Below are 57,671 nucleotides of genomic sequence, written 5' to 3' on the forward strand. Positions count from 1 at the left end.
CACGTGGCTCGCGGTGCGTGGCGGCGTCACGGTCGCGCCGGTGCTGGGCTCACGCGCGACCGACACCCTGGCGCGCGTGGGTCCGCCGCTGCCTGGCGCCGGTGACCTGCTCCCGATCGGGCCGCCACCAGCCACGTTCCCCGTCGTCGAGGTGGCACCGCAACCGAGCCTCACCGACGGCGAGGCGGTGCTCGACGTCGTGCCCGGCCCCCGTGCCGGCTGGTGCGACCTCACCGGCGTCGACGAGACCTCCTGGGCGGTCTCCTCGCGCAGCAACCGCGTAGGAATCCGCCTGGAGGGCAACGCGATCCAGCGATTGCCCGCGTATGCCGACCGCGAGCTCCCGAGCGAGGGGATGGTCCCCGGGGCGGTGCAGGTGCCACCCGGTGGCGAGCCCGTCGTCTTCCTCGCCGACCATCCGGTGACCGGCGGCTACCCCGTCGTCGCCGTGCTCACCTCACGAGCCATCGCGCTCGCCGCGCAGCTGCGCCCCGGCCAGCGGGTGCGGCTGCGGTGGTCGCGCGGGGACTGAACCCTCAGGCGCTGCGTGCCCCGGTCCCGGTGTCCGGCTCGCGCCGCACTGCGGAGCGCCAGAACGACACCTGGTCGGCGGCCTCCGGGGCGATGACCGTTGTCGGGCGCGCGACGGGCAGGGCGGGCACCGCGGGACGCACCGGGAGGATCATCGCGACGTCCGCACCGCCCCACGCGGAGACCCCGAGCTGGACCCACCCGCCGCGTCGCGTCGCGACGTCGCGCACGAGGGACAGGCCGAGCCCGGTCTGGGAGAGGTCGTCGCGCACGCCGTCGAGCACGCTGCTCGGGAGGTCCTGACCGGCGGCCGAGCGCAGCATGTCGGTGGTGAAGCCGCGGCCGGAGTCGGCGACCCCGATAGCGATGGCGCCGCGCATCGGGCGGGCGTAGAGGAGGACGGTGTCGTCGTCGTGCGCGGTGTAGCGCAAGGCGTTCTCGATGAGGGTGTCGAGGCAGGCCCGCAGCCGCTCGCTCGAGCACTGGAGCGTGAGCGCCGACGACTCGACCTTCCAGCTTCGCTGGGCGACGGCCGACCACCGCTCGGCCGTCTGGTGGAGCACCGAGTCGAGCTCGACCTCGGTGACCTCGAGGTCGGAGCCGACGCGCATGCTCCGCACGAGCCGCTCGCACACGCGGGTGAGCCGCGCCAGCTCCTCGTCGACGACCTGGAGGTCGGCGTGGTCCTCCCCGGGTGGCGTGCGGTCCATGAGCATCTCGAGGTAGCCGCGGGAGATCATGAGTGGCGACCGCATCTCGTGTGATGTGCGCAGCGTGAGCAGCTCACGCATCGTCGAGTCGGCGCGCTCCCGGGCCGCGTTGACCGTGAGATCTGAGAGCGCCTGCTGACGACGGCGCACGTGCCAGATCATGAGCGCCATGAGCAACAGCATGAGCGGGATCTCGGTGGTCTCCTGCCACTCGAGGACGTCGGTCATGACGCGGTAGACGAGGATCGCGCCGGTCACGAAGGTGAAGACGCCGAGGCCGACCCACGTGGACCGCGGGCTCCACTGCTCGAGGCCGAAGCAGAGCGCGAAGGCCGCCCAGGCGATGTGGTACGGCACGGTCTCGCTGCCCGGCAGCGCGATCATCGCGGCCGAGCAGAGCGCCGCGATGACACTCCAGACGAGGACCATCCGGTGCCGTCCCATCAGGCGTCCTCGTAGAGCCCGTACCCGACGCCGCGCAGCGTCTCGACCGGGATGTCCTGGCCGAGCTTGGCGCGGAGCCTGCCGACGCACACCTCGACGACGTTGCTGCCCGGGTCGAAGTCGAGGTGCCAGACGTCGTGGAGCAGCTCCTCCTTGTGGCACACCTGGCCGGCGCGCCGCATGAGGTGTGCGAGCAGGCTCAGCTCGCGCTCGGTGAGGGCGGCGCTGCGCGCCCTGAACGTCGCCCGGCGGCGCCCGACGTCGAGGCGTATGCCGGCCACCTCGAGGAAGCCGTCGTCAGCGGGAGCGCGCGCCGCCCCGACGTTGCGTCGGACGCGAGCCATGAGCTCGGTCAGGCTGAACGGCTTGGACACGACGTCGACGGCCCCGCGGTCGAGCGCCTCCACCCGGGCTCCCACGTCGGTGACGCCCGACAGCACGATCACCGGCGTCGTCTGCTTGCGCTCCCTGATCGCGTTGAGCACGGCCATGCCGTTGAGCCCGGGCATCACGAGGTCGAGCACGACGAGATCGACGTCCCTCGACGCGAGCCGGTCTATCGCGGCGTTGGCCGAGGCAGCGGTCACCACCGAGTGTCCTTGGGACGACAACGACTTCGCCAGCAACGTGCGTACGCGTTCCTCGTCGTCGACCACCATGACAGTTGCCATGAAAGTCCCCCCTCCCCGATCTGTCGCCAAGTATGGATCCGAGCGTGTGACGGCGGAGTGGGAAAGGTCACAGAGCTGGGAAATCCGTGGTCGAGACCCGCATCTATCAGCGCAAATCGGGCGCCAACATGACAGGAACATGACGGCGGGCTGGCAACGGCATGACAGGTCCCTGAGCCGAGACCAACCCCGTCGATGACAGTTGCCTGAGCCGTCGACCCATCTCCGCAGAGCGCCATGACGGCGCGTGCGACGTTCTCGGGACGACGGGCTCGCACCGAGCCCTGCAGAGCATCACGTGGGGGTTGCCGTGGACATGCCAAGGCTGCGTAGGCGTTGCGTCCCGATCATCGCCGGACTGACCGCACTCGCCATCGCGGGGGTGGCCCAGGTCGGTGGACCGCTGGCTGCAGCGGCAGCCGCGCCGAGACCGGCGGCCGCGCCCGCGGCGCCCGCCGCGGCACCGGCCGCGGCACCGGCGGTGACCACTCCGACGGGTGGACCCTGCCCGACGACGACTGCCGCGGGGAAGGGCTGCATCACCCTGACCGTCGCGAGCGCACGCTCCGTGGGCGCCGGGCCCGGCTTCATCCACAAGGGCGACCACGTCACGGCATACCAGTGGATGGTCAACGAGGACAGCACCGGCGACCCGGGCACGGCTGACGCCCCGCTCCTCGACCGGTGCCTGCCGTCGCGGGCGCCCGGCGGCAGCACGAAGCCGGCCACCCCCCAGGCGGGCGACCCGACCGAGCCCTATGCCGACAGCTGCCCGTGGCCGTCGGTGCGGCCCACGTCCGGATTCTCCAAGATCGTCGCGCAAGGCTCCGAGGCCGACCTCGACTCCGCGAAGGTCCTCGAGGGTCTGGCCCCCGGCAAGTACCTCATCTCCGTCACGGCCGACGGCTACAAGATCGACGGCGCGCACTTCACCGTCAAGGCGGGGCTCAAGGGCCTCGTGGACGTCGCGATGCAGCCGCTGCCCCTGCCGCTCGCCACGATCAAGATCCAGGTCTTCAACGACAACGTCCCCGCGGACGGCACCTACGAGGCCGACGCCGAGCGGGGTCTGTCCGGCTTCACCGGCAACCTCTCCGACGTCCTCGGGCCGGTGAGCACCGACTACTACGGCAACGCCCTGTGCACCGTCTACCGGCACGATGCCGCCGGACGGATGACGTTCGGCACCGACGGCAAGCCGGTCGTCGACACGACCCGCTCCACCGGCAAGTGCACGAGCGACGCCTCGGGCGTCATCACGATCCCCAACCTCGGCCCGAACCGTTACGGCGCCACCGTCTCCCCGCCCGCCGGCCAGTCGGGCTGGGTCCAGACGACGACCCTCGAGGGCGGGCACGACCACGACATCTGGGTGCAGGAGGGCGACACCGGCCTCGACACCGAGTTCATCAAGGGCGCCGAGCCCGTGCCGGCGACGCAGTTCGGCTTCGTCCGCGTCAAGGCCATGCCCACGTCCACCGCGACCGGCGAGGTCAAGGGCGTCGCCGTCGCCGGCCTGCCCTACGTCGGTGGGCAGAACGGCCAGGTCGTCCCCGAGACCGGCTGGGCCGGGTCGAAGTACGCCGGCCCGATCGCGTCGCCGTGGGTGGCGCTCTCGGACCTCACCGGTGGGGACGCGGCCGTCTACGTCGGGCGGGGCGCGGCCAACGGCTCCTTCGACATCAAGAACGTCCCGGACGGCACCTACCAGCTGACGATCTGGGATGACGCGCAGGACTACATCCTCTGGAGCTTCAACGTCGAGGTGTCCGGCGGCGACCTCGTCGACGTCGGCAACAAGATGCTCGTCGGCTGGTTCACGCACGTGCGCGGCACCGTCTTCGTCGACGACAACGGCAACGGCAAGCGCGACCCGGGCGAGGCTCCGGTCCCCGGCTTCACGCTGACCGTCCGCGAGCGCGACAACTCGCTCATGGACCAGTACACGAACCTCGTCAACACCGGCGACGACGGTGTCTACGACATCAAGGAGGGCTACCCGCTCAGCAAGTGGCTCGTCCTCGAGGCGTTCAACACCCGCTACCGGACCACCGGCGTGACCTACCAGGCGGACAACGAGGACTCCCCGACGACCATCCTCGGCGGGCTCGTCGACATCGACTTCCTGCCCGTCATCGGCCTCTCGGGACGCATCGACTGGGGCGTCGAGCCGTACGCGACGAACGAGAACGGCGGCATCGCCGCCACCGTGTCCTACGACGTGACGCGCAACGAGCTCGACCCCGCCGACGCCGTGAGCGAGGACTACCAGCCGGGCATCCCCGACGTGAACGTGCACGTCTACGCCTCCGTGCCCTGCACGGCCACGACGGCCGAGGAGAAGGCGAACGCGTGCCGCCAGGGCAAGGCGATCGTGCCGCTGTCGGTGCCCAACCCGGCCCACGAGACCGACCCCACGGCCCCGGCGACCATCGCGAACGCCGATCCCGAGCGCGGCGCGCTCGTCAAGGGCGCCGAGGTGCAGGACCAGTACCCGAGCGAGGAGTGGGCCCCGCCGCGGGGCTGCACCGCTCGCCAGTGGGACGGCACCGAGCTGACCGACCAGCTCGCCCTGCCCGAGTCCGGGCCCGAGGCGAACAACCTCTGCGTCGAGGCGCCGATGATGGGAGTGCAGGTCGGCCCGTCCGACAGCACGCCCGGGGCAGCCGGCCAGACGGTCAACGGCAACTACGGCTTCGGAGACCTCCCCGCGGGTGACTACATCACCTCGGTCGAGATCCCGACCGACCCGGTCGACGGCAAGCCGATGTACCAGGTCACCCGTGAGGAGGACGTCAACGTCTTCGACGGAGACAGCTACCTCTCCCAGGAGAACTTCCCGCCGACCGTGGCCGAGGCGGCCTCCGACGGCCCCGGCACCGGCAACGACCCGCTGCCCCCGACCCAGCCCCCGTCGCAGGGAGCCGGCATCATCTCGGGCTGCGCGGGCGCGCTCCACACCGTGCGCGTCACGAACCCGGCCTTCCTCGACGGCGGCGGCAGCCCCTTCGAGGGCCAGGACCGGCCCCTGTGCGACTCCAAGCTCATCACCGTCCGCAGCGGCCAGACCGTCGCCCCGAACTTCAACCTCTACACGCCCGTCCCGATCCCCACGCACTTCTGGGGCCTGACGATCAACGACCTCGGCCTGTCCCTCGACAAGCGGAGCGCCAACTACGGCGAGGCCCAGGGCCTGCCCAACGTCCCCGTCGGCCTCTACGACTGGAGCGGACGCCTCGTCGACACGACGCACACCGACTTCAACGGCTTCTACGAGGCCCTCGAGCCCTCGACCGGGACGTACAACTGCCCGGTCCCGGCCGGTCCCTGCCCGAACATGTACCGCTTCACGGGCAACGACCCCGGAGGACCGGGTGACCCGAACCCGGACTACAACCCGGCCTACCGGACGATCAGCACGAACTTCCAGGGCTGGCCCGGTCTCTACACCGTGACCGACACGGCGCCCACCCAGGCCGCCGCGACGGTGCTCGCCCCCGGGACCACCGCGTCGAACCCGGCGCGTTGCAACCTCGGCACGACGGACCCGCAGCTGCTCGCCGTGAGCCGGCCGTATGTGCGTCCCTCGTCGGCGGCCGCCGACCGCACCGTGACCATCACGGGCACCGGCTTCGGGGCGACCCGCGGCACCGGCACCGTGACGCTGACGAACAGCGCCGGCACGAACGTCCCCGTGACAGTCGGGCCGTGGTCCGACACGAGCATCACGTTCACGGTGCCCACGCTGTTGACCACGACAGCGGGCGCCCTCAAGGTGACCGTCACCAACGGGTCGAAGCGCTCGACGTACAACGGCCTGACGGTCTGGAACCTCGGCACCCAGACGAGTACCAGTGGCACGACCGCCACCAACCCGCGCGTCGTCGAGGTGGGGCCGGGCAAGGCGTACGGCAACGTCCAGGCCGCGCTCGAGGCGGCCACGCCGTCCTCGACGAGGCGGCACTGGCTCGTCGTCGTGTGGCCGGGCGCCGCGACCGCGCTCAACCCGCGCGGTGAGTACAACGAGAACCTCCTCGTCCACCACCGTGTCGCCATCCAGGGCGTCGGTCCCGGCGGCTTCACGACCAACGCTGACGGCTCCCAGCGGTGGGTGCCCGGCTCGATCATCGACGGGTCCGGCTTCAGCCCTGACCTGCCCGGCGGCACGGCGTGGATCACCCGGCTCGGGACGCTGACCTACAGCGGCGAGCTCGACGTGCCCGACGCCGCGACGATCACCGTGCTCGACGACCCGGCGCGCGCCAACGTGGGCGACACGGCATACCCCGTCGCCATCGACGGGCTGCAGGTCACCGGCGGCGCCCAGTCCGACTTCCCCGGCAACGTCAACGTGCTGACCGGCGGCGTCACGACGCCGTACGGTGCGGCCGGCGCGCTCGTCACCCAGGGCGGCGGCATCTACCTGCACAACAACAACCGCAGCGTCCGCATCACCGACAACGTCATCGTCGGCAACAGCGGCAGCTACGGCGGCGGCATCCGCGTCGGCACGCCCTACACCGGCGACAACCGCAACTACGACACCCTCATCGCCGACAACCAGGTGCTCAACAACGGCGGGACCAACCTCGCCGGCGGCATCGGCCTCTTCACCGGCAGCGATGGCTACAAGGTCCTGCACAACGCCATCTGCGGCAACTTCTCCGCGGAGTACGGCGGCGCGATGACGGCCTTCGGCTACATGTCGAACACGGGTGGCAACAACGGCGGCACCATCACCGGCAACACCATCTGGTTCAACAGCTCCTACGACGAGGGTGGCGCCGTGATGCTCGCCGGCGAGCTGCCGTCGAGCCCCACCGGCCTCAGCCCCGGTACGGGCGAGGCGACGATCGACGCCAACGTCATCGACGCCAACCTCGCGAGCGACGACGGCGGCGGCATCCGACTGCTCCAGGTGGCCGGAACGCACGTCACCAAGGCCGACCCGCAGACGATCACCATCACGAACAACACCGTCACCAACAACGTGTCGGCCCACGAGGGCGGCGGCATCGCCCTCGACGACGCGCCGTTCGTCAACTTCGTCGACAACACCGTCGCGGGCAACATGACGACGGCGACCGCGGTCACCTCGGACGGTCTCCCGGCCCCGGCAGGCCTCGCGACCGGGCCGAACAGCGACCCGCTCATGGCCAGGCTCAACAGCGGCGGCGCAGGTGCCTTCGCGATCGTCAAGGTCACCGGGCAGTCGACGTTCAGCAAGCCGGTGCTCCTCGACAACGTCTTCAACGACAACCGCGCCGGCACCTACGTCGGCGGCTACGTCTACGGCATCGGTGGCACCCTGCCCGACGGTGCGACCAACTCGGTCGACCCCTGGGACATGGCGGTCGTCGGCGGCCCGGGCACGCTCCACCCGGTGGGCGGTGTCATCCAGACGACGACGGGCACCGACGGCGGAGTGGGCGTCACCGTCAGTGACACCCCCGGCTTCAAGGACCCGACGCCCGAGCTGACGGTCACCGTCCTCGCCGCACGCACCTTCCCGGCCTTCCGCGAGGCGGCCATCGTCACGGCCCTGTTGCCCCCTCGCCTGCGGGCGGACTACCACCTCTCGGGGACGGCAGCCACGGCATACGCCAAGGGCCGCGGGAAGACCTCGGTCGTCTACGGAAGCCAGACGTTCCTGGGCATCACCGCCCAGTGGACCGCGACCGTCACCGCGGCAGCGCGCGACATCGACAACCAGGCGAGGCCGACCGGATCCGGGACTGCCGCACGGTACGACTCCGGCTCCGACCAGTACTACCCGTAACCCCCAGTCCGGCCCCCGGGGCACCCCAGTCACTCCCACTGGATCCCCCGGGCCCCGGGGGCCAACCCACTCACCACCCGTCCGGCCCAGGAGCCGGACCGACCTCAGGAGCACCTCATGACCGACGAATCACGCTCAGACGCCGCACGGCGCACGGCGGGCTCAGGTCTCGGCCGGCGAGCCGTCATGCTGGGTGGGGCGGGCGCCGTGGGCAGCGTCTTCCTCGGCACGCGCCTCAGCTTCGGACAGCAGGCCGCCCGCCCGACCGTCGTGCAGGCCGCCGCAACGGGCCCCGCCAAGTCGGTGCACCTGGCCGGCACCGACGGCTGGGTCAGCATGCCGGCCGGCTCGCCCGACGACCTGCCCTTCTTCCCGGACTCGCTCGCGCCGTCGCCCTTCGACACGTACGTCTTCGGCTTCCGTGACGTCACGGGGATGTCGGCGACGCAGGTGGCGGCCACGCGCGGCAAGGCGCAGATCTCGGCGCCGATGCTCGCCTTCGACGAGCTGGACGAGGTGACGATCACGCTGTCCAACCTCGGACTCGTCATGCGGCCCGACCTCTTCGACGGCCACACGCTGCACTGGCACGGCTTCGTCAACGCCATCCCGCTCTTCGACGGCGTGCCGGAGCTCTCGCTCGCCGTGCCGATCGGGCGCGACCTGTCCTACTTCTACCGCCCCCGCGACGCCGGCACGTACATGTACCACTGCCACTTCGAGGACGTCGAGCACGTGCAGATGGGCATGACCGGCATGGTCTTCGTGCGGCCGAAGCAGAACAGGGCGCCGGTGGCCGGCCACCCGATGGGCACCAAGTACGCGTACAACGACGGCGACGGCAGCACGCGCTACGACCGCGAGTTCGCTTTCATGATCACCGAGCTGTGGTCGGCCGCCCACTACCGCGACGCCCACATCCAGGTCAGCGACTGGACCGACTACGCCCCGAGCTTCTGGCTGCTCAACGGCCGCGGCTACCCCGACACCATCGCGCCAGGGGGCAACCCGACGTCGACGGCGGCGGGTCGGCTGCAGTACCAGCCGATCAGCTCGCTCATCACCTGCAACGTCAACGAGACGGTGCTGCTGCGGATGTCGAACCTCGGCTACCAGAACCACGCCCTGACGCTCGACAACGTCGACATGCAGATCATCGCCAAGGACGCGACCCTGCTCCGCGGTCGCGACGGCTACACGAACTACCTCGAGACCAACACCGTCGACGTGGGGCCCGGCGAGAGCCGGGACGTGCTCGTCACGCCCCACCAGCCCGGCGAGTACCTGCTCTACGACCGCAACTACGCCTATCTGGGCAACGGCGGGGGACCCGGCTGGGGCGGCATGATGACCGTCCTCCGCGTCGGCGCGCCCGGCACCTACGGGCTCCAGACCCAGCCCAACACCTGACGAGCCGACGGAGGACGATCATGCGACTCAACCGATCACGACGCCACCCGGGTGACGCGGCGAGTGCCGCGCGCACCCGACGGCGCACGGGCATCCTCGCGGCCGTCGGCGCCCTCGTCGCCGCGGTGGCCGTCGGCTCGACCGCCGGTGCCCAGGCTGCGACGTCCGAGGGGCTGCTCTGCCAGACCGACCCGCAGCAGACCTTCTCGCTCACCGCGCGGACGGGCTACGTCTCGACGCCGGACGGCAACTCGATCTACATGTGGGGCTACGGGATGAGCTCCGGACAGTTCCAGCTGCCCGGGCCGGTCCTCTGCGTCACGTCCGGCCAGCCGGTCACCGTCATCCTGCACAACGACCTGCCGGAGGCGACCTCGATCCTCTTCCCGGGCCAGAAGGCGGTCAAGGCGAACGGCAACCCGGCCCAGCCCCAGCTCGACACGGGCGGCTCCCTCACCTCGATGGTCCAGCCGGCCGGTGCCTCGGGCGGCTCCGTGACGTACACCTTCACGGCGGGCTCGCCCGGGACGTACCTCTACTCGAGCGGCACCGACGTGACGAAGCAGCAGCAGATGGGCCTCTACGGAGCGCTCGTCGTGCGCCCCGCCGGGGCGGCCGGGCAGGTCAACGCCCGCGCCGACTCGGCCTTCAACCCACAGCACGAGTACGTCTTCCTCCTCTCGGAGATCGACCCCGAGGTGCACCTGGCCGTCGAGCGCTCTCAGCCCGTCGACTGGGGCGCCTACAACGCGCGCTACTACCTCATCAACGGCCGCAGCATGCCCGACACCCTGGCGCCCAACAACGCCTCGTGGCTGCCGAGCCAGCCCTACGGCGCCCTCGTGCACATCAAGCCGTACGACCCGACCAGCAACCCGCTCCCGGCGGTCATCCGCTACCTCAACGCGGGACGGGGCAACTACCCCTTCCACCCGCACGGGAGTGACGAACGCGTCGTCAACAAGGACGGTCATGCCCTCCAGGGCACGAGCGCCACTGCGCCACAGGATCTTTCGTACCTCAAGTACGACATCGACGTCATGCCCGGGCAGACCGTCGACGCGCTGATGGACTGGCGCGACGTCGAGCAGTGGAACGCGACGACGAACCCGATCCCGACGCAGCTTCCCGTCATCACCGACCAGCTCCTCGTGGGCGCCGACACGTGGTTCAGCGAGAGCCCCTACCTCGGCACGAAGGGCACCTTCCCGTCGAACATCACCGTGAACAACGAGTGCGGCGAGTACTACCACGTGGCCCACAGCCACGCGCTCCAGCAGGCGACCAACTACGGCGCAGCCTTCGGCGGCATGATGACGGTCTTCCGCATCGACCCGCCCGCCGGCTGCCCGACGAGCTGAGGACGACAACGATGACCTCTCGACCCAGCCTCCGGCACCGCCTCGGCGTCTCCGCCGTCGCCGCCGCGCTCGCGACCGTCCCCTTCGCCGCCGCGACTGCGTATGCCGTCTCGCCGGCCTCCGTGGCCACGTCGGCCTCCGCGGTCACCTCCTCCGTCGCCCCGGCTGTCGCACCCGCGGTTGCGCCGGCGGCACCGGTCGGCAAGCTGACTCCGAACACGCCCGGCTGCACCGTCACGCCGGCGTCCGCGCCTGACCCGGAGATCGTCGCGTGCGACCTCTGGGCCAAGCCCGGCACGAACCAGGTTCTCGGACAACCGATCCCGATCTGGGGCTACTCGACGACCTCGGCCGGGGCGGCCACCGCGCCCGGCCCGGCCATCATCGCCCGCCAGGGCGACCGCGTCGTGCTGACGCTGCACAACGGCCTCGACGAGCCGACCTCGCTCGCGCTGCCCGGGCAGCCCGCGGCGTCCATCACCGAGGGGCTGCCCACGGCGGCCGCGACGACCGGCATCGCGCCGGGCGCCACCGCGCGCTACGTCTTCACCGCAGGCCGGCCCGGCACGTTCCTCTACGAGGCCGGCCACACCTCGGGCGGAGCCCGTCAGGTGGCGATGGGTCTTGCCGGTGCGCTCGTCGTCCTCGGCGACGGCACGGCATACGGCCAGGCGTACAACGACGAGGCGGTGCTCGTGCTCAGCGAGATCGACCCCGCCCTCAACGCGCACCCGACGACCTTCGACATGCGCGAGTTCCACCCGGCCTACCGGCTCATCAACGGCAAGCCCTTCCCGTCGAGCGACCCCGTGCCGACCGACCAGGGCCACACCGTGCTCCTGCGCTACGTCAACGTCGGGTCCGAGCTGCACTCGATGAGCACCCTCGGCGCCGACCAGGTCGTCCTGTCGCACGACGGGCACGGCCTCGCGTTCCCGGAGCCGTCCGTCGTCGTGCCGGTCGACCCCGGCGTCAGCGTCGATGCGCTCGTCACCGTGCCCACCGGACCCGAGTCGAAGGTCGCGGTCTACGAGTCCTCGGCCCGGCTCGACAACGCGGGCCAGACCACGGCCGACCCGCTGGCGGTGGCGTTCGGCGGCATGATGACCTTCCTCGACACGAACGCGCTTGCACCCTCGACCGACGGAGTGGGCCCGGTCTCGACAGCGATCTCCGCGACCCCGAACCCGACGGACGCCACCGGCCCCGTCACCGTCACCGCGACCGTGAGTGACGCGACCACAGGTCACGGCACCGTCAGCCAGGCCGAGTTCGTCGTCGACGACGCGGTCACCGTCGGCGTCGGCAGCGGCGTCCCGATGACCGGGACCTGGGGGGTCGAGACCACCACGGTCAGTGGCGCGATCCCGGCCGTGGCGACCGCAGCGGACTGTGTTGCGCCCGTGCCTCCCGTCGACCTGCACTGCCTGACGTCGACGAAGCACACGGTGTTCGTGCGCGGTCTCGACGCCGCCGGCAACTGGGGCGTCGTCGGGTCGGTGATCCTCAACGTCGCCAAGTCCGGCCCGCAGACCGTCGCACTCTCGGTGAGCCCGTCGCCCGCCAGCGGCAAGGGCACCGTCACGGTCAACGCGACCGGTGACGACACCGCTGCCGGAGGCACGATCACCGGAGCCGAGTACTTCCTCGGTGCGGCCGCCGGCGCCAACGGCACCGGCCACGCGATGACCCTCAACCGGGTCGCGACGAAGGTCGCCGAGACCGGGACCATCCCGGCCGCGGACGTCCTCGCGCTCGGCGAGGGGACCGCGAAGGTGTGGGTCCACAGCCGCAACTCCCAGAACATCTGGGGCCCGGCCGTGCCCGTCGACCTCACCGTCGACCTCACAGCGCCGGCCGTCAACGCCGCCACCGTCGGCCCCAACCCGACCAACGCGGTGCTCAGCTCGAAGTCCTACCCCGGCTACCTCGTGATCTCTGCCGAGCTGCAGGACCGCGACGCCGGCAACGGGCTCCAGAGCTCGGTGCTCGCCGGCGAGGCCTTCGTCGACCCGACGAGCACGACCCCGACGTTCGGCAAGGGACTCAGCCTCATCGCCGTCGACGGTGCGTTCGACTCGCCGACGGAGCAGGTCTACGGCCTCATCCCGCTGACCCAGGTCAAGGCGATGACACCGGGCGAGCACCAGGTCTACGTGCACGGCAAGGACGCCGCCGGCAACTGGGGCAGCCTCACCGCGAGCAACGCCCTCGTGCGGCTCTTCGTCGACAGGACGGCACCGGTCCTCGGGGCCGCGTCGGCCTCGCCGAACCCGACCAACGGCTCGGCCACGGTCACGCTCTCCGCGCCGGTGACGGAGGCCCCGGTCCCGACCTACGTCGGGCCGCGCTTCCAGGGCGCCGAGTTCTGGATCGGCACGACCGACCCCGGTGCCGGCAAGGCGACGCGGGTCCAGGTGACCGACTCGGGCACGGGTGTCACGGCGGCGATCCCGCTGACCGGCATCCAGCCGGGCACGGTCCAGTTCAACCTCCGCGTCCAGGACGCGGCGGGCAGCTGGAGCAACGCGTCCGCGGTCACGGTCCAGGTGACCCGGCCCAACGCGATCTTCAGCGACACGTTCAACAGCGGCAACCTGCTCGCCTGGTTCGGGCGGAGCGGGGCAGTCTCGACAAGCCTGGCTGCCGGCATACCGTTCGGCACCGGCAGCTACGGCATGGTCGCGACCGGCTCGGCCACCCCGGCGTACGTCACCGACACCACGCCGTCGGCCGAGACGACCTACCGCGCGCAGTTCTCCTTCAACGCCAACACGCTCTCGTCGGGCACCAGCACGACGGCCTGGCTGACGGTGTTCGAGGGGCGCAGCGCCACGGGTCAGTCGTTCGCGGTGCAGTACCACCGCGTCGGCACGGGGGCGGTGACGCTCCGCACCGTGATGAACCGCGCGGCGTTCGGCGCCACGACGAGCCCGGCGCTCAGCCTGGCCTCCGGCGCCCACACGATCCGCATCGACTGGGTGCAGGGGACGGGCGGGTCGCTGACCCTCCGCGTCGACGGCACCCTGCGTGACACGCGGAGCGGCAACAACACCGGTACGGCCCTGCAGATCGAGACGGCTCGTCTCGGGGTCATCGCCGGCACCACGTCGACCACGGCGGGCACGGCCTGGTTCGACAGCTTCGTCTCGACCCGGAACAGCATCCCCTGATCCGGTCCCACCTCGTGCCGGGGTCACCTGCCCGTGACCCCGGCCGGCAGCATCGGAGGGCAGTCCGAATGAGCACCACCACAGCAGTTCCGCCGGTCCAGCCGGCCGGTCCCACCGGACCCTCCGCCCCGTCCACCCGGACGGGTCGGCAGGGTCGGGCCAGGGTCGCGCTCGCCGTCGTCGCCGTCCTCGTCGTCGCGGTCCTCGGTCTCCTCGGGGCCCGTGCGCTGCGAGGCGGCGACGACCCGGGGCGACCGGTCCCGCACTCCGACGCGATGGAGACGGCCCTCGGCGTCCGCATCTCTCGCGTCGCGGTCGTCGGCGACGGTGGCCTCGTCACCGTCAGCTACGTCGTCCTCGACGTCGACAAGGCGAGCCGCTTCCAGGCCGACGTCAAGCACCCGCCGGTGCTGCGCAGCGAGGCCCGCGACGGCTCGACGAACCGCGTCTCGGTCATGCGGCAGGGGCACATCAACCGCGCGGGCGCGACGTACTACTTCGTCTACCAGAACACCGGGGGCGCGCTCCGCGCCGGTGAGGACGTGACGATCGAGTACGGCGGCCTCCGCCTCGAGCACGTTCCGGTGCTCTGATGAGCCTGCTGGGACTGCGACGGGCCCTGCTGGCCCTCGCGGTGACGCTCGGCTCGGCCCTGCTCGTCGCGCTCGGCGCGGGCCCGGCCTCGGCGCACGCCTACCTCGCGTCGAGCAACCCGCCCGACGGGGCCAGCCTCGCGGCCGCCCCGCGCACCATCGAGCTGCGCTTCACCGAGCACGTCGTCCTCGCCTCGACCGAGATCATCGTCACCGAGCCGGACGGCCACCGCGTGGCTCCGACGGCGATGACGCTCGTCGAGAGCGACGAGGACCAGGAGGCCCCGGCGACCGTCGTGGCCACGATCCCCGCGCTCGGCGTCGGCGCCTACCACGTGTCCTGGCGGACCCTGTCGAGCGACGACCTCCACGAGTCCGCGGGCATCTTCGCCTTCGGCGTGCAGAGCGAGGTGCAGGCGGCCGGTCCGAGCGAGACGAACCCGGACCTCTTCGAGCTCGTCGGCCGGTGGGCCGTCCTCGCGGGGATCGGGGCCGGGCTCGGCGCCGTCGTCGTCGGGCGCCTGCTGCGCCGCGTGCCGGAGGCGACGAGCGGTATGCCGCGGGCCTGGCTGCGCCGTCAGGCGTTCCGTCTCCTCGTCGTCGGGGCGACGGCCGCCCTGGCCGTCGCGCTCGTCGACCTCGTCCGCTTCGGCGCCGGGGCCTTCACCCCCGGCTACGTGCTGCGGTGGGGGCTGCGCGAGGCGGCCCTGCTCGGAGCGGCGCTCGCCCTCCGACCCGACCGGCCGGCATCGGGCAGGGTGTCGCGCGACGTCGCAGCCACGGCCGCGCTCGTCGGCGCCGGCCTGCTCACCGTGAGCATCGGTCACTTCGGCGTCCGCGGCGGCCCGACGTGGGTCGTCACCTCGACCGCGCACCTCGTCGCCGCCCTCCTGTGGGCGGGCTCGGTGGCCGCCCTCGCGCTGCTCGGCGTGCGCGCCGCGCGGCTGGGACTCTCCCGTGCGGACGTCCGCGGGATCCTGCGGGGCTTCCGCACTCCCGCGACGGTCTCGGTCGTCGTCGTCGCCGTCACCGGCGTCTACCTCGCGAGCGACGTCGTCGTCTCGGTCGATGCCGTGCTGCTCACCACCTACGGTCGCGTCCTGCTGGCCAAGGTCGCCCTGGCCGGTCTCGTCGGGCTCGTCGCCCTCGCGACCACCCGCGCCCTGCACCCTCGGGGGTTGCAGGACGGTCGGGTCCGCCGGCGGCTCATCGCGGCGGAGGCCCTGGGGCTGCTCGTCGTCGCCGCCCTCGGTGGTCTCCTCGCCACGGGGCAGCCCGCCGTCTCGCCGCGCCTCGTCAGCGCGCAGGCGCCGAGCGTCATCGACGACCGGCCGGTCGCCGACCTCCAGCAGACCCTCGCCCTGCGGCCGAACCGTCCCGGCGCCAGCGTGGCCCTCATCGACGTGCTCGACACCCGTCGGCCGTCCCCCGGGCCCGTCACGGGTGTCTCCGTCACGGTCCGAGGCGGTTCGTCCGGTGGCGTCGAGGCTCGTCCCGCCGCGGCCGAGGCCCCGGTGACGGCGACCGCCGTGACGCCGTCGCGCTGGTCGGCGGCGCTCGAGCTGCCGGCCGGTGGACCGGTCGACGTCGACGTCGTCGTGCACCGGCGCGGTCTCGACGACGTGCGCAGCACCGTGCACTGGGTGGTCGGCCCGAGCGCCTCCGACCCGGCCCCGGTCGTGTCGCGGGCGCCCATCTCGGGGCTGCTGGCCTCGGCGTCCGCCGCGCTCGCCGTGGCCGCCGTGATCGGGGCCGCCTGGCTGCTCTGGAGGCGCCGCCGCCGTCCGGCTCCGGCACCGGGTCGTACGCGCGCGGTGGCCGAGCGCGGGGGCGCCCGGCCCGCGGCGTCCGCTGCCCGGCCCGCGGCGTCCGCCGTCCCCGGCAGCACCGACTCGGCTCAGGACGAGACCGGCACTGTCACCCCACGATCCGCCGCGAGTCGGTGACGGCCGTGGAGCCCTCCCGTCGCGACGAGTCGGGCCGGAGGGCAGGATGGCCCGTGGTCCTGTGGGACTCGGCGTTCGTTGCCGCAGTCGAGGATTTCGCGCTGTACTGGTGAGTGGGCGGCCACGCGCCCGAGGAAGGACAGGGACATGTCAGGGGCGACCAGGCGACGACTGACCGCGGCACGAGCCGTGGCCGCCTCCGTCGTCGTGGCGACGGCCCTGGTCGGGTCCGCAGCGCGGGCCGTGGCCGACACCGCGCCGGCCGTGCCGACCCCGACCCCGGCGCCCTTGCTCTCACCGCTGGTCCCGGGAGGCGCTGCGGCCACGGCCAGCAGTGATGGCTCGACGCCACCGGCGCCGCCGCTCTTCGACAGCGGGTTCGGCTCTGTCGCAGGCGATCTCGTGCTGCCCGTCTTCGACGAGATCCGCGTCGCGGCTGCGGCCCTCGCGCAGGAGGCGCCTCCGGTCGTCGCCGCGACCCTCGAGCCGGGGGGCGGGTCGAGCGCCAACCCCACACCGTGGCGACCCAAGGCGGTCATCAAGATCCCCGTCGTCGTCACCGTGCCGCCCAAGGGCACCACGCGGCCGACCGCACGCACCAAGGACGAGATCATCTGGGCGGCATACGCCTCCGCCGCGGAGCGGCAGCGTGCCTGCCACATCCCCGTCATGCTGCTCGCCGCCATCGGCGAGGTGGAGTCGTCCTCGCTCCGTGGCCGGACGCTCGACGCGTCGCACGACGCCGTCCCGCCGGTCCGGGGTCCGGCGCTCTCCGGTGGCTCCTTCTCGGCGATCCGCGACACCGACGGAGGCCGCTACGACGGCGACCCGGTCTGGGACCGCGCCGTCGGCCCGATGCAGTTCATCCCCGGCACGTGGCGCATCTGGGGCGCCGACGGCAACGCCGACGGCGTCAAGGACCCGCAGAACATCGAGGACGCGGCGCTCGCGGCCGCGAACTACCTCTGCGCCGGTGGCCGCGACCTCTCGCGCCCGGCCGACCTCACGGCGGCGGTGCTCTCCTACAACCACTCGCAGGCGTATCTCTCGACGGTGGTCGGCATCGTCCAGGCCGTCGACTCCGGCCAGCTCGCCGGCCCCTGACCGCGCCACCCCTCCAACCGTCGAAAGGCCACGAACCGGGACCCGGTCCGTGGCCTTTCGACGGTTGACAGGCCGCGAGGTGCCCGGCATTCCCACTGGTTGGGTGGGAAAGGGCCGCACTCTGGACCCGTTTGGGCAGAGATAAGTGCTGGTTATACATTCGATTACATGACCGTCACCGACTCCGCGACCGGCACGGCCCCGGTGCGCCCCGGCACCCGCCCGCCCCGCGCCGGCCGCTCCAACGGGCAGTGGAAGGTCGACGGCACCGAGCCGCTCAACGCCAACGAGACCTGGAAGCAGGAGGACGGCGGGCTCAACGTCCGCGAGCGGATCGAGCAGATCTACTCGCGCGAGGGCTTCGCGTCGATCCCGCCCCAGGACCTCTCGGGGCGCTTCCGCTGGTGGGGTCTCTACACGCAGCGCCGCCCCGGCATCGACGGCGGCCGCACCGCTCAGCTCGACGACACCGAGCTGTCCGACGAGTACTTCATGCTCCGCGTCCGCCTCGACGGCGGCGCGATCAGCCTCGCCCAGCTGCGCGTCCTCGCGGAGATCAGCCACGAGTTCGCCCGCGGCACCGCCGACATCAGCGACCGGCAGAACATCCAGTACCACTGGATTCGCGTCGAGGACGTCCCCGAGATCTGGCGGCGCCTCGAGGCCGTCGGTCTCCAGACGACCGAGGCGTGCGGCGACACCCCGCGTGTCATCCTCGGCAGCCCGCTCGCCGGGGTGGCGCAGGACGAGATCATCGACCCGACGCCCGTCATCGACGAGATCCTCGACCGCTACATCGGCGACCCGGAGCTCGCCAACCTGCCGCGCAAGTTCAAGTCGGCCATCACCGGCCACCCGAGCCTCGACGTCGTGCACGAGATCAACGACATCTCCCTCGTCGGGGTCGTCCACCCCGAGCTCGGCGCCGGCTACGACCTCTGGGTCGGCGGTGGCCTCTCGACGAGCCCCCGCCTCGCCGAGCGGGTCGGGGTCTTCGTGCGGCCCGAGGAGGCGGCCGAGGTCTGGCACGGGGTCATCCGGATCTTCCGCGACTACGGCTACCGCCGGCTGCGCAACAAGGCCCGCCTCAAGTTCCTCCTCGCCGAGTGGGGTCCCGAGAAGTTCCGCCAGGTGCTCCAGGACGAGTACCTCGAGCGCGAGCTCCCCGACGGCCCGCCGCCGGCGCCCGCCAGCGGCCCCGGCGACCACGTCGGCGTGCACCTGCAGAAGGACGGCAAGCGCTACATCGGCGCGGCGCCGACCGTCGGTCGCATCAGCGGCGACGTGCTCACCGGGCTCGCCGACCTCATGGAGCACGTCGGCTCCGACCGGCTGCGCCTGACCCCGCACCAGAAGCTCGTCGTCCTCGACGTCCCGGGCCGCCTCGTCCGGGGCGCCGTCACCCGCCTCGAGAAGCTCGGCCTCAGCACCGCGCCGAGTCCCTTCCGGCGACACACGATGGCGTGCACCGGCATCGAGTTCTGCAAGCTCGCCATCGTCGAGACCAAGGCGACGGCGGCGACGACGATCGCCGCGCTCGAGCAGCGTCTCGCTGACGTCACCGAGCAGCTCGACACCCCGATCAGCCTCAACGTCAACGGCTGCCCGAACTCGTGCGCCCGCATCCAGGTCGCCGACATCGGCCTCAAGGGCCAGCTCGTGACGATCGACGGTGAGCAGGTGCCCGGCTTCCAGGTGCACCTCGGCGGCGGCCTCGCCTCCGTCGACCGCGACGAGGCCGGCCTCGGACGCACCGTCCGCGGCCTCAAGGTGACGGCCGACGACCTGCCCGACTACGTCGAGCGCGTCGTGCGGACCTTCCTCGACCAGCGCGAGTCCGGCGAGAGCTTCTCGTCGTGGACCCGCCGCGCAGACGAAGGAGCACTCCTGTGACCGCAGTTCCCCTCGCGACGCCCAAGGTCCCGCGCAAGCGGCGCAGCGATGCCGAGCTCAAGGCGATCGTCGACGACTTCAACGCCACCCTCGGCGCCGACCCCGAGCGCGAGCCGACCGCCGACGAGGTCGCGGCGTGGGCCGCCTTCCACTTCGACGGCACCCTCGCGGTGGCCTGCTCGATGGCCGACGCCGTGCTGCCCCACGTCGTCTCGCGCTTCGCGCCGGGCGTCGACGTCCTCTTCCTCGAGACCGGCTACCACTTCTCCGACACGATCGTCACCCGCGACATCGTCGCCGAGGACCTGCCGATCACACTCGTCAACGTCATGCCCGAGCTGACCGTCGCCGAGCAGGACGAGGAGTACGGCGCTCGCCTCTACGAGCGCGACCCGGCACTGTGCTGCCAGATGCGCAAGGTCGAGCCGCTCGCGCGGACCCTGCCGCTCTACGAGGCATGGGTCACCGGAGTCCGCCGCGAGGAGGGCCCGACCCGGGCCGACACCCCCCTCGTGACGTGGGACGCCAAGAACGGCCTCGTCAAGATCAACCCGCTCGCGGCGTGGACCTTCGACGAGCTGCTCGCGTATGCCGGTGAGCACCAGGTCGAGGTCAACTCCCTCCTCTCCGACGGCTACCCCTCGATCGGCTGCGAGCCGTGCACCCGCCGGGTCGAGCCCGGCGAGGACCCCCGGGCCGGCCGCTGGGCCGGCTTCTCCAAGACCGAGTGCGGACTCCACACATGACGACGACCACCCCTCTGGACGCGGCCCCGGCCGCCCCTGCCGGTGACCCGGGCGACTCCGACGACCGCCGCCTCACCCACGTCGACACCCTCGAGGCCGAGGCGATCCTCGTCATCCGCGAGATGGCGGGCGAGCTCGAGCGTCCGGCGCTGCTCTTCAGCGGCGGCAAGGACTCCGTCGTCATGCTCCACCTCGCGACTAAGGCCTTCTGGCCGGCGCCGATCCCCTTCCCGGTGCTGCACGTCGACACGGGCCACAACTTCCCCGAGGTCCTCGCCTACCGCGACGAGACCGTCGAGCGCCTCGGCCTGCGGCTCGTCGTCGCGAGCGTGCAGGACTACATCGACGACGGCCGGCTGCGCGAGCGCGCCGACGGCACCCGCAACCCGCTCCAGACGTTGCCGCTGCTCGACGCCATCAACGACCACCGTTTCGACGGTGTCTTCGGCGGTGGGCGACGCGACGAGGAGAAGGCGCGCGCCAAGGAGCGCATCGTCAGCCTCCGCGACGAGTTCGGCCAGTGGGACCCGAAGAACCAGCGGCCCGAGCTGTGGAACCTCTTCAACCCCAGGCACCGACCGGGCGAGCACGTGCGCGTCTTCCCGATCAGCAACTGGACCGAGGTCGACATCTGGCGCTACATCGACCGCGAGCACATCCCGCTCGCGCCGCTCTACTACGCCCACGAGCGCGAGGTCTTCCAGCGTGACGGCATGTGGCTCGCTGTCGGCCCGGTGAGCCAGCCGCGCGACGACGAGCCCGTCGAGACGCGCCTCGTGCGCTACCGCACCGTCGGCGACATGTCGTGCACCGGGGCCGTCGAGTCCCCGGCGCGCACGAACGCCGAGATCGTCGTCGAGGTGGCCGCCTCGACCCTGACCGAGCGCGGCGCCACGCGCGCCGACGACCGGATCTCCGAGGCCGCCATGGAGGACCGCAAGAAGGAGGGTTACTTCTAGTGACCGCCCCCACCCAGACCACGCCGGTCCTCGACCCGGCCGCCGTTGCCGGTGCCGCCCGCGGCACCCTGCTCCGGCTCGCCACGGCCGGTTCGGTCGACGACGGCAAGTCGACCCTCGTCGGTCGCCTCCTCCACGACACGAAGTCGGTGCTCTCCGACCAGCTCGCCGCCGTCGAGCGCGTCTCCCGCGACCGTGGCCTGACCGCCGCCGACCTCGCGCTGCTCACCGACGGCCTCCGCGCCGAGCGCGAGCAGGGCATCACCATCGACGTCGCCTACCGCTACTTCGCGACGGCGAACCGCTCGTTCGTCCTCGCCGACTGCCCCGGTCACGTGCAGTACACGCGCAACACCGTCACCGGCAGCTCGACGGCCGACGTCGTGGTGCTCCTCGTCGACGCGCGCAAGGGCGTCCTCGAGCAGACCCGCCGCCACCTCGCCGTGACCGCGCTGCTCCGGGTGCCGCACGTCGTCGTCGCCGTCAACAAGATCGACCTCGTCGACTTCTCGCAGGAGGTCTACGACCGCGTCGAGTCCGAGGTGCAGGCCGTGGCCCGCGAGCTCGGCGTCGTCGACGCCATCGCCATCCCGGTCAGCGCCCTCGACGGCGACAACGTCGCCGAGCGCTCGCCGCGCACGCCCTGGTACGCCGGCCCGAGCCTCCTCGAGCTCCTCGAGGCGCTCCCGCCGTCGGACGACCCGGGGGGCGAGTCCTTCCGACTGCCGGTCCAGCTCGTCATCCGCCCCCAGGGCGCGGCCCGTGACGAGGCGCACCGCGACTACCGGGGGTATGCCGGCCAGGTGGCCTCGGGCGTCGTGCGCGTCGGTGACGAGGTGGTGGCCCTCCCCTCCGGCCGCCGCACGACCGTCGCCGGCATCGACCTCGGTGACCGTGAGCTCCAGGAGGCCTTTGCGCCGCAGTCGGTGACGCTCCGGCTCACCGACGAGATCGACATCTCGCGCGGCGACGTCATCGCCGCGGCCGCCGACGCCCCGGAGCCGACGCAGGACATCAAGGCCGTCGTCTGCTGGCTCGGCGACGCGCCGCTGCGCCCGGCCCAGCGCCTGCTGCTCAAGCACGGTTCGCGCACGGTGCAGACCGCCGTGCGCTCCCTCGACGGGGCCCTCGACCTCGACGACCTCCACACGGTCCCGGCGGAAGCCCTGTCGCTCAACGACATCGGCCTCGTGACCCTCCGTCTCGCCGCGCCCGTCCCGGTCGAGAACTACTCGACCTCGCGCCGCGGTGGCTCGTTCCTGCTCATCGACGCGCACGACGGGCGCACCGTCGCCGCCGGCATGGTGGGCGCGACCCTGCCCACCGCCGCCGACGCCCCGACCGAGCCCGAGGGTGACGAGGAATGGGAGATCTGAAACCGGCCCTGCCGGTCGTCCTCGACCTGACCGGTCGGCTCGTCGTCGCCGTCGGCGGGGGCCCGGTGTCCGCGCGCCGGGTCCGCGCCTTCCTCGACGAAGGCGCCGTCGTGCGGGTCGTCGCCCCGTGGCTCTGCGAGGACCTGCGCGATCTGGCCGACGCCGGCCGCGTCGAGTGGCTCGAGCGCGACTACGCCGGCCCCGCCGACCTCGACGGCGCGTGGTTCGCCCACACGGCGACGGGCGAGCCGTCCGTCGACCGCGAGGTCGCCGCGGACGCCGAGGCCCTGCGCGTCTGGTGCGTCGACTCCACGGACGCCGCCGGCACGACCGCGAGCGTCGCCGCCCGCGCCGACGTGACGACCCCCGACGGCCGCGTCACCGTGGCTGCGTATGCCGCCGGCGACCCCGGTCTCGCCGTGACGATCCGCGACGGCGTCGAGCGGGCGCTCGTCTCGGGCACCCTCGACCTGCGCCGCACCCGCACGCACGGCCGTCGCGGCTGGGTGGCGCTCGTCGGCGGCGGGCCGGGCGTCGACGGCCTCCTCACGACCCGCGGTCACGAGCTGCTCGCCTCGGCCGACGTCGTCGTCGTCGACCGGCTCGCGCCCCGCGCCGTCGTCGACCGGCTGCCTGCGTCGGTGCGCGTCATCGACGTCGGCAAGACCCCGGGCAACCACCCGGTGCCGCAGTCGCGCATCAACGACATCCTCGTCGAGGAGGCCCAGCGCGGCCTCGGCGTCGTGCGCCTCAAGGGCGGTGACCCCTACGTCCTCGGCCGCGGCGGCGAGGAGCGCGACGCCTGCGAGGCACACGGCATACGGGTCGAGGTGGTGCCCGGCGTGACGAGCGCTGTCAGCGTGCCCGCGGCGGCCGGCATACCCGTGACCCACCGCGGCGTCGCGCGCGGCTTCACGGTCGTCACGGGCCACGAGGACATCCCGGTGCTCCCGACGGGCGGCGACCACACGCTCGTCCTGCTCATGGGTGTCACCCAGCTCGCCCGCACGACCGAGCTGCTCGCCCGGCACGGCCGGTCGGCCGACTGCCCCGTCGCGGTCGTCGAGCGCGGCTTCGGGCCCGACCAGCGCACCACGGTCGGCACGGTCGGCACCATCGCCGAGCTCGCCCGCGAGCGTGGCGTGCGGTCCCCCGCAGTCGTCGTCGTGGGCGACGTCGTGCGCCTCGGCCCCGACTGGCAGCAGCGCTGACCTCTGAGCCGTACGCCGGCTGCTGGGCCACGCCCCGCCCCCGAGCCGCACCCCGCCGCCGAGCGGGCTTGGACGCGCGCCCGCTCTCGGCTATCGTGGTCGCGAACGCATACCCCCATGGGTATACATCGACCAAGGAGATCGACCATGTGCCGAGCGGCCACCTGCAAGACCTGCGGCAAGACGACGTGGGCCGGCTGCGGCCAGCACGTCGACCAGGTCATGCGCAACGTGCCCGCGGGCCAGCGCTGCCCGGGCCACGCCGAGTCCGAGAAGGCGTCCGGTCCCGGCTTCCTCAGCCGCATCCTCGGTCGCGGCTGACGCACGCCTCGGCAGGCGCGACCGGCTCAGCCGAGCGCGGCCGCCTGCGCCTCGACGATCGCCGCGCGCTGCGGCCACCGGACCGCCTCGGCCCGCCCACCGAGCGCCGCCACGACGACCGTGCTGCCGACGACGCACCACACGGTGAGGGTGCGCGAGTGCTCGCCGTCGAGGACGAACGCCTGCTCGGCCGCCTCCACGTGCGTCGTGCCGGCCACCTCGGGCGCCGCGACCGCCCGCAGCTCGCCGACGTCGGAGAGGCCCTTGCTCTGCGGCATCGTCCTCGGGAGCGCGCGCAGCTCGGTGAGGGCCGCACGGGCGTCCTCCGGTGACGCGAAGGGGATGACCTGGATGAAGAGGTCGGCCCGGCCCACCTCCTGGTAGCCGCGCACGCTCGTGACCGAGCGGATCGCGCGTGCCCGGGTGATGGCCTCGCTCGTGCTGCCGCTCGCGCCGGTGCGATAGGTCCGTCCACCGCGCGCGACCCACGGGCCCCCGGGGACATCGCCCGGCGACAGGCAGGTGTTGCGCGAGCCGATCGACCTGACCTGCGCGAGCATGAGGCGTCCGATGTTCGTCACGCGGTCACGATATGCCGGAGGTCGTCGCCCGTGCGGCGATCGGTCCGCGTCGGGCCGTCGTGCCGAGATCGGCCGACCCCGCACCCCCGAGAGGCAGCCATGCACGACGACATCCCCCTGACCGTGGGCCGCGTGACCCGCGTCCTCGCCGAGCGCATCCTCCCGGCCGTCCATGCCGAGTCGGTGCCGCTCACGGCCGAGTGGCACGAGCTGCCGGGCGAACCGGTCCCGCCGGCCGAGGGGCTCGCGCTCGACTACACGCCGTATGCCGTCGGGACCCCGTGGGGCGCCGCCTGGGGCACGACGTGGTTCCGGCTCACCGGGGAGGTGCCGGCGCACTGGGCCGGACGCCGCGTCGAGGTCGTCGCCGACCTCGGCTTCGACCGCGACATGACGGGCTTCCAGTGCGAGGGACTCGTCTACCGCGCCGACGGCACGCCGGTGAAGTCGCTCAACCCGCGCAACCAGTGGGTCCTCGTCGCCGAGGAGGCGGAGGCCGCGCAGGCCGTCGAGCTCTACGTCGAGGCCGCCTCGAACCCGATCCTCGTCGCAGGCAACCCCTTCGTGCCGACGCGCGAGGGCGACATCGTCACGAGCTCGTCGACGCGCCTCTACTCCACCGGTCGCCTCGACCTCGCGGTCTTCGAGCGCGACGTCTTCGAGCTCGCGCTCGACGTCCAGGTGCTCCTCGAGCTGCAGGCCGAGCTGCCGCCCGGACCGCGGCGCATGCAGGTGCTCCAGGCCCTCGACGACGCCATGGACCGCCTCGACCTCCAGCACGTGGCGTCGACGGCCGGGGACGCACGCGCCGCCCTCGTCGACGTGCTCGCCCGCCCCGCCGAGGCGAGCGCGCACGAGATCTCCGCCGTCGGCCACGCCCACATCGACAGCGCCTGGCTGTGGCCCGTGCGCGAGACGATCCGCAAGGTGGCCCGGACGACCGCGTCGATGACGACGCTCATCGACGAGACCGACGACTTCGTCTACGGCATGTCGAGCGCCCAGCAGTACGCGTGGATCAAGGAGCACCGGCCCGAGGTCTGGGAACGGGTCAAGGCAGCCGTCGACGCCGGCCGCTTCGTGCCGCTCGGCGGCATGTGGGTCGAGAGCGACACCGTCATGCCGTCCGGCGAGTCGCTCGTGCGCCAGTTCCTCCACGGCCAGCGCTTCTTCGAGACCGAGCTCGGCATCCGCTGCCGCGGCGTCTGGCTGCCCGACAGCTTCGGCTACTCACCCGCCCTGCCACAGCTGATGCGCCGGGCCGGCTTCGAGTGGTTCTTCACGCAGAAGATCTCGTGGAACCAGGTCAACACCTTCCCGCACCACACCTTCCTCTGGGAGGGCATCGACGGCTCCCGCGTCCTCAGCCACTTCCCGCCGATGGACACCTACAACGCGCAGCTGTCCGGCGCGGAGGTCGCCCTGGCCTCGCGCCAGTTCCGCGAGAGCCGCGTCGCCACCGGCTCGATCGCGCCCGTCGGATGGGGCGACGGCGGCGGCGGCACGACCCGCGAGATGACGGGCCGGGCGAGCCGCCTCGCCGATCTCGAGGGCAGCCCGAGGGTGCGCTGGGAGCACCCCGACGCCTTCTTCGACCGCACCCGTGAGCAGCTGCCGCAGGCGCCCGTCTGGGTCGGGGAGCTCTACCTCGAGCTGCACCGGGCGACGCTGACCTCGCAGCACCGCACGAAGCAGGGCAACCGTCGCACCGAGCACCTGCTCGTCGAGGCGGAGCTGTGGGCGGCCACGGCCGCCGTGCGGACGGGGACGGCATACCCCCACGACGAGCTCGACGCCCTGTGGGAGCAGGTGCTGCTCCAGCAGTTCCACGACATCCTGCCCGGGACGTCGATCGCGTGGGTGCACCGCGAGGCGGTCGAGCAGTACGCCCGGGTCACCGAGGCGGCCGAGGCGATCGTCGCGCGCTCCCTCGCGGCGCTCGTCGGTGAGGGCGACACGGCCCTCGAGGCCAACGCCGCGCCCTTCGAGCGTGCCGGGGTGCCGGCCGGCGGCGTCGTCGAGCGGGAGTCGCGGACCGACGAGCCCGGGGCGTATGCCGTGTCGCTGAGCGAGCGCGACGGCGGCTGGGTCCTCGACAACGGCGTCGTCGCGGTGACGGTGTCGGCCGAGGGACTGGTCACCTCGGCCGTCGACCTCGCGACGGCACGCGACGCCATCGCACCGGGGCGCGAGGGCAACCTCCTCCAGCTGCACGAGGACGTCCCGAACCGCTGGGACGCGTGGGACGTCGACCGCTACTACCGCAACCGGGTCACCGACCTGCGCGACGAGAGCGCACTGTCGGCCTCGGTCGACGAGGAGGGGGTCGCCCGGGTCGTCGTCGAGCGGCGCATCTCGCCCGACTCCACCGTGCGACAGGAGCTCTCGCTCGCACCGGGAGCGAGGCTCCTCGAGATCGAGCAGGAGACCGACTGGAACGAGACGGAGAAGTTCCTCAAGGTCGCCTTCCGGCTCGACGTGCGCGCCGAGCACGTCGCCGCAGAGACGCAGTTCGGCTTCCACCGCCGGGTCACGCACACGAACACGAGCTGGGAGGCGGCGAAGTTCGAGACGTCCATGCACCGCTTCGTGCTCGCCGAGGAGCGCGGCTTCGGGGTCGCGCTCGTCAACGACTCGACCTACGGCCACGACGTGACCCGCGACGTCGTCGGCGACGGCGTCGTCACGACGCTGCGCCTGTCGCTGCTGCGGGCCCCGCGCTTCCCCGACCCCGAGACCGACCAGGGCGTCCAGACGCACCGCTACGGGCTCGTCATCGGGGCCGACGCCGAGGTCGCGACACGCGAGGGCGCGCTCATGGGGACGCCGGCCCGTCGGGTCACCGGTGGCCACGGCGTCGGCCCGCTCGTCACGGCGACGGGTGAGGGCATCGTCGTGTCGAGCGTCAAGGAGGCCGCCGACCGCTCGGGCGACCTCGTCGTCCGGGTCTACGAGTCGCTCGGGGGCCGCGCCCGGGGCACGCTGCGGCTCGACCTCCCGGTCGGCTCGGTGACGACGGCGACGCTCCTCGAGGAGCCGCTGGACGACGGCGAGGTCCCGGTCGTCGATGGCGCGGTGCCGGTGGAGCTCGGTGCCTTCGAGGTGCGGACCCTGCGGGTCGTCCGGGCCTGAGCCCAGCCGCGCAGCGGTGCTCTCCGACGTCAGATGACGGCGGCGAGCACCCGGTCGATGCGCGGCAGCGTCACCGGGTCGTCGGGGATCTCGAGGAACCAGGCGGCGAGGCGCTCGCGCTCCGGCTCGCTGCTCGCACCGACCCAGCGCGAGCAGGCGAGCTGGCCGATGTGGGCCTGCTCGGCGACGAGCATCGTGAAGTGCCCGCGGCGGGTGACCCGCCCCGGTCCGCCGGCCTCGCGGTATGCCGTGTGCAGCCGCCGCGCGCGGGCCGGGTCGTCGTCGCCGAACTCGAAGAGCACCATGGCGAGCTCCTGGCTCGGGTCGGCCGGGCCGAGGTTCTCGAAGTCGATGACGCAGACGTCACCGCCGGACGTGGCGAGCACGTTGTCGGCCCAGAGGTCGCGGTGGCAGACGATGGGCGCCTCGTGCGGCTCGACGACCGACTCGACGGCGACGAGCTCGTCGACGAGCGCGCCGAGCTGCCCGGCGAACGGTGCACCCTCCTCGAGGACCCGCTGGTGCAGCTCGCGCCACCGCTGCTCGCCGAAGCCCGTCGCGAACCAGTTGTCGACGGCCTCGTCCGACGGCGCGCCCGCCCGGTGCAGTCCCGCGAGCGTGCGCCCGACCGCGACCGGGTCGAGTCGGCGGGTCCGTGGCTGCAGGTCGACCCACTCGAAGACCCGGACGGCCGTCTCGCCGTCCGCGGTGTCGACGGTCGTGGCCACGTCGCCGCTGGTCGTGCGCAGGATCCGCGGCGTGACGACGCCCTGCTCTCGGGCCGCCGCGACGAGGTCGGCGTCCCTCGAGGCTGCGTCCAGGTCGGGCGTGGCGAACCACTCCTTGACGGCGTGGCTGCCGTGACCGGTGTCGAGCCGCCACACCTGGCCGAGCTGACCGCGCGCGACCGGGCCGGTCAGGCTCGCGGTCCCGTCGAGACCGTAGGCGTCTGCGACCTCTCGGGCCGCTGTAGGGGTGAGCATCGGATCCCGTTCGCGCTCAGGCGATCCCGGTCACGGGAGGAGGCGCCAGACGGCGACGCCGACCGTGACGACGGCGAGAGCGAGGGAGGCCCAGCCGAGGGGCGATCGGCCGGATCGCCCGCGACCGAGGAGGAGCAGCAGCGCCGCGAGGACCGACAGGACGGCTGCGACGACCGTCTCCTCGGCGCCGAGGTCGATGGTCCGGATGAGGATCGTGTCGGTGACGCCGTGACGGGTCAGGAAGCCGAGGACGCGGATCACGACGAAGAGCCACCAGCCGACCGTGATCCAGAAGAGCGCCACACCGATCTGCCCGAGCAGCGGGTCGACGGTCTCGTCGGTGACCTGGCTGGGAGCTGAGGTGGCCGGCCAAACCGGCTGTCCGGCATACGGATTCGGCGGCACGGGGGGAGCAGACGGCTGCGGGGAGGGCCACGACGGGTCGGCCGTCGGCAGCTCACGCGTCGGCTCGAAGACGGGGATGGCCTGCGTCGGCGCCGCGGCCGCAGGTGTCGTGGGTCCGGCCGCGCCGGCGCCCGGACCGCGCGGCAGGTTGGGCACGGGGACGGTGAACTGCTCGTCCGGGCCCGTCGGCCCGGTGGACCCGCCTGACACGGGGGTGTCGCTCATGGCGACAACGTACCTCGCGACCCGGCGCCCCGGCGGGATCGTCAGCGCCCGGAAGGCACGGTGGACTGCCCGACCGTCAGTGCGGGAAGGACGTCCACGTGTCGTCCGTGGTCCGCCCGTCGGTCAGGCGTCGACGGGCGGAGGCCCGGCGAGCGGACGCACCTCGATCGGGACGCCGGTCGGCGCCCCACCCGGCCCGGGTGACGACGACGCCTTCGCCGCGATGGCATACGCCCGTTCCTCGCTGTCGCACTCGACGACCCAGAAGCCGATGAGGAACTCCCGACCCTCGGGGAACGGCCCGTCGCTGACGGCGGGCGCCCCGTCGGCGTGGCGCACGATCCGTGCCTGGTCGGGCCACGCGAGCCCGGCGTTGAAGACCATCTCGCCGTTCTCCTCGAGCTCCCGGTCGAACGACCGCTGGAACTCGATCATGTTCGCGATGTCTGTCTGGCTCCACTCCAGCACCTCGCGACCGCCGTCGTGCCCCACGTGCATCATCAGCATGAATCTCATCGCGGCCTCCTTCGACGCTGGCAGTGCTCCGATGTCGACACTAGCCATGGGTCGCTGCTCGCGGAGGGAGAGACGTCGTCGACGTCGTCGGCGACGGACCGGACAGGGCCGACCCCGGCGAGACGTCGACGATGATGGGGCGAAAAGCTCGCACGGAAGGTGATCGATGAGCCCCCCGACCCTGTTCCTGACCGTGGGACTGCCCGGCACCGGCAAGACCACCGCAGCCCGGCGCCTCGAGGTCGAGCAGCGGGCCCTCCGACTGACGAAGGACGCGAGCATCGAGGTCCCGACGCCCGGTGAGCTCGACGGCAGCGAACCCGTCGACGACCCACCGGCGGGCTTCGCCTCCTGGGCGGAGTGGCGCGCCCGTCGCTGGCCGGCCTCCGTCTGACACCCGCCGGACCGGGGGCGTATGCCGTCCGCGACGTCGGGCGAGCACGCCGACGCCGCGGACGGCGGGCACTCAGGCGGCGCCGTAGCGTCGGCGGGCCACCGTCAGGCCGACGAGCGAGATCACCGCGACCACCATGTAGTAGACGCTCGGGGCGTTGAGCGAGCCGGTGAGGCCGATGAGCCAGGTCAGCACGAGCGGGGCGATGCCGCCCATGACCGTGACGCCGACGTTGTAGGCGACGGAGACGCCGGTGGCCCGCACGTCGCTCGGGAAGAGCGTGGTCAGCAGGGCCGGCAGAGGGCCGAAGTAGAAGGCCATGATGACGCCGAGGAGCCCGATCGACACGACGAGGACCGGGACGGTCGGCGAGGCGATGACGATCGCGAAGAGCGGCCAGGCCAGCACGAGCGCGCCCACGGCGGCCCACACCATGACCCGGGCCGGTCCGACGCGGTCGGCCAGCCGACCGACGAGCGGGACCCCGACCATCGTCACGACGCCCGCGACCACGCCGCCGAGGTACGCGGCGCTCGCGGGGACGCCGAGGTTCTTCACGGCATACGTCGGCATGAAGAGGATGAGGTAGACGGAGATGGTGGCGACGCCGACGCAGGCCGAGCCGGTGACCACCCGTCCCAGGTGCTCGGTGAACGTGGCGCGGATCGGTGCCTCGTTCGGGGTGCTCTCGGTGAACTCCTTGGGCTCCGTGAGGCGAGCCCGGACATAGAGGCCGACCGGACCGATGAGGCACCCGATGACGAACGGGATGCGCCAGCCCCAGGAGTAGAGGTCCTCCTTGGACAGCTGGGTGAACAGCACGTAGCCGAACGCCGACGCGAGGAACATCGAGATGCCCTGGCTCGCCACCTGCCAGGAGGCGTAGTAGGCCTTGCGGTGCGGCGCGGTCTCGACGAGGAACGTCGTCGCCGAGCCGAACTCGCCGCCCGCCGAGAAGCCCTGCACGAGCCGTGAGACGAGGATGATGACCCCGGCCCAGGCGCCGACCATGGCGTGGGTGGGCGCCGCCGCCATGAGGACGGTGCCGACCATCATGAGCAGGAGGGTGAGGGTCAGGGCCTTCTTGCGCCCGTGCCGGTCGCCGTAACCGCCGATGAGCATCCCGCCGAGCGGACGGACGAGGTAGGAGATGGCGAACGTCGCGAACGTGAGGATCAGGCCCAGGGTCTGGTCGCCCTCCGGGAAGAAGTTCTCGGCGATGACGATGGCGAACGACGCGTAGACGATGATGTCGAACCACTCGAGCGCGGCGCCGATGGAGCTGCTCAGCACCGCCTTGCGGGCTTCGGCCAAGCGTTCGGGAGTCACGTCTGTCGGTGTGGCGGTCAGGGTCATGGTGCTCCTTCGGGACGGCGTGGGAGGTCGGGGCGCGTCAGGCGCTGAGGTGGCTGAGGAGGTTGGCGAGGAGGGTGTCGCAGCGCTCGATCTGCTCGATCGCGACGAACTCGTCCGGCGCGTGGGCCTGCGCGATGTCGCCGGGGCCGCAGACGACGGTCGGGATGCCGGCGCGCTGGAAGAGGCCGGCCTCGGTGCCGTAGGCCACCTTCTCGGTGGAGGCCTCGCCACCGACCCTCGTCACGAGGTCGATGACGTCCTCGTCGTCCGCGGTTTCGAGGCCCGGTGCCTGGGCGCCGATCGACACCTCGACGCGGGCGTCAGGGTTCTCGCGGCGCATCTCGGCCTCGATGCGGCGCGCCTCGGCGCGGAAGGTCTCGACGGTCGCGTCGACGTCCACCGCGCCGACGGCGCGGAACTCGAAGGTGAGCGAGCACTCGGCCGGGACGGTGTTGACGGCGATGCCGCCCTCGATCTGGTTGACCGTCGCCGTCGTGAAGGGCACGTCGTAGTGCTCGTCGAACGGGCCGTCGGTGCGGAAGCCGTCGGCGACGCCACGGACGAAGCGGACGAGCTGGGCGGCATACTCGATCGCATTGACACCGAAGGGCGTCCGCGAGGAGTGGGCCGCGACTCCGTGGAAGGTCACCTGCAGCATCGTCAGCGACTTGTGGCCGCGGATCACCCGCATGCTCGTCGGCTCGCCCACGATGCAGGCCCGGGGGCGCAGCCCACGCTCGACGATCGCGTCGACGAGGGAGACGGCGCCGACGCAGCCGACCTCCTCGTCGTAGGACAGGGCGAGGTGGACCGGCTCACGGAGCGGCGTCGTGCTCAGGGCCGGCACCGTGGCCATGACCGAACCGATGAAGGCCTTCATGTCGCAGGAGCCGCGGCCGTAGAGACGGCCGTCGCGGATCTCGGGGACGAACGGCTCACTGGCCCAGTCCTGCCCGTCGACCGGCACGACGTCGGTGTGCCCCGACAGGACCACGCCCCCGGTGGTCGTGCCGTCCGCCGCCGGGATGGTGGCGAGCAGGTTGGCCTTGGTCCCGTCGTCGTTCGTGATGAGGACGGGCTCGACGCCGTGCTCCCGCAGGTGCGCGGCGACGAGGTCGATGAGCGGCAGGTTGGTGTCGCGGCTCGTCGTGTCGATCTCCATGAGCTGCGTCGTCCAGTCGAGACCGGCCGGCTGGGTCGGTCGCGTCATCTCGCGGGTCGCGCCTTCGGGCGGCATGCGTCGCTCCTGTGTCGGTCGTGCGTGCTGAGGACGGTGTGGCGTCGGGCCGCCTTGAGCGGGCCGCACCAGTGACCGAGAATGGCAGCCATGCCACGAAGAGCCCGGAATGCGCAGGATCTCGCGACGAGTGCTGAGATTCCGCAGGATTCCGCCGCACGCGCCGACGAGCTGGACCTGGCGATCGTCAACTGCCTCCAGCTGCAGCCTCGCGCGTCGTGGACGCTCGTCGGCGAGGCGCTCGACGTCGACCCGGTGACGGTGGCCCGACGCTGGCAGCGACTCTCGTCGGCGGGCATCGCCTGGGTGTCCGGGCGGGCGACCGGGCAGGGGCGCCCCGAGTCGTGCCTCGCCGTCGTCGAGCTGAGCTGCAGCGCTGCCCAGACACTGGCCATTGCGCGGCAGGTCACCGAGCTGCCCCACGTGCTCAGCGTCGAGCACACGAGCGGGCCCCGCTCCCTGACGATCCTCGTCGAGGTGCGCGACCTCGCGTTCCTCTCCCGCTTCCTCCTCGAGTCGGTCGGCACGATCCCGGGCGTCGTCGCGACGAGCAGCCATGCGGTGACGAAGGTCTACTCGATGGGCGACCACTGGCAGCTGCACGTGCTCGACGCCTCGCAGCGCGCCGTCATGATGCGGGCGCCGCAGCCGCGTCTCGACGGCCTGACGTCCGAGCAGACCGACCTCGCCCGGGGCTACGACGCCGTCGACCGTCAGCTGATCCTGCTGCTCGGCGAGGACGGGAGGATGCCGGTGGCCACCATGGCAGCGCGGGCGGGGCTCAGCGAGAGCACGGTCCGGCGCCGGCTCGCCGACCTCGTCGGCAACGGACGCGTCGTCCTCCGGTGCGACATGGCTCTGCCGGACTCGGGGTGGCCGGTCATCAGCTGGCTCTGGGCCTACGCCGACGCCGGCGACATCGACGCGGTGGCCACGACCCTGCGCCGGCTGCCGGGCATCCGCGTGTGCTGGCGGATCTCCGGTGGCCGCCCCAACCTCATGATCGCCCTGACGACCCACTCGCTGACCGAGCTGTCGCACGTCGAGGCCCGGCTCGCGGCCGAGGTGCCGCAGATGACGATCCACGACCGGTCGATGGTGCTCCGTTCAGTCAAACGGATGGGTCGTGAGCTCGACCTCGACGGCCGCAGCGTCCGCTCGGTCCCGCTCGACATCTGGGCCGACGCGGCCGGCCCACCGCACTGACGCGCGTCGACCGATGGCGTATGCCGTCCGCGACCTCGGGTGGACGAGTCGCCTCAGGTGGCCGTCGCGAACAGGCGCGGCTTGCCCGGACCGAAGGCGGCCGCATCGGGCACCGGCTCGACGACGACGTGCTGGCTCGAGACGTGGCCGAGCCCCGTGTGTGCTGCTCCCCTGACGTGGTCATCCACGCGGATGCGCCAGCCGGGTCGCGAACCCACCCGTCAGCCCACAGGGTCGGCGAGGTCCCAGCCCTCGGCGACGACCTCGTCGACAGCGGCGGTGGCCGCGGCCAGTCGCTCGTCGCGCGTGCCCCGCACCTCGACCCACGGCACGCGGCGGGCCGTGAGCTCCTCGCGGAACCGACCCTGCATCCACGCGCGCCCGTGCTCGCCGTCGCGAATGCCGTCCGGGACGAAGGGGATCTCGTCGCCAGACAGGAGGTAGAGGGCCGGAGTCGGGCGGGCGTCGGCGAGGGCCCGCACGCTGGGCGACGGGGTGCCGACGTGGCGCTCGTGCAGGAGCGTCGTCGCGAAGGCGTCGGTGTCGCAGACGAGCAGTGGTCGCGGTGCGGCGGCGGCCCCCGCGTCCTCGAGGGCGGCCTGCTCGCGGGCCACGAGCTCGAACTCGGCGGTGTGCCACGGCCCGGTCAGCCCGCCGGCTCGCCGGTCGGTCCACTCACCCCAGAACTCGGGGACGACCGTCGTGCCGTAGTGCGCGCCCAGGGCGTCGGCCAGCGTCGTCGTGCCTGTCGACTCGGCGCCCACGACGACGACGCGCTTGGCGAACCACGCCCGGACCGGCGACGGCAGCGCCCACCAGGAGCCGGCGACGTCGGCACGCACCGCGGTCCCCGAGATGGGGGTCGAGGCCCGTCCCGGGTCGACCTGCACCCATGTCGCGCCGAGCCGACGGGCCATCTCCTCGCCGTACGCGTCGCTCGTGAAGACCGCGTCCACGGGAGCGTCGAGGTGCGACTCGATGACGTCCATGTGCAGGTCCCAGACCTCCGGCGAGTCGAAGTCGACGTCGTGGTCGTCCGGGGCCGCGACGACGCGGGCCGTCGGGTGCTCGGCCTGCACCCAGCCCACGCGGACCTCGACGGGGATCGACTCGACGGTGTGCGCCATGACCTCGACGGTGACGCGGTCGCACGAGCTCGTCGCCGCCCGCACGAGCGCCTGGTGGCCGGCGTGGAAGGGGTAGAACTTCCCGATGACGAGCCCGTGCCCGTGACGCCCGGTCATCGTCCGCGCACGACGAGGGCCACGCATACGGCACCCGTGGGGAAGCCCGCCACCTCGATCCGGTCCATGGCAGGAGAACGTACCGGGACGACCGGCCCGGAGTCGCCGACGGAGCGGGCTGCTCACGTCGACCGACGTCCCGACATCGCGGTAACCGACGGCTCACGATCATCAATCCGGGTGCGGCAGGCCGCCGGGTGGGGTGCACTGGCGTCATGGGTGGAGTCCACGAACCGGAGTTGCCGACGCTGTACGAGTGGGCGGGCGGTCTCGCGCCGCTGCGCCGGATGATCGACTGCTTCTACGACCGGGTCGAGCTCGACGAAGCCTTGTCGGGGTTCTTCCCGGGCGGGGTGTCGGAGCATCATCGAGCCCACGTCGCGGACTGGTGGGCCGAGGTGCTCGGCGGTCCTGCGACCTACACGGAGCGGCACGGGGGGTACGAGTCGATGCTCCGCCACCACCTCGGGCTGGCCATCACGCCAGCGCAACGGCACCGGTTCGCAGCCACGATGAGTCTGGCGGCCGACGACGCCGAGCTGCCCGCCGACCCGGAGTTCCGGGCCGCGATCATCGGCTACCTCGAGTGGGGCACCCGGCTCGCCATGGAGAACTCCCAGCCCGGCGCCGAACCGGTCGAACGCGCTCCCACTCCACGGTGGGGCTGGGGCGTCGCGCCGCCGTACCTGGGGTGACCGATCCGGGAGTGGTCGGAGCGATTCCCGCCGGAGCGCGGAAGTCGGGCGGTCACGAGCTCCAGCTGGGGAAGCCGGGAGCGAGCTCGTGACCGCCCGACGTCCGGGCGACCGGTTGTCTCAGGCGAAGGCGATGAACGCGACGGGGTCGGAGGTCGGCTGGTCGGACCCGCCGTCGGGCTCGACCGTGATGCCGGCGCCCTTCGAGTGGCTGGCGTCGCCGCTCAGCACGACCACCTGGTCGCCGCCGCCGGGCATCAGGCCCGCCGAGGTCATGTGACCCGTCGCGTCCTGGAGCCACAGCTGGAAGACCTTGCCCGAGGGCGGCTGCGACATGCCGGACGTGACGATGACGGCCTTGTGGAGCGAGTTGGAGCGGACGACCGTGGCCGTCGCGCCGCCGGCGAGCCGCTGCCCGTAGCGCGTGGCGTCGGGGGCCGCGAGCACCTGGTCGGCGATGGCCCGGGACGGATCCTTGTCGATCTGCTTCCAGACCGTGAACCCGCCGATGGCGAGCACGGCCACCGTGGCGGCAGCGACGACGACCCGCCAGCCGCGGGCGAGCCCCCGGGTGGAGCGGGACCGGCGACGCTCGGTGAGGTCGTCGGCGTGCTCGACCTGGGTGGCCGGGGCTCCGGTGGCGGCCGGAGCCTGCACGGGCTCCGGGGGCGTGGACGACGTGACGTCCTCGTCGACGGACTCGTGCTGCGGTGCCGTGAGGGGCGGCAGTGGGCGGACGGTCGCGATCTCGGCGAGCACCTTGGCCCGGAGCGAGGCCGGCGGAGCGGCCTCGGTCAGCACCGACAGCTCCGACGCCGCGGCGACGAGGCTCTCGACCTCGGCCTGGCAGGCGGTGCAGCCGGCGAGGTGGCGCTCGAAGCGCGCTCGCTCGACGTCGTCGAGGGCGTCCACGGCGTAGGCACCCGAGAGTGCGTGGATGTCTTCGCTCACAGTGTCACCCCCAACGTGTCTCGTAGTCTGATCAGTCCATCACGGATGCGTGTCTTGGCGGTCCCGAGTGGCAGGTCGAGCATGGTGGCCACCTCCGTATGGGTGTATCCCGAGAGGTAGGCCAGCTCGAGGGCCTGCCGCTGGACCGGTGTGAGCGTCTCTAGCGCCCGATGAACCCGCTCCGCATCGAGCCGTTCGACGACGGCCTCCGCTGTGGAGTCGTGGGTGACGTCCTGGTTGCTGGCGCCGTATCCCTCGTCGCGGTGACGGGCTGCCTCCGCCGACCGGACCCGGTCGACGGCCTTGCGGTGAGCGATGGTGAGCATCCACGAGAGAGCTGCACCCTTGCTCGGGTCGAACCGTGCGCTGTGCCGCCAGATCTCGAGGAAGACCTCCTGGGTGACTTCCTCTGACTGGGCCGGGTCGCGCACGACCCGGCGGACGAGACCGAAGAGCCGGGAGGAGACGGCGTCGTAGAGCTCTGCGAAGGCCGTCTCGTCTCCCGTCGCTGCTCGGCGGAGCAGCTGCTCCAGGGTGACTGGGCGGGCGGGTCCCCCCGGCGACTCATCGCCGGAGGGAACCACCGAGAACCGTGACATGGGGTCCATTGTGTCGCCCGTCGTCGTGGTCTGCGTCAGCCTGGTCAGGTGACGATCAGGGCATCAGGACGCCGTCGATGATGTACACCGTGGCGTTGGCGGTCGGGACGTTGCCGCAGATGACCTTGGCGTCGGCCTTGCCGACGGTGAAGTTCTCGCCAGAGCCCTTGACCGTGATCGTGGTGCCGGCGAGCGTCTTGTGGTCGCCCGCGAGCTGGTCCGGCGAGAGCTTGCCGGCCACGACGTGGTTCGTGAGGATCTTGGTGAGGGTCGGCTTGTCGGCGAGGACCTTCTTGAGGTCGGCGGCCGGGATCTTGGCGAACGCGTCGTTGACGGGCGCGAAGACGGTGATCTCGGGAGCCGAGTTGAGGGTGTCGACGAGGCCGGCGGTCTTGACTGCGGTGACGAGCGTCGACAGGAGCGGGTTGGCGCTCGCGGCGGTCGCGACCGGCGCGGTGGCCATGCCGTTGAACGAGCCGGCGCCGTCCTTCGGCACCGCGGCGCAGCCCTCACCGAAGACGGCCGCAGCGGCGTCCATCGACTCGGACGAGGTCATCGTGTCGGACGGCGTGCTCGTCATGGCGTCCGAGGACGTCGCGGCGGGCGTGCTGCCACCGGCGGCGGCGGTGTTGTCGCTGGAGCTGCCGCAGGCCGCGAGGCTCAGGGGCAGGGCGATGGCGAGGGCGACGAGGCCGGTACGGGTCTTCATGCTCTTCATGTCAGTCACTCCTTGTGGCTGTGTGGTGCACGGTCATCTGGGATTCGGTGCCGCTGTGGCTCCGGATTGCTTGTCGGAGAAGTTTTTTCGCGGGTTCTTGGCCGTATGCGTTCACGCGACGGTCACCACCACCTCCTGGATGCCGCTCGACCCGCTGGGGAACGGCGTGGCGCGTTCGGTGATCTGCGCCTGCCCCTCGAGGTCGGTCGCGCGCACCGCGATGCGGTGCAGTCCGGGCTTGGCGTCCCACGGGAGGTACCACTGGCGCCAGTAGTCGATGCCGACGTCGGGGCCGAGCTTGGTCTTCTGCCACTGGCCGTCGTCGATCTTGACCTCGACCGTGCCGACGCCGCGGTGCTGGGCCCAGGCGACGCCGGCGATGGCGGTCGTGCCGGCCTTGATCGTCGACAGGGGTGCGGGCGTGTCGATGCGCGCGCTCGTCTTGATCGGGGCGTCCGTCGCCCACTGCCGCTTCGTCCAGTAGGACTGGTCGGCGGCATACGTCGTCAGGGTGAGCTTGGTCAGCCACTTCGTCGCGCCGACGAAGCCGTAGAGGCCGGGCGTGATGAGGCGCGCGGGGAAGCCGTGGGTGTCGCTGAGCTGGGCGCCGTTCATGCCGATGGCGATCATCGCGTCGCGTCCGTCGCGGACGACGGCCAGCGGGGTGCTGATGGTGAAGCCGTCGACGGCGGTGCTCAGCACCTGGTCCGGGCTGCCGGTGATGCCGGCCCGGTCGAGGACGTCGGTCAGCTTGACGCCGAGCCAGCGGGCGGAGCCGATGTAGCCGCCGCCGACCTCGTTGGAGACGCACGTCATGGTGATGTCGCGCTCGATGAGCGGCATGGCGGCGAGCTCGGCGAAGGTCATCGTGAAGGGCTTCTCGACCATGCCGTCGACCTCGAGCGTCCACGTGTCGACGTCGACCTGGGGCACGACGAGGTTGGTGTCGACGCGGTAGAACTTGTCGGTCGGGGTGCGCAGTGGTGAGATGCCGGAGACGGTCGTCTCGAGCCCCTTCGGCAGCGCCTTGGCCTTGTCGGCGGCGGCGGGCAGGACGACCTTCTTGACCGACTGGGCGCCGGCGCGCAGCTGGCCACCGACCGCGGCGAGCGCCGCGAGGGCCGTGACGCCGAGTGCGCCGAAGAGGAAGCCGCGGCGTCCGGCCTTCGAGCCGGCCGTCGAGCTGTCGGGCCCGGTGGCGTTCGTCATGACCGCGTCCCGGGGGCCGGTGGTCTCCCGGACGACGTCGCCCGAGGCGGTCCGGGCGAGACGGGCGAGCCAGACGAGCGTGGCGACACCGGCCGCCATCGCGGCAACGGCGGGCAGCGCGTCGAGCGGGCGGGCCGCGGGCCGCAGCAGCGCGGCGGCGCCGGCGAGGCCGGTGAGCAGCACGATGAAGCCGACGGCGACGGGCATCCGGCGGCGGGCGAGCAGGCCGGCCACAGCGGCGAGGACGAGCGTCACGACGAGCACCGACCCCTGGAGGATCAGCTTGTCGTTCGTGCCGAAGGTCGCGATCGCCCATTCCTTGACGGGCGTGGGGGTCAGGTCGATCACGGTCGACCCGATGGCGAGCACCGGCGAGGATGCGGGAGCGAGGAAGCCCGCGACGAGGTGGCCGGCAGCGATCCCGGCAACCGCGGCGAGGATCCCGCTGAGGGCAAATCGTAGGCGCGTCATGACTCGTGGTTCGGCGCGAGAGGGCGATCCGGATTGTCGGTCACCCGGCGCCGGCGGGCGTGCGGCGGTGGGAAGAGCACGGGCGCCGCCGTTGTTGACCGCACGTGAAGAACATCGGATTCCTCTCGTTCGGGCACTGGAACCCGTCGCCGCACTCGGGCACGCAGTCGGCGTCGGACGCCCTGCTCCAGTCCATCGACCTCGCGGTCGCCGCCGAGGAGCTCGGCGCGGACGGCGCCTACTTCCGGATCCACCACTTCGCGCGCCAGCTCGCGTCGCCGTTCCCGCTGCTCGCCGCGGTCGGGGCGCGCACGAGCCGGATCGAGATCGGGACCGGCGTCATCGACATGCGCTACGAGAACCCGCTCTACATGGCGGAGGACGCAGGGTCCGCCGACCTCATCTCCGGCGGGCGGCTCCAGCTCGGCATCAGCCGTGGGTCACCCGAGCAGGTGATCGACGGCTTCCGCTACTTCGGCTACGAGCCCACCGACGGCGACCACGCCGCGATGGCCCGCCAGCACACCGAGGTCTTCCTCGACGTCCTGTCCGGCCGGGGCTTCGCCGAGCCGAACCCGCGCCCGATGTTCCCCAACCCGCCCGGGCTGCTCCGCATCGAGCCGCACGCGCCGGGGCTGCGCGACCGCATCTGGTGGGGCGCCGGCAGCCGGGCCACCGCCGAGTGGACGGCCGAGCAGGGGATGAACCTCATGAGCTCGACCCTCCTCACCGAGGACACCGGCGTGCCCTTCCACCAGCTGCAGGCCGAGCAGATCCAGCGTTTCCGCGACGCGTGGACGGCAGCGGGGCACGAGCGGGAGCCGCGAGTCTCCGTGAGCCGCAGCGTCTTCCCCATCGTCGACGACCGGGACCGCGCGTACTTCGGCCGCGAGTCGGCGAGCCAGGACCAGGTCGGACACATCGACGGCGGGAGCGCCCGCTTCGGCAAGACGTACGCCGGTGAGCCCGACCAGCTCGTCCGTGACCTCGCGGAGGACGAGGCGATCGCCGCCGCCGACACGCTGCTCCTCACCGTGCCCAACCAGCTCGGCGTCGACTACAACGCCCACGTCATCGAGAGCCTCCTGACGCACGTCGCTCCGGAGCTCGGCTGGCGCTGACCGCCGCGCTCCCCTCAGCCGCGCGCGAGCAGCTTGCGGAGGGTGGAGCCGTATGCCGCCCCGGCGACCTTCGCGACGACGGGGTCGAGGAGCGTGGGCACGCCTCGCACCTCGATGTGCTGCGTCCACCGGACCGTCGACCCGGCGGCCGTGGGCGTCACGAGCAGGTCGATGCGTCCGCGGACGACCTTGCCCTCCTTGCGGATCCGGGCGCTCCCGGCCGAATGTGTCGTCGGCTGGACCACCGACTGCACGACCATGACGTCGTCGAAACCCACCGGCCCGACGCCCGTCCGCGCGACGAAGCGCGACCCCTCGACGAGCTCGCTCGCGCCCATCGCCTCGCCCGTCACGGTCGTGAGCGGGATGACGGCCATGTGCGCGCGCAGGTCGAGGATCCGCCGCCACGCCTCGGGTGCGGGCAGGGGGGAGTCGAGGTGCACCTCGAAGTCGGCCATGGGGTCAGTCTGTCCGGTCCGGCGCCCCGTGACACCTGTCACGCGCAGGACGTGACGCCTGCTGCTGACGCGGAGCATCGCCGAGCGGGAGAGTTGGGTCATGACCACCACACCTCGTCCGGTCGACGGCGCCTCGGGGGCGCCGGCGATCGAGCTGCGTTCGCTCGTCAAGAGCTTCCCTTCCCGACGCGGGTCCCAGGATGCCGAGGTCCGTGCCGTCGACGGCATCGACCTGCGCATCGAGCCCGGCGAGGTCGTCGCCTTCCTCGGACCCAACGGTGCCGGCAAGACGACGACCCTCGACATGGTGCTCGGCCTCACCGAGCCGACGAGCGGCACGGCCGAGGTCTTCGGCCGGCGTCCTCGCGAGGCCGTCGTCGGCGGGCACGTGTCCGCCGTCCTCCAGACGGGCGGGCTCCTGCGCGACCTCACCGTCCGCGAGACGGTCCGGATGATCGCGTCGACGTATGCCGTCCACTCCCCGGTCGACGAGGTCATCGACCGTGCCGGGCTGAGGTCGCTCGCCGACCGCCGCGTCTCCAAGTGCTCGGGCGGCGAGCAGCAGCGGCTGCGCTTCGCCCTGGCGCTCCTGCCCGACCCCCGGCTGCTCGTCCTCGACGAGCCGACGGCGGGCATGGACGTCACGGCCCGGCGCGACTTCTGGGACACGATGCACGCCGACGCCAGCGCGGGCCGCACCGTCGTCTTCGCCACGCACTACCTCGAGGAGGCCGACGCCTTCGCCGACCGCATCGTCCTCATCGCCGGCGGCCGCATCGTCGCCGACGGCACGACGGCCGAGATCCGGTCGCAGGCGAGCGGACGCACCGTCTCCGCGACGCTGCCGCCGGGCTCGGTCGCCGAGTCCGTCGCGAGGCTGCGGACGGTCGGCGGCGTGCACCAGGTCGAGGAGCGCGGCAACCGGGTCGTCGTCACGGCCGGCGACTCCGACACCGTCGCCCGGCTGCTCCTGCTCGAGCTCGGCGGCACCGACCTCGAGATCGTCACCGCCGGCCTCGAGCAGGCCTTCATGACCCTGACCGGTGACGGCCGCGACGCCCGTGACGCCCGTGACGCCCCTGACGCCCGTGACGCCCGGGACGCCCGCGACGCCACGACCCCCGACGAGGAGCTCGTCCGATGAACGCCACCTTCACGCTGCTCGAGATGCGCCGGATCACGCGCGACTGGGCGGGCATGTTCTTCACCGCCGTGCTGCCCGCCTTCTTCTACCTCATCTTCGGCGCGACGGTCGATGCCAAGGACGCCACCATCGGCAACGGCAACGTCGCGATGTACGTCATGATCAGCATGGCCGCCTACGGCGCCGTCACCGCGACGACGAGCATCGGCGGCAACGCGGCCGTCGAGCGACAGCAGGGCTGGGGGCGCCAGCTCGGGCTCACGCCGCTCGCCGACTCGTCCTACATCGCCATGAAGGCGCTCATCGCCATGACCGTGGCGGCCGTGCCGATCCTGCTGACCTTCGCCCTCGGTGCTGCGACCGGCGCTCGTGGGTCGGCGCAGGCCTGGGTGCTCAGCGCGGTGCTCTGCCTCGTCGGGTCCGCCGTCTTCGCCGTCTACGGCCTGCTCGTCGGCACGGCGTTCCGCTCCGAGGCCGCGGTCGGCGCCGCGAGCGGCACCATGGTGATCTTCGCCTTCCTCGGCAACGTCTTCATCCCGCTGTCCGGGGCCCTGCTGGCCTTCGCGAAGTTCACGCCGCTCTACGGGTACGCCGCCCTGGCGCGCTATCCGCTCACCGAGGGCTACCTGCCCGACGGGTCGCAGGACCCGCTGTGGGTGCCGATCGTCAACGTGCTCGCCTGGCTCGCGATCTTCGGGACCGCCGCCGTGCTCCTCGTGCGGCGCGGCCGGGAGCGCCAGTGACCCAGCGGGCGTCGGTCTCCGACGTTCCGGGTGCCCCGGCCGCCGACCCGGCGCCGGGGCGCAACCCGTGGGAGCGCTTCGGCTGGGTCGTCCAGTCGGTGTGGCTCGTCTTCCTCGTCTTCCCCGTCATCGCGATCGTCTCGAGCGGTCTGCCCGTCTGGCAGGTCGTGCTCGGGCTGGCGCTCGTGCTGACCTTCGCCGTCGTCTACGGCCTCGGCGCGCAGCACCTCCAGCGCCTGCACCGGAGGTGCGCGCCGACGCAGCGTCGGGGTGTCGGCTACCTGCTCGTGCTGGCCGGCTGCGCGATCGGGCTGGTTCCACTCATCGGCGCCGGCAGCCTCGGCTTCCTGCCCTTCGTCGTGTCGTTCGGGATGTTCGCGCTGCCACTCGCGTGGTCGATCGCCCTGGGCATCGCGTGCGTGGCGATCGCGACGGCGGTCGCGGTCTTCGTCGACCCCGACGAGGGCACCTGGGTCGTGGCCATCATCGTCTTCGCCGTCGGTGCGATGACCGGGGCGGTCCGGCTCATGACCGACCGGGGTGAGGACTACGAGCGGATCTCGCGCGACCTCGCCATCGTCGAGGAGCGCGAGCGCGTGGCCCGCGACGTCCACGACGTGCTCGGCCACTCGCTCACCGTCGTCACGGTCAAGGCCGAGCTGGCCGAGCGTCTCGTCGACCTCGACCCCGAGCGGGCCAAGGGCGAGCTCGCCGAGATCCAGGCGCTGAGCCGTCAGGCGCTCGCCGAGATCCGGGCGACCGTCGGGGGCCTGCGGGTGGCCCGCCTCGGTGACGAGCTGGCCTCGGCTCGCACGGCGCTCGCCGGCGCCGGCATCGAGGGCCACGTGCCCGACGACCCGAGCGCGGTCGACCCCCGCCACCGCACGGTCCTCGCCTGGGTGCTGCGCGAGGCGACGACCAACGTCGTGCGCCACAGCGACGCCGACGCCTGCTGGGTCGAGCTCGAGTCGAACCGTCTGACTGTCCGCGACGACGGTCGCGGCCTCGGCGAGCGGCCGGAGGGGAACGGCATACGCGGGCTGCGTGAGAGGGTCGAGGCCGCGGGAGGTCGGCTCTCGATCGAGACGGGCCCCGAGGGCCACGGGACCGTGCTGGAGGTGGCGCTGTGAGCACGACGATCAAGGTGCTGCTCGCCGACGACCAGGCCCTGGTGCGTGGGGCGCTCGCGGCGCTGCTCGCGCTCGAGCCCGACCTCGAGGTCGTGGCCGAGGTGGGGCGCGGTGACGAGGTCGTCGACGCCGCACGTGCCTCGGCCGCCGACGTCTGCCTCCTCGACATCGAGATGCCGGGCGTCGACGGCATCGCCGCCGCGGCCGCCGTGCGCGACGCGCTCCCCGGCGTACGCACGCTCGTCGTCACGACCTTCGGCCGCCCGGGCTACCTGCGTCGGGCGCTCGAGGCCGGCGCGTCCGGTTTCGTCGTCAAGGACACTCCGGCCCGCCAGCTCGCCGAGGCGGTGCGGCGCGTGCACGCCGGGCTCCGCGTCGTCGACCCGTCCCTCGCCACCGAGTCGCTCGTCGACGGAGCCAACCCCCTGACCGAGCGCGAGCGCGAGGTGCTCGGGGTCGCGCTGCGCGGTGGCACCGTCGCCGCCATCGCCGGGGTCGTCCACCTGTCGCCGGGCACGGTCCGCAACCACCTCAGCGCGGCCATCGGCAAGACCGGCACGTCGACGCGCGCCGAGGCCGCCCGCGTGGCCCAGGAGCGTGGCTGGCTCTGACCGGCCTTTCGAGGATCGAAGTGTCGAGTCGGGTCGCCCCCGTTCGACGTCGTGGTGGAGGCTGGGACGGACCCGGCACGACACGCAAGGAGAGACCGATGCGCTACCTCATGATCCACAAGATCGACGAGTCCCGCCCCGAGGCCTGGAACCCGAGCCAAGAGTTCCAGGACGCGATGGGCGCGCTCATGTCGGAGTACGCCGAGTCGGGCATCCTGCTCGCCGCCGAGGGCGTGACGCAGAGCAAGGACGGCGCGATCCTCCGCAAGACCGAGGGCGCCGGCGTCACGGTGACCGACGGCCCGTTCAGCGAGGCGCGCGAGGTCATCGGCGGCTTCGCCCTCGTCAACGTCGAGAGCAAGGAGCAGGCGCTCGAGCTGGCCGGGAGGTTCGCCTCGCTCTTCGACGAGGTGTCGGTCGAGGTCCGCCGGGTCTACGAGTTCGAGGACCTGCCGCAGCCGTCCTGAGCCGACCGACGTCGTGGAGGTTCGCACCCCTCGGACGGGGTGCGAACCTCCACGCTGTCGTGTGCCGTCCGGTGGCGCGAGCGGGTCAGGCGGTGGCCGGCGCCGAGGTGCTGCTGCTGCCGGCGGCCCGGCGCGCCATGAAGGCCGCGACGAGCTCGACGATGCCGATGACGATGAGCGCGATGCCGGCGATGCGGGTGAGCACGACGAGCGACGAGCCCGGGAAGATCGCGACGACGAGGCCGCCGAGGATCGAGACGACGCCGCTGACGATGAGGAAGACGCGGGTGCCGGTCGTCCGGTCGGAGCCGAAGCCCTGGACGAGCGCGGCGATGCCCTCGGCGATCCAGCCGATCGCGATGAAGATGGCGATGACGGCGAGCGAGGTGCCGGGTCGGAAGAGGCAGATGATGCCGGCGATGATCGAGAGCACGCCGAGCCCGATGGAGACGGGCTTGAGCCAGCCAGGGTCGCTCGGCAGGTCGCGCGTCACCGACAGGCGGACGGCCCCGGCGACGATGAGCTGCAGCCCGAACATGATGGCCACGATGAGCAGGGTCGCCTTGGGCCAGACGAGCACCATGATGCCGAGGATGACGGACAGGATGCCCATGGCGATGAGGGCGCCCGACCATCCGGACGAGGTGGCCGGGGACGCCCACGTCGCGGCGGCCTCGCGGCGCGTCCTCGGTGCGTCGGGTGCGGGGTCGGTCGGGTCGGGTGACGCTGCGTTCGGGACGGTGCTCGACATGGCTTCCTCCGTAAGGGGTGAGGTGCTGCCCGAGGTGCGGCACCACCAGTCTCGTCCCGATCAGCCCCCGGTGCTCGCTTTTGCCCCGCGACCCGCGCGGCGGCACACGGGGCGAGTGGCCGTCCGTGGCGGGCCCCCCGGTGGACCGATAGCGTCGACGCCGTGAACATCATCTTCGTGGAGCCGTCGTTCCCGGCGAACCAGCGTCGCTTCGTGCACGCGCTCGCCTCGGTGGGCGCGAACGTCTACGGCATCGGTGAGTCCGACGAGGCGCACCTCGGCGACGAGGTGCTGGGCGCGCTCCGCGGCTACTACCGCGTCGGCTCGGTGACGAACGTCGAGCAGATGGTCGAGGCGGTCCGCTACTTCCAGGACAAGGTCTGGATCGACGCGCTCGAGGCGACCGTCGAGGCGCACACGATGCCGGCGGCGCAGGTCCGCGAGGCGTGCGGCATCCCCGGCACGAGCGTCCGCACGACCTGGCTGTGCCGCGACAAGCCGTCGATGAAGGAGGCGCTGCGCCAGGCGGGCGTGCCCACCGCGGCGAGCGCGGCCGTCGACTCGGCCGCCGAGGCGCGCGCGTTCGCCGAGCGCGAGGGCTACCCGCTCATCCTCAAGCCGCGCGCGGGCGCCGGCGCCCAGGGCACGGTGCGCGTCGACTCCGACCACGAGCTCGAGCAGGCGCTCCAGGGCTACGCCCGCGAGGGTGCGAGCTCGATCGCCATCGAGGAGTTCGTCGAAGGTCACGAGGGCTTCTACGACACGATCAGCCTCGACGGCCGCGTCGTGCACGACTGGGCGACGCACTACTACCCCAACGTCCTCGAGGCGATGCGCCAGCGCTGGATCTCCCCGCAGTTCATCACGACGAACCGCATCGACGAGCCGGGCAACGCCTTCTACACCGAGGTGCGTGAGCTCGGGCGCCGCGTCATCGAGGCGCTCGGCATCGAGACGTCGGCCACGCACATGGAGTGGTTCTACGGCCCCAAGGGCCTGAAGTTCAGCGAGATCGGCGCCCGCCCCCCGGGTGTCGGCGCCTGGGACGTCTACTCCGCGGCCAACGAGGTCGACGTCTACCGCGAGTGGGCGCACGTCATCACCCACCGCGCGCCCGAGCGCCAGATGCAGCGCACGTATGCCGCCGGCATCGTCGCGCTCCGCCCCGACCACGACGGGTCGATCACCGGCTACACCGGCATCGACGAGATCCAGTCGCGCTACGGCGAGTGGGTCATCGACGGCCACTTCCCGCCGGTCGGGCACGGCACCCAGGGCGTCGAGGCCGGCTACATGGCCAACGCGTGGGTGCGACTGCGCCACCCCGACTTCGACACGGCGCGCGCCATGCTCGACGACGTCGGCCGCACGATCCACGTGCACGCGGGCTGAGCGCGGTTGAGCCCTGTCCTGATGTCGACGACGATCCTGCTCGGCCCCCAGCGGTTCACGACGACCGTGGGCGCCACCGTGCGCTCCCTCGGCGTGACCGGCCGCATCGCCATGGTCAACTCCGGCTGGGAGGAGCGCGAGTCCGACGACGCCGAGCTCGCCGGCCACCTCGACGGGCGCGGCGTCAACCTGCGCCTGCACCACCGGATGATGGACGTGCTGGCCAAGGACCAGCACTTCGCGGCGGCGGCGGTCGCGTTCCGCGACCGGATGGACGAGCTGCGCGCCTTCTACGGCATACGGCTCCAGGCGGCGATCGACGCCGTGCACGCCGTCGCGCACCGGACCTCGATCCACGCCGTCGGCCCCATCGCCGAGGAGTCCGCGATGGAGGCCGTGCGCGAGGTCGACCGGTGGTATGCCGCCGAGCTCGAGGAGCTCTACGGCTCGGTCCGCGCCACCGCGCCGCTCGACGAGAGCGGCACCATCGGCTGGCACCGGGGCGAGATCGGTGCGCTCCTCGACGAGTGCGAAGCGGTCGTCATCGCGGGTGGCAACGTGCGCACCCTGCTGCGCACGTTGCGCGTCTTCGACGTCACCCTCCGGCCGGAGCAGTCCGTGGTCGCGTGGTCGGCCGGTGCGATGGCCCTGACCGACGAGGTCGTGCTCTTCCACGACTTCACGCCCCACGGCGTCGCCGCGGCCGAGCTCCACGACCGGGGGCTGGGTCGGCTGCCCGGGATCGTCGCGCTGCCGCACGCCAAGAGGCGGCTGCTCCTCGACGGCCACGAGCGCATGTCGGTGCTGGCCCGGCGCTTCGCCGAGCACCGGCTGCTCCTGCTCGACGACGGGGCCGTCGTGCGCTTCCCCGACGGCGCGACCGAGCTGCCGGTCGGTGCGCGCGTCATCGACCGCACCGGTCACGTCTCGGTGGTGGGGGTCGCGTGAGCGCCATGGAACGCCTCGCCGTCAACCGCCTCCGCGAGCGACTGCCGCTCGACGGCCCGACGATCGACCGCTTCGTCGAGCGCTACGGGTGCCCGATCATCGAGGGCGAGCGCGCGACCTTCCTCTACCGAGGCAACGTCGACGAGGTGTGGGTGCGCCACCGCGTCGTCGGTCTGCCGGATCCCCTGCCGCTCAAGCGGATCGGCGAGTCCGACCTCTGGGCCGTCACGACCGTGCTGCCCGAGGGGTCGCGGGTCGAGTACCAGATCGAGATCCGCAAGGGCGACCACTACGAGCGCTTCAACGACCCGCTCAACCCGCGCCTGGCGCACAGCCCGATGGGGTCGTCGTCGGTGTGCGCGGCCATCGGCTACCGCGTGCCCGACTGGGTCGCCCACGACCCCGAGGCCCGCCCCGGCACCCTCGTCGAGGAGCAGGTCCACAGCAAGGCCCTGCGGCGCGACCAGCCGGTGCAGATCTACCTGCCGGCGCGCTTCAACCGGGCGCAGCGCTATCCGCTCCTCGTCGTCCACGACGGCACCGACTACCTCCAGTTCGCCGCGATGAAGACCGTCCTCGACAACCTCATCCACCGGCTCGACGTCGACCCGCTCGTCGCGGTCTTCGTGCCGCCTCGGGACCGGCTCAAGGAGTACCCCAACCACGCGCCGCACGCCCGGTTCATCGCGCGCGAGCTCGTGCCGCTGCTCACCGAGCGACTCCCCCTCATCGACACACCGGAGGCGCGCTGCCTCATGGGCAGCTCCTTCGGCGGCATCGCGTCGCTGTCGACGGCGGTGCGCTACCCCGGCTTCTTCGGCTCGCTCATGCTCCAGTCCGCCTCGCTCGTCTTCACCGACATCGGCTTCGACCACGGCGGCGGCCCGGCCTTCGACCCGGTCGTGAAGTTCGTCAACCGCTTCCGCGAGAAGCCGTCGGCGGTCGTCGACCGCCTCTTCATGTCGTGCGGCGTCTACGAGCCGCTCATCACCCCGAACCGGTCGATGGTCCCGGTCTTCCGCCATGCCGGCATGACGGTGCGCTACACGGAGTCGCGCGACGGCCACAACTGGGAGAACTGGCGCGACCGTCTCGGTGACGGACTCGCGTGGCTCTTCCCCGGACCCCAGAAGTTCGTCTACGAGTGACGAGCGCAAGTGAGAAGGCAGGTCACCCATGAAGGTCACCGACCGGTGGTACTCCGACCGTCTGGGCCAGGACATCAGCGTCGCGAGGTGGGGCTCCTACGGCGCGCCCGTGCTGCTCTTCCCGACCGCGGGGGGTGACGCGGAGGAGGTCGAGCGGCACAAGATGATCGCGCACCTCGAGCCGCTCATCGCGGCCGGCCGAGCCAAGGTCTACTCCGTCGACAGCGTCGCGGGGCGGGCCCTGGCCGAGGGGCGCGGCACGCCCGACCACCAGCTCGCCCTCTTCAACGGCTTCCACGAGGCGATCGCCCGCGAGGTCATCCCGGCGATCCACTCCGACCTCGGCGGCCAGCCGATCCCGGTCACCGTCGCGGGCGCCTCGATCGGCGCCTTCAACGCCCTCGCCATCACGTGCCGCTACCCCGAGCTCGTGCAGTCGGCCGTGTGCATGAGCGGCACCTACGCCATCGAGCAGTTCCTCGGCGGGCACGTCAACGACGACCTCTACTTCAGCTCGCCGCTGCGCTTCCTGCCCGGTCTCGAGGGTCCGGCGCTCGACGTTCTACGCACGCGGATGATCGTGCTCGCCTCGGGCAGCGGCCGCTGGGAGGACGTCGGCGAGTCCCGTGCCGTCGCGCACCTCCTCGGCAGCAAGGGCATCCCCAACCGCGTCGACGACTGGGGCACGGCCTACGACCACGACTGGCCGACGTGGTGGGCGATGCTCCCGCTCTACCTCGACGACCTCCTCCCCTGACGGCATACGCCCTCTCTCCCGGTCGAGGGCCGCTCGGTCACGCGTGAGGTCGTCGGGAATCGGGAGGCCCGGGGTGGGCGCGGGGCCGTAGCGTACGTCGCATGGAGTCGAAGAGCACCGCTGCGAAGACCGCGTCGCGCCCCTCCGCCGGGTCCCACCCGGCCGACGTCCACGACATGATCCGCGTCCAGGGCGCGCGCGAGAACAACCTCAAGGACGTCAGCCTCGACCTGCCGAAGCGCCGGCTCACGGCGTTCACCGGCGTCTCCGGCTCGGGCAAGAGCTCGCTCGTCTTCGCGACCATCGCCGCCGAGTCGCAGCGGATGATCAACGAAACCTACAGCGCCTTCGTCCAGGGCTTCATGCCGTCGCTCGCGCGCCCCGACGTCGACTACCTCGACGGCCTGACGACGGCCATCATCGTCGACCAGGAGCGGATGGGTGCCAACCCGCGCTCGACGGTCGGCACCGCGACCGACGCCAACGCGATGCTGCGGATCCTCTTCTCCCGCATCGGGACCCCCCACATCGGGCCGCCGACCGCCTTCGCCTTCAACGTGCCGACGCGGGTCGCGAGCGGCGTCATGAAGACCGACAAGGGCAACCGCCAGGAGACCTCGATCGTCCGCGAGGCGGTCTACCAGGGCGGCATGTGCGCGCGCTGCGAGGGGATGGGGTCGGTCAACGACTTCGACCTCACCGCGATCTACGACGAGAGCAAGTCGCTCGCCGACGGCGCGCTGCTCGTCCCCGGCTACAGCATGGACGGGTGGTACGGCCGGATCTTCAGCGGCGCCGGACTGCCCATGGACAAGCCGGTCGGCAGGTTCACCGAGCGCCAGCTCCAGAAGCTGCTCTACGGACAGCCCGAGAAGATCAAGGTCGAGGGCGTCAACCTCACCTACGAGGGCGTCCTGTCGAAGGTGCAGAAGTCGATGCTGTCCAAGGACCTCGACGCGATGCAGCCGCACGTGCGCCGCTTCGTCGAGCGGGCGGTCACGTTCACGACCTGCCCCGAGTGCAAGGGCACGCGACTGTCGCAGGAGGCGCTGAGCTCGAAGATCAAGGGCAAGAACATCGCCGAGCTGTGCACCATGCAGATCAGCGACCTCGCCGAGTGGCTCCGCGACGTCGACGACCCGTCGGTCGCACCGCTCCTGCGGGGGCTGCAGCACCTGCTCGACTCCTTCGCCGAGATCGGACTCGGCTACCTCTCGCTCGACCGGCCCGCGGGCACGCTGTCGGGTGGTGAGGCCCAGCGCACCAAGATGATCCGTCACCTCGGCTCGTCGCTCACCGACGTCACCTACGTCTTCGACGAACCGACGATCGGGCTCCACCCCCACGACATCGCGCGGATGAACCAACTGCTGCTCCAGCTGCGCGACAAGGGCAACACCGTCCTCGTCGTCGAGCACAAGCCCGAGACGATCGCCATCGCCGACCACGTCGTCGACCTCGGCCCGGGCGCGGGCACCGCGGGCGGTGAGGTCGTCTTCGAGGGCACCGTCGAGGGACTGCGCAAGAGCGACACGACGACGGGCCACCACCTCGACGACCGGGTCAACCTCAAGGCCTCGCTGCGCGAGGCGACCGGGGCGCTGCAGGTCCGCGGCGCGTCGACCCACAACCTGCGCGACGTCGACGTCGACATCCCGCTCGGGGTGCTCTGCGTCGTCACCGGGGTCGCCGGGTCGGGAAAGAGCTCGCTCATCCACGGGTCCGTCGCCAAGCGCGACGGTGTCGTCGTCGTCGACCAGGGTGCCATCCGCGGCTCGCGCCGGAGCAACCCCGCGACCTACACCGGACTGCTCGAGCCGATCCGCAAGGCCTTCGCCAAGGCCAACGGCGTCAAGCCCGCGCTCTTCAGCTCCAACTCCGAGGGGGCCTGTCCGGCCTGCAACGGCGCCGGCGTCATCTACACCGAGCTCGGCGTCATGGCGACGGTCGAGTCGACGTGTGAGGAGTGCGAGGGCCGGCGCTTCCAGGCCGCGGTGCTCGAGTACGAGCTCGGCGGGCGCAACATCGCCGACGTCCTCGCACTGCCGGTGGCCGAGGCGCTCGACTTCTTCGACGCAGGCGAGGCGCGCACCCCTGCCGCCCACACGATCCTCGAGCGGCTCGCCGACGTCGGCCTCGGCTACCTCACGCTCGGCCAGCCGCTCACGACGCTGTCCGGCGGGGAGCGCCAGCGCCTCAAGCTGGCCACCCAGATGGCCGAGAAGGGCGACGTCTACGTCCTCGACGAGCCGACGACCGGCCTGCACCTCGCCGACGTCGAGAACCTGCTCGGCCTGCTCGACCGGCTCGTCGAGTCGGGCAAGTCGGTGCTCGTCATCGAGCACCACCAGGCCGTCATGGCGCACGCCGACTGGATCATCGACCTCGGACCGGGGGCCGGTCACGACGGCGGCAACGTCGTCTTCGAGGGGACACCGGCCGACCTCGTCGCCGACCGCCCGACGCTGACCGGCGAGCACCTCGCCGCCTACGTCGGGGCCTGACCGGGCGCGCGCCGTGGACCTCGACGCCGCGGTCGCCGATGTCGTGCGCGAGCACGGCTTCTCGGGCGTCGTCCGCGTCGACCTCGGCGGCGAGGTCGTGCACGCCTCGGCACACGGTCTCGCCGACCGTGCCCACGACCTGCCCAACACGCTCGACACGCAGTTCGGGACCGCCAGCGTCTGCAAGGGCCTGACCGCGCTCACCGTGGTGAGCCTCGTGGCCGAGGGTCGCGTCGCCCTCGAGACCCCTGTGCGCGCGGTCGTCGGCGACGACCTGCCCGACATCGGGGAGGACGTCACGATCGAGCACCTGCTCTCCCACCGTTCGGGCATCGGAGACTACCTCGACGAGGACGCCGACCTCGACGCCTCCGACTACGTCATGACCCTGCCGGTGCACCGTCTCGCCACGACCGAGGGCTACCTGCCGGCCCTCCGCGGACGACCGGCGAAGTTCGCTGCGGGAGAACGCTTCTCGTACTGCAACAGCGGCTTCGTCGTGCTCGCCCTCGTCGTGGAACGGCTGACCGGCACGAGCTTCCACGAGGCGGTCGAGGAGCGAGTCTGCGCCCGCGCCGGGACGGTCGACACGGCATACCTCCGCTCCGACGAGCTGCCGGGGCGCGCCGCGCTCGGCTACCTCGACGCCGTCGGGCTGCGCACCAACGTGCTGCACCTTCCCGTCCGTGGCAGCGGTGACGGTGGGATGTACACGACGGCCGACGACCTCCACGCGCTGTGGGACGCGTTCCTCGGCGGTCGCATCGTCGACCCGCCCTGGGTCGCCGAGATGCTGCGCCCGCGCACCGACGTCATGGACGACGGCCGGCGCTACGGCCTCGGTGTCTGGCTCGACGGGACGGGTGACGGGGTGGTGCTCAACGGCTACGACGCCGGCGTCTCGGCGGTGACCCGGCACGAGCCGTCGCGGGACCTGACGTGGTCGGTCCTGGCCAACCGGAGCGACGTCGCGTGGCCGGTCTCGCAGCGCCTCCGCGAGGTCCTGGCGGGCTGAGGCCACCCCTCGGGGAGTCCGCATCGCGGACCTCCGGGCGCGACGCCCCACGCCGTCAGTGATGCCCCCGGGCAGCACACAGGGACCCGCGGCGGTCTGCTCTGCAGGCCTGTCCCGGGTCTGGATCCGACCTGTCCTACGGATTGACAGGTGATCGAATGTGATCGATTGTAGTCCCGCCCAAGCACAAACGAGCGATCAGGCTTGGGTTGCCCGATGACGTGCACCGGACCGCAGCGGCCTCCCGCCAGCCGCGGACCCCCCACCCAAGGAGTCGCGAATGCGCAGAACGTCCACGCTGGCCGCCACGGCCGTGCTCACCCCGCTGCTCGTGCTCGGCCTCGCCGCGTGCGGCCAGTCCACCGGCGGCGCCACGGCCGACGCCCAGCCCGAGTCGGGGCCGGTCACGATCTCCTATGGCATCTGGGACAAGAACCAGATGCCGGCCATGCAGAAGATCGCCGACGAGTTCCACGCCGCGAACCCGAACGTCACGGTCAAGATCCAGGTGACGCCGTTCAAGCAGTACTTCACGACCCTGCAGACGGCCGCCGCCGGCGGCGGTGCCCCCGACGTCTTCTGGATGAACGGCCCCAACGTCAAGCTGTACGCCGCGAACCAGCAGCTGCTGCCCCTGGACCAGACGATCAGCCGCGCCAAGCTCGACCTCGCGAAGTACCCCGAGGCCCTCGTCGACCTCTACACCTACGACGGCAAGAGGTACGGCATCCCGAAGGACTTCGACACGATCGGCGTCTGGTACAACAAGGGGCTCTTCGACGCGAAGAAGCTCGCCTACCCCAAGGACGACTGGACCTGGGCGGACTTCCAGTCCGCAGCCCGGGCACTCACCGACAAGACCAAGGGCGTCTACGGCGCCGCGGCTCCCGTCGAGGACCAGGCCGGCTTCTACGACACGATCCCCTCGGCCGGTGGCCAGGTCATCGACGCCGCCGGCACCAAGAGCGGCTTCGACTCCCCCGAGGCGCTCCAGGGCATCGAGTTCTGGACCTCGCTCGTCAAGGACGGGGCGTCGCCGACGGTCCAGCAGATGACCGACACGAGCCCCGGCGACATGTTCAAGGCCGGCAAGGTCGCGATGTACTGGAACGGCTCGTGGGCCGCGGTCGAGTACAACGGCGTCCCCGAGCTCAAGGACGCCGTGAATGTCGCGCCGGTCCCCGCCGGGCCCAAGGGCCAGGTCTCGGTCATCCACGGCCTCGGCAACGTCATCTACGCCAAGACGAAGCACCAGGACGCCGCGCAGAAGTTCGTCGGCTTCCTCGGCGGTGAGCGCGCCGCGCAGATCCAGGCGGACGCCGGCGCGGTCATCCCCGCCTACGAGGGCACCCAGGAGGCGTGGGTCAAGGCGATGCCGCAGTTCAACCTCAAGGCCTACGTCGACGAGGTCGCGACCGCCGTGCCCTACCCGGCGTCGAAGAACACCAAGGCGTGGACGACCCTCCAGACCGACCTCCTCACGAAGGTGTGGAACGGCGAGGTCGACGCGGCGACGGGCCTCAAGGACCTCGCCACGCAGATGAACGCGGCGCTCGCCAAGGAGAAGTGACCGTGGCGGGCGTGCTCACCGATAGGGAGCAGGCGTCGGGATCCGTCGGCGCGACCGCGCCCGGCGGCGCCCCGTCGGGGTCGGGGAGCCGGGGCGACACCCCGGCCCCCGGCCGCCGGCCCGGTCGACTCGGTCGGCCCGGTCGACTCGGTCGACCCGGTCGCGGCATGTCGCGGATGCGGCGCAACGACCTCTTCTGGGCGGCGGTCTTCATCCTCCCGACCCTGCTCGGCCTCGTCGTCTTCTACCTGTGGCCGGTCGTGCGCACACTGCTCATCTCCTTCACGGAGACGGGGCCGTTCGGTGGGTCGGAGTTCGTCGGGCTCGCCAACTACCGCGAGCTGTTCGGCGACGCGCGGCTGTGGGGGACGATGCTCAACACGCTGAAGTTCACCGTCGTCGCGCTGCTCGGCATCCCGGTGGCGCTCGTCATCGCGGCGTTGCTCAGCACCGAGGGCCTGCGGGGGGTGCGGATCTACCGCGCCCTCTACTTCCTGCCCGTGGTGACGATGCCGGCAGCGGTCGGCCTCATCTGGCGCACGCTCTACAACGGCGACGTCGGCGTCATCAACGCGCTGCTCGGGCTCGTCGGGATCGAGGGCACGAACTGGCTCTCCAATCCCGCGACGGCGCTGTATGCCATTGCCGCAGTGGGCATCTGGCTCAGCCTGGGCACGCAGATCGTCATCTTCCTCGCTGCGATCCAGGGCGTGCCGAAGGACCTCTACGAGGCGGCCGCGCTCGACGGCGCGGGCCGCATCCGGCAGTTCTGGTCGATCACGCTCCCGCAGATCAGCCCGAGCGTCTTCTTCATCTCGGTGCTCGCCGTCATCGGCGCGCTGCAGACGTTCGACCTCATCTTCGTCATGACCGGGCCGACGAACCCGGCCTACCCGCAGACCGAGACGATCGTCGCGCAGTTCTACCAGCGGGGCTTCGTCGAGAACCAGCAGGGGTATGCCGCCGCGATCGCCCTCGTCATCCTCGTCGTCATCGTCGCGGTGACCGCCCTGCAGTTCCGGCTCCAGAAGAAGTGGGTGCACTATGTCTGAGCTCGCGACCCGGCTCCCTCGCGCGCGGGGCCGAAAGCGTCTGCGCCGCAACCACCTCGGCGTGCACGCCGTCCTCATCCTCGGCTCGGTCGTCATGGTCGGCCCGTTCTTCTGGGAGGTCATGACCTCCCTCAAGACCCTCGGCGAGACGCTGACCGTGCCGCCGACGGTCTTCCCCCGCTCGCCCCGGTGGAGCAACTACGGCGACGTCTTCGACACGCTCCCCTTCGGCCAGATGTTCTGGAACAGCACGATCCAGACGCTCGGGCGGGTGCTCGGCCAGCTCGTGCTGTGCTCGATGGCCGGTTATGCCTTCGCGCGCTTCGAGTTCCGCGGCCGGGGCCTGCTCTTCGGCCTCTTCCTCTCGGTCCTCATGGTCCCGAGCCAGCTCTTCCTGCTGCCGCAGTACGAGATCGTGTCGGGCCTCGGCTGGCTCAACTCGCTCCAGGCGCTCATCGTCCCCGGCCTCTTCAGCGCCTTCGGCACGTTCCTGCTGCGCCAGTTCTTCCTCAGCCTGCCGCGCGAGCTCGAGGAGGCCGCCAAGCTCGACGGCGCGAACCACTGGCAGATCTTCACCCGGATCATGCTGCCGCTCGCCAAGCCGGGCCTCATCGCGCTCGCCGTGCTCGACGTGCTCTGGTCGTGGAACGACCTCATGTGGCCCCTCGTGGTCAACAACGACCCGACGAAGATGCCGCTGTCGGTCGGGC

At 71.9% G+C, this 57,671-nt stretch carries 49 protein-coding genes (2 of these 49 cut by a window edge); 33 read left to right on the forward strand and 16 right to left on the reverse strand.

From position 1 onward, the window contains the following. Positions 1–532 carry the 3' end of a carboxyltransferase domain-containing protein gene (locus ASE25_RS06010; RefSeq protein ID WP_056823567.1) on the forward strand. Its footprint begins 1,169 nt before the window's first position, so the window shows 532 of its 1,701 coding nt (coding positions 1,170–1,701); its start codon lies off the left edge, out of view; it ends in the stop codon at positions 530–532. 4 nt (positions 533–536) lie between these two features. Here ASE25_RS06010 and ASE25_RS06015 read toward each other — a convergent pair whose 3' ends face one another. Next, the gene (locus ASE25_RS06015) at positions 537–1,685 is read right to left on the reverse strand and encodes a sensor histidine kinase KdpD (protein ID WP_056823569.1); all 1,149 of its coding nucleotides are present in this window, start codon (positions 1,683–1,685) and stop codon (positions 537–539) included. Then, the gene (locus ASE25_RS06020) at positions 1,685–2,356 is read right to left on the reverse strand and encodes a response regulator transcription factor (RefSeq protein ID WP_162260590.1); all 672 of its coding nucleotides are present in this window, start codon (positions 2,354–2,356) and stop codon (positions 1,685–1,687) included. Before ASE25_RS06020 ends, ASE25_RS06015 begins: the two co-directional genes overlap by 1 nt. Before the next feature lie 316 nt (positions 2,357–2,672). On the opposite strand from ASE25_RS06020, the gene ASE25_RS06025 reads away from it, so the two are divergent. The 13 genes from ASE25_RS06025 (at position 2,673) to ASE25_RS23155 (ending at position 24,228) form a co-directional block, all read left to right on the forward strand. Beyond that, positions 2,673–8,135 carry an IPT/TIG domain-containing protein gene (locus ASE25_RS06025; protein WP_157623332.1) on the forward strand — a complete coding sequence of 1,821 codons (5,463 nt, stop codon included), beginning with the start codon at positions 2,673–2,675 and terminating at the stop codon, positions 8,133–8,135. Positions 8,136–8,252: 117 nt separating this feature from the next. Further along, on the forward strand, positions 8,253–9,545 hold the full coding sequence (locus ASE25_RS06030) for a multicopper oxidase domain-containing protein (protein WP_056823579.1): 1,293 nt from the start codon (positions 8,253–8,255) through the stop codon (positions 9,543–9,545). Between the two features lie 20 nt (positions 9,546–9,565). Further along, entirely contained in the window at positions 9,566–10,906 is a 1,341-nt protein-coding gene (locus ASE25_RS06035) for a multicopper oxidase domain-containing protein (protein WP_056823582.1), read from the forward strand. 11 nt (positions 10,907–10,917) lie between these two features. After that, positions 10,918–14,079, forward strand: coding sequence for a multicopper oxidase domain-containing protein (locus tag ASE25_RS06040; RefSeq protein WP_056823584.1), 3,162 nt, complete (start codon positions 10,918–10,920; stop codon positions 14,077–14,079). A gap of 68 nt (positions 14,080–14,147) precedes the next feature. Further along, positions 14,148–14,672, forward strand: coding sequence for a hypothetical protein (locus ASE25_RS06045; RefSeq protein ID WP_056823587.1), 525 nt, complete (start codon positions 14,148–14,150; stop codon positions 14,670–14,672). After that, positions 14,672–16,618, forward strand: a complete 1,947-nt coding sequence (locus ASE25_RS06050; protein ID WP_056823589.1) for a copper resistance protein CopC — start codon at positions 14,672–14,674, stop codon at positions 16,616–16,618. Before ASE25_RS06045 ends, ASE25_RS06050 begins: the two co-directional genes overlap by 1 nt. A gap of 147 nt (positions 16,619–16,765) precedes the next feature. Beyond that, positions 16,766–17,722 (forward strand): lytic transglycosylase domain-containing protein, encoded by a 957-nt coding sequence (locus ASE25_RS23405; RefSeq protein WP_235508553.1) that lies wholly within the window; start codon positions 16,766–16,768, stop codon positions 17,720–17,722. A gap of 168 nt (positions 17,723–17,890) precedes the next feature. Further along, complete coding sequence (locus ASE25_RS06060; RefSeq protein ID WP_056823597.1) at positions 17,891–19,615, forward strand: nitrite/sulfite reductase; 1,725 nt, start codon at positions 17,891–17,893, stop codon at positions 19,613–19,615. Continuing rightward, positions 19,612–20,361 (forward strand): phosphoadenylyl-sulfate reductase, encoded by a 750-nt coding sequence (locus ASE25_RS06065; RefSeq protein ID WP_056823600.1) that lies wholly within the window; start codon positions 19,612–19,614, stop codon positions 20,359–20,361. Before ASE25_RS06060 ends, ASE25_RS06065 begins: the two co-directional genes overlap by 4 nt. Further along, positions 20,358–21,320 (forward strand): sulfate adenylyltransferase subunit CysD, encoded by a 963-nt coding sequence (gene cysD / locus ASE25_RS06070; RefSeq protein ID WP_082622708.1) that lies wholly within the window; start codon positions 20,358–20,360, stop codon positions 21,318–21,320. Before ASE25_RS06065 ends, cysD begins: the two co-directional genes overlap by 4 nt. After that, complete coding sequence (locus ASE25_RS06075) at positions 21,320–22,696, forward strand: sulfate adenylyltransferase subunit 1 (protein ID WP_056823603.1); 1,377 nt, start codon at positions 21,320–21,322, stop codon at positions 22,694–22,696. The genes cysD and ASE25_RS06075 overlap by 1 nt, the downstream gene beginning before the upstream one ends. Continuing rightward, positions 22,684–23,907: a uroporphyrinogen-III C-methyltransferase gene (gene cobA / locus ASE25_RS06080; RefSeq protein WP_056823606.1), complete on the forward strand. Its 1,224-nt coding sequence runs from the start codon at positions 22,684–22,686 to the stop codon at positions 23,905–23,907. The genes ASE25_RS06075 and cobA overlap by 13 nt, the downstream gene beginning before the upstream one ends. Positions 23,908–24,054: 147 nt before the next feature. After that, positions 24,055–24,228: a hypothetical protein gene (locus tag ASE25_RS23155; protein WP_156415697.1), complete on the forward strand. Its 174-nt coding sequence runs from the start codon at positions 24,055–24,057 to the stop codon at positions 24,226–24,228. Between the two features lie 26 nt (positions 24,229–24,254). Here ASE25_RS23155 and ASE25_RS06085 read toward each other — a convergent pair whose 3' ends face one another. Further along, positions 24,255–24,809 carry a hypothetical protein gene (locus ASE25_RS06085; RefSeq protein ID WP_056823610.1) on the reverse strand — a complete coding sequence of 185 codons (555 nt, stop codon included), beginning with the start codon at positions 24,807–24,809 and terminating at the stop codon, positions 24,255–24,257. A gap of 99 nt (positions 24,810–24,908) precedes the next feature. Between ASE25_RS06085 and ASE25_RS06090 the strand changes: the two genes are divergently transcribed. Beyond that, on the forward strand, positions 24,909–27,941 hold the full coding sequence (locus ASE25_RS06090; protein ID WP_056823612.1) for a glycoside hydrolase family 38 C-terminal domain-containing protein: 3,033 nt from the start codon (positions 24,909–24,911) through the stop codon (positions 27,939–27,941). A 29-nt stretch (positions 27,942–27,970) separates the two neighbouring features. On the opposite strand, the gene ASE25_RS06095 is transcribed toward ASE25_RS06090, so the two are convergent. The 3 genes from ASE25_RS06095 to ASE25_RS06105 form a co-directional block, all read right to left on the reverse strand. Continuing rightward, positions 27,971–28,924, reverse strand: a complete 954-nt coding sequence (locus ASE25_RS06095) for a phosphotransferase enzyme family protein (protein ID WP_056823615.1) — start codon at positions 28,922–28,924, stop codon at positions 27,971–27,973. Positions 28,925–28,954: 30 nt separating this feature from the next. After that, entirely contained in the window at positions 28,955–29,554 is a 600-nt protein-coding gene (locus ASE25_RS06100) for a hypothetical protein (RefSeq protein ID WP_056823618.1), read from the reverse strand. A gap of 123 nt (positions 29,555–29,677) precedes the next feature. Further along, positions 29,678–30,070, reverse strand: a complete 393-nt coding sequence (locus tag ASE25_RS06105; protein WP_056780784.1) for a YciI family protein — start codon at positions 30,068–30,070, stop codon at positions 29,678–29,680. Positions 30,071–30,236: 166 nt separating this feature from the next. Between ASE25_RS06105 and ASE25_RS06110 the strand changes: the two genes are divergently transcribed. Continuing rightward, positions 30,237–30,464, forward strand: coding sequence for an AAA family ATPase (locus ASE25_RS06110; protein WP_056823622.1), 228 nt, complete (start codon positions 30,237–30,239; stop codon positions 30,462–30,464). 72 nt (positions 30,465–30,536) lie between these two features. Here the strand turns inward: ASE25_RS06110 and ASE25_RS06115 are convergent, their stop codons facing one another. Together ASE25_RS06115 and argE are read right to left on the reverse strand one after the other, a co-directional pair. Next, positions 30,537–31,820 carry an MFS transporter gene (locus ASE25_RS06115; protein ID WP_056823625.1) on the reverse strand — a complete coding sequence of 428 codons (1,284 nt, stop codon included), beginning with the start codon at positions 31,818–31,820 and terminating at the stop codon, positions 30,537–30,539. Positions 31,821–31,857: 37 nt separating this feature from the next. Beyond that, entirely contained in the window at positions 31,858–33,057 is a 1,200-nt protein-coding gene (gene argE, locus ASE25_RS06120; RefSeq protein WP_082622709.1) for an acetylornithine deacetylase, read from the reverse strand. A gap of 90 nt (positions 33,058–33,147) precedes the next feature. Here argE and ASE25_RS06125 point away from each other — a divergent pair, with 90 nt between their 5' ends. Further along, the gene (locus ASE25_RS06125; protein WP_056780789.1) at positions 33,148–34,263 is read left to right on the forward strand and encodes an Lrp/AsnC family transcriptional regulator; all 1,116 of its coding nucleotides are present in this window, start codon (positions 33,148–33,150) and stop codon (positions 34,261–34,263) included. Between the two features lie 53 nt (positions 34,264–34,316). Here the strand turns inward: ASE25_RS06125 and ASE25_RS23620 are convergent, their stop codons facing one another. Both ASE25_RS23620 and ASE25_RS06130 read right to left on the reverse strand, forming a co-directional pair. Beyond that, a complete protein-coding gene (locus ASE25_RS23620) occupies positions 34,317–34,451 on the reverse strand; it encodes a hypothetical protein (protein WP_255358376.1) in 135 nt (44 codons plus the stop codon). A 33-nt stretch (positions 34,452–34,484) separates the two neighbouring features. Further along, positions 34,485–35,507 (reverse strand): AAA family ATPase, encoded by a 1,023-nt coding sequence (locus tag ASE25_RS06130; RefSeq protein WP_056823627.1) that lies wholly within the window; start codon positions 35,505–35,507, stop codon positions 34,485–34,487. Positions 35,508–35,722: 215 nt separating this feature from the next. On the opposite strand from ASE25_RS06130, the gene ASE25_RS06135 reads away from it, so the two are divergent. Beyond that, positions 35,723–36,202, forward strand: coding sequence for a group II truncated hemoglobin (locus ASE25_RS06135; protein WP_056823979.1), 480 nt, complete (start codon positions 35,723–35,725; stop codon positions 36,200–36,202). Between the two features lie 120 nt (positions 36,203–36,322). On the opposite strand, the gene ASE25_RS06140 is transcribed toward ASE25_RS06135, so the two are convergent. The 4 genes from ASE25_RS06140 to ASE25_RS06155 all read right to left on the reverse strand — a co-directional run bounded on the left by ASE25_RS06140 (position 36,323) and on the right by ASE25_RS06155 (position 40,150). Further along, a complete protein-coding gene (locus ASE25_RS06140) occupies positions 36,323–37,153 on the reverse strand; it encodes an anti-sigma factor domain-containing protein (RefSeq protein WP_056823630.1) in 831 nt (276 codons plus the stop codon). Further along, positions 37,150–37,761: an ECF RNA polymerase sigma factor SigK gene (gene sigK, locus ASE25_RS06145; protein ID WP_156415698.1), complete on the reverse strand. Its 612-nt coding sequence runs from the start codon at positions 37,759–37,761 to the stop codon at positions 37,150–37,152. The genes ASE25_RS06140 and sigK overlap by 4 nt, the downstream gene beginning before the upstream one ends. Before the next feature lie 46 nt (positions 37,762–37,807). Beyond that, positions 37,808–38,470, reverse strand: coding sequence for a fasciclin domain-containing protein (locus ASE25_RS06150; RefSeq protein ID WP_056780801.1), 663 nt, complete (start codon positions 38,468–38,470; stop codon positions 37,808–37,810). Positions 38,471–38,581: 111 nt separating this feature from the next. Continuing rightward, positions 38,582–40,150, reverse strand: a complete 1,569-nt coding sequence (locus tag ASE25_RS06155; protein ID WP_056823632.1) for a molybdopterin-dependent oxidoreductase — start codon at positions 40,148–40,150, stop codon at positions 38,582–38,584. A gap of 104 nt (positions 40,151–40,254) precedes the next feature. On the opposite strand from ASE25_RS06155, the gene ASE25_RS06160 reads away from it, so the two are divergent. Then, on the forward strand, positions 40,255–41,271 hold the full coding sequence (locus ASE25_RS06160; protein WP_056823637.1) for an LLM class flavin-dependent oxidoreductase: 1,017 nt from the start codon (positions 40,255–40,257) through the stop codon (positions 41,269–41,271). A 14-nt stretch (positions 41,272–41,285) separates the two neighbouring features. On the opposite strand, the gene ASE25_RS06165 is transcribed toward ASE25_RS06160, so the two are convergent. Next, the gene (locus ASE25_RS06165; protein ID WP_235508554.1) at positions 41,286–41,831 is read right to left on the reverse strand and encodes an SRPBCC family protein; all 546 of its coding nucleotides are present in this window, start codon (positions 41,829–41,831) and stop codon (positions 41,286–41,288) included. Here ASE25_RS06165 and ASE25_RS06170 point away from each other — a divergent pair. The 5 genes from ASE25_RS06170 (at position 41,830) to ASE25_RS06190 (ending at position 45,824) form a co-directional block, all read left to right on the forward strand. Then, entirely contained in the window at positions 41,830–42,873 is a 1,044-nt protein-coding gene (locus ASE25_RS06170) for an ABC transporter ATP-binding protein (RefSeq protein WP_056823639.1), read from the forward strand. The two genes, ASE25_RS06165 and ASE25_RS06170, sit on opposite strands and share 2 nt — an antisense overlap. Further along, complete coding sequence (locus ASE25_RS06175) at positions 42,870–43,616, forward strand: ABC transporter permease (protein ID WP_056780814.1); 747 nt, start codon at positions 42,870–42,872, stop codon at positions 43,614–43,616. The genes ASE25_RS06170 and ASE25_RS06175 overlap by 4 nt, the downstream gene beginning before the upstream one ends. After that, positions 43,613–44,746: a sensor histidine kinase gene (locus tag ASE25_RS06180; protein WP_056823642.1), complete on the forward strand. Its 1,134-nt coding sequence runs from the start codon at positions 43,613–43,615 to the stop codon at positions 44,744–44,746. The genes ASE25_RS06175 and ASE25_RS06180 overlap by 4 nt, the downstream gene beginning before the upstream one ends. Next, the gene (locus ASE25_RS06185; RefSeq protein WP_056780819.1) at positions 44,743–45,357 is read left to right on the forward strand and encodes a response regulator; all 615 of its coding nucleotides are present in this window, start codon (positions 44,743–44,745) and stop codon (positions 45,355–45,357) included. Before ASE25_RS06180 ends, ASE25_RS06185 begins: the two co-directional genes overlap by 4 nt. Before the next feature lie 98 nt (positions 45,358–45,455). After that, positions 45,456–45,824 carry a YciI family protein gene (locus tag ASE25_RS06190; protein ID WP_082620062.1) on the forward strand — a complete coding sequence of 123 codons (369 nt, stop codon included), beginning with the start codon at positions 45,456–45,458 and terminating at the stop codon, positions 45,822–45,824. A gap of 85 nt (positions 45,825–45,909) precedes the next feature. Here ASE25_RS06190 and ASE25_RS06195 read toward each other — a convergent pair whose 3' ends face one another. Continuing rightward, positions 45,910–46,575: an HdeD family acid-resistance protein gene (locus ASE25_RS06195; protein WP_056823645.1), complete on the reverse strand. Its 666-nt coding sequence runs from the start codon at positions 46,573–46,575 to the stop codon at positions 45,910–45,912. 162 nt (positions 46,576–46,737) lie between these two features. Here ASE25_RS06195 and ASE25_RS06200 point away from each other — a divergent pair, with 162 nt between their 5' ends. From ASE25_RS06200 to ASE25_RS06240, 9 genes are all read left to right on the forward strand, one after another. Then, positions 46,738–47,967 (forward strand): acetyl-CoA carboxylase biotin carboxylase subunit family protein, encoded by a 1,230-nt coding sequence (locus ASE25_RS06200; RefSeq protein ID WP_056823647.1) that lies wholly within the window; start codon positions 46,738–46,740, stop codon positions 47,965–47,967. Positions 47,968–47,988: 21 nt separating this feature from the next. Next, complete coding sequence (locus ASE25_RS06205; protein WP_056823652.1) at positions 47,989–48,915, forward strand: hypothetical protein; 927 nt, start codon at positions 47,989–47,991, stop codon at positions 48,913–48,915. A gap of 5 nt (positions 48,916–48,920) precedes the next feature. Continuing rightward, positions 48,921–50,063: an alpha/beta hydrolase-fold protein gene (locus tag ASE25_RS06210; RefSeq protein WP_056823986.1), complete on the forward strand. Its 1,143-nt coding sequence runs from the start codon at positions 48,921–48,923 to the stop codon at positions 50,061–50,063. A 28-nt stretch (positions 50,064–50,091) separates the two neighbouring features. After that, positions 50,092–50,820 (forward strand): esterase family protein, encoded by a 729-nt coding sequence (locus ASE25_RS06215; RefSeq protein WP_056780827.1) that lies wholly within the window; start codon positions 50,092–50,094, stop codon positions 50,818–50,820. Between the two features lie 101 nt (positions 50,821–50,921). Continuing rightward, on the forward strand, positions 50,922–53,324 hold the full coding sequence (locus ASE25_RS06220; protein ID WP_056823655.1) for an excinuclease ABC subunit UvrA: 2,403 nt from the start codon (positions 50,922–50,924) through the stop codon (positions 53,322–53,324). A 13-nt stretch (positions 53,325–53,337) separates the two neighbouring features. Continuing rightward, complete coding sequence (locus tag ASE25_RS06225) at positions 53,338–54,339, forward strand: serine hydrolase (protein WP_056823657.1); 1,002 nt, start codon at positions 53,338–53,340, stop codon at positions 54,337–54,339. A gap of 280 nt (positions 54,340–54,619) precedes the next feature. Then, a complete protein-coding gene (locus ASE25_RS06230) occupies positions 54,620–55,909 on the forward strand; it encodes a sugar ABC transporter substrate-binding protein (RefSeq protein ID WP_056823660.1) in 1,290 nt (429 codons plus the stop codon). A gap of 2 nt (positions 55,910–55,911) precedes the next feature. Then, the gene (locus tag ASE25_RS23695) at positions 55,912–56,961 is read left to right on the forward strand and encodes a carbohydrate ABC transporter permease (protein WP_304437912.1); all 1,050 of its coding nucleotides are present in this window, start codon (positions 55,912–55,914) and stop codon (positions 56,959–56,961) included. Continuing rightward, positions 56,954–57,671: the 5' portion of a carbohydrate ABC transporter permease gene (locus tag ASE25_RS06240; protein WP_056823666.1), read on the forward strand. 146 nt of this gene lie beyond the right edge of the window; only the first 718 of its 864 coding nucleotides appear in the window; its start codon is at positions 56,954–56,956; its stop codon lies off the right edge, out of view. Before ASE25_RS23695 ends, ASE25_RS06240 begins: the two co-directional genes overlap by 8 nt.

The organism is Terrabacter sp. Root85, from assembly GCF_001429185.1.
Taxonomy (GTDB): domain Bacteria; phylum Actinomycetota; class Actinomycetes; order Actinomycetales; family Dermatophilaceae; genus Terrabacter.

Bases quoted from the DNA above. Each gene is read 5' to 3' on its own strand.
- ASE25_RS06015 (WP_056823569.1), bottom strand. From the start codon at position 1,685: ATGGGACGGCACCGGATGGTCCTCGTCTGGAGTGTCATCGCGGCGCTC.
- ASE25_RS06020 (WP_162260590.1), bottom strand. From the start codon at position 2,356: ATGGCAACTGTCATGGTGGTCGACGACGAGGAACGCGTACGCACGTTG.
- ASE25_RS06025 (WP_157623332.1), top strand. From the start codon at position 2,673: ATGCCAAGGCTGCGTAGGCGTTGCGTCCCGATCATCGCCGGACTGACC.
- ASE25_RS06030 (WP_056823579.1), top strand. From the start codon at position 8,253: ATGACCGACGAATCACGCTCAGACGCCGCACGGCGCACGGCGGGCTCA.
- ASE25_RS06035 (WP_056823582.1), top strand. From the start codon at position 9,566: ATGCGACTCAACCGATCACGACGCCACCCGGGTGACGCGGCGAGTGCC.
- ASE25_RS06040 (WP_056823584.1), top strand. From the start codon at position 10,918: ATGACCTCTCGACCCAGCCTCCGGCACCGCCTCGGCGTCTCCGCCGTC.
- ASE25_RS06045 (WP_056823587.1), top strand. From the start codon at position 14,148: ATGAGCACCACCACAGCAGTTCCGCCGGTCCAGCCGGCCGGTCCCACC.
- ASE25_RS06050 (WP_056823589.1), top strand. From the start codon at position 14,672: ATGAGCCTGCTGGGACTGCGACGGGCCCTGCTGGCCCTCGCGGTGACG.
- ASE25_RS23405 (WP_235508553.1), top strand. From the start codon at position 16,766: ATGTCAGGGGCGACCAGGCGACGACTGACCGCGGCACGAGCCGTGGCC.
- ASE25_RS06060 (WP_056823597.1), top strand. From the start codon at position 17,891: ATGACCGTCACCGACTCCGCGACCGGCACGGCCCCGGTGCGCCCCGGC.
- cysD (WP_082622708.1), top strand. From the start codon at position 20,358: ATGACGACGACCACCCCTCTGGACGCGGCCCCGGCCGCCCCTGCCGGT.
- cobA (WP_056823606.1), top strand. From the start codon at position 22,684: ATGGGAGATCTGAAACCGGCCCTGCCGGTCGTCCTCGACCTGACCGGT.
- ASE25_RS23155 (WP_156415697.1), top strand. From the start codon at position 24,055: ATGTGCCGAGCGGCCACCTGCAAGACCTGCGGCAAGACGACGTGGGCC.
- ASE25_RS06090 (WP_056823612.1), top strand. From the start codon at position 24,909: ATGCACGACGACATCCCCCTGACCGTGGGCCGCGTGACCCGCGTCCTC.
- ASE25_RS06095 (WP_056823615.1), bottom strand. From the start codon at position 28,924: ATGCTCACCCCTACAGCGGCCCGAGAGGTCGCAGACGCCTACGGTCTC.
- ASE25_RS06100 (WP_056823618.1), bottom strand. From the start codon at position 29,554: ATGAGCGACACCCCCGTGTCAGGCGGGTCCACCGGGCCGACGGGCCCG.
- ASE25_RS06105 (WP_056780784.1), bottom strand. From the start codon at position 30,070: ATGAGATTCATGCTGATGATGCACGTGGGGCACGACGGCGGTCGCGAG.
- ASE25_RS06110 (WP_056823622.1), top strand. From the start codon at position 30,237: ATGAGCCCCCCGACCCTGTTCCTGACCGTGGGACTGCCCGGCACCGGC.
- ASE25_RS06115 (WP_056823625.1), bottom strand. From the start codon at position 31,820: ATGACCCTGACCGCCACACCGACAGACGTGACTCCCGAACGCTTGGCC.
- argE (WP_082622709.1), bottom strand. From the start codon at position 33,057: ATGCCGCCCGAAGGCGCGACCCGCGAGATGACGCGACCGACCCAGCCG.
- ASE25_RS06125 (WP_056780789.1), top strand. From the start codon at position 33,148: ATGCCACGAAGAGCCCGGAATGCGCAGGATCTCGCGACGAGTGCTGAG.
- ASE25_RS06130 (WP_056823627.1), bottom strand. From the start codon at position 35,507: ATGACCGGGCGTCACGGGCACGGGCTCGTCATCGGGAAGTTCTACCCC.
- ASE25_RS06135 (WP_056823979.1), top strand. From the start codon at position 35,723: ATGGGTGGAGTCCACGAACCGGAGTTGCCGACGCTGTACGAGTGGGCG.
- sigK (WP_156415698.1), bottom strand. From the start codon at position 37,761: ATGGACCCCATGTCACGGTTCTCGGTGGTTCCCTCCGGCGATGAGTCG.
- ASE25_RS06150 (WP_056780801.1), bottom strand. From the start codon at position 38,470: ATGAAGAGCATGAAGACCCGTACCGGCCTCGTCGCCCTCGCCATCGCC.
- ASE25_RS06155 (WP_056823632.1), bottom strand. From the start codon at position 40,150: ATGACGCGCCTACGATTTGCCCTCAGCGGGATCCTCGCCGCGGTTGCC.
- ASE25_RS06170 (WP_056823639.1), top strand. From the start codon at position 41,830: ATGACCACCACACCTCGTCCGGTCGACGGCGCCTCGGGGGCGCCGGCG.
- ASE25_RS06165 (WP_235508554.1), bottom strand. From the start codon at position 41,831: ATGACCCAACTCTCCCGCTCGGCGATGCTCCGCGTCAGCAGCAGGCGT.
- ASE25_RS06175 (WP_056780814.1), top strand. From the start codon at position 42,870: ATGAACGCCACCTTCACGCTGCTCGAGATGCGCCGGATCACGCGCGAC.
- ASE25_RS06190 (WP_082620062.1), top strand. From the start codon at position 45,456: ATGCGCTACCTCATGATCCACAAGATCGACGAGTCCCGCCCCGAGGCC.
- ASE25_RS06195 (WP_056823645.1), bottom strand. From the start codon at position 46,575: ATGTCGAGCACCGTCCCGAACGCAGCGTCACCCGACCCGACCGACCCC.
- ASE25_RS06205 (WP_056823652.1), top strand. From the start codon at position 47,989: ATGTCGACGACGATCCTGCTCGGCCCCCAGCGGTTCACGACGACCGTG.
- ASE25_RS06210 (WP_056823986.1), top strand. From the start codon at position 48,921: ATGGAACGCCTCGCCGTCAACCGCCTCCGCGAGCGACTGCCGCTCGAC.
- ASE25_RS06215 (WP_056780827.1), top strand. From the start codon at position 50,092: ATGAAGGTCACCGACCGGTGGTACTCCGACCGTCTGGGCCAGGACATC.
- ASE25_RS06220 (WP_056823655.1), top strand. From the start codon at position 50,922: ATGGAGTCGAAGAGCACCGCTGCGAAGACCGCGTCGCGCCCCTCCGCC.
- ASE25_RS06230 (WP_056823660.1), top strand. From the start codon at position 54,620: ATGCGCAGAACGTCCACGCTGGCCGCCACGGCCGTGCTCACCCCGCTG.